The organism is Roseovarius pacificus (genome assembly GCF_900142665.1).
GTDB lineage: Bacteria > Pseudomonadota > Alphaproteobacteria > Rhodobacterales > Rhodobacteraceae > Roseovarius > Roseovarius pacificus.
The window spans coordinates 220,194-274,287 of sequence record NZ_FRBR01000004.1; the positions used below are offsets into that span (position 1 = coordinate 220,194).

The following is a 54,094-nucleotide window of genomic DNA, read 5'->3' on the forward strand; positions in this document are numbered from 1 at the left end:
CGGTGATGTTCGGCACGCTGTTCCTGTTCGGGCTGATCGGGCTGGTGGTGAACATCCTGAGCGACCTGATGTATGTGCTTGTCGATCCGCGGATCGACTTCGAGAAGCGGGAGGGCTGAGGCGATGTGCGTGGTCCTGATCCGCAGACGCAGGCAGGGGGCGCTGCCCCCGTCGCCGCAGGCGGCGACTCCCCCGGGATATTTCGGGCATGAAGAAAGCCGGGGAGAGAAGGCATGACGCTGTCGCCCCTCAACCAGCGCCGCTGGCGCAATTTCAAGCGCAACAGGCGCGCCTTCTGGTCGCTGGTGATCTTTTCGATCATCTTCGTGATCACGCTGCTGGCCGAGTTCGTGGCCAATGACAAGCCGATCCTCGTGCAGTATCGGGGCGGGTATTACACGCCGATCTTCAACTTCTACCCCGAAACGGAGTTCGGCGGCGATTTCGCGACCGAGGCGATCTATCGCGATATCGAGGTGCAGTGCCTGATCGTCTCGGGGGGAATGGATGTCTGTTTCGACGATCCCGAAGGGGTGATTGCGGATGCCGAGGATGGGATGATCGAAGGCGAGGCGGTGTCGCCGGGCTGGATGATCTGGCCGCCGATTCCCTATAGCTACGACACGACGGTGGATCGCCCCGGCGCGGCCCCGCTGCCGCCCAACGAACAGAACTGGCTGGGCACCGACGACACCAAGCGCGACGTGCTGGCGCGGGTGATCTATGGCTTCCGCCTGTCGGTGCTGTTCACGCTGATCGTGACCGGCCTGTCCAGCCTTATCGGGATTTTCGCGGGCGCGATTCAGGGCTATTTCGGCGGCTGGCTGGATCTGGTGTTCCAGCGGGTGATCGAAATCTGGGCCTCGACCCCGCAGATTTACGTGATCATCATCCTGTTCGCGATCCTGCCGCGCAGTTTCTGGCTGCTGGTGGCGATCACGGTGCTGTTCGGCTGGATGGCACTGGTGGGCGTGGTGCGGGCCGAGTTCTTGCGGGCGCGCAACCTGGAATATGTGCGTGCGGCCAAGGCGCTGGGCGTCAGCAACCTGACGATCATGTTCCGCCACATGCTGCCCAATGCCATGGTGGCGACGCTGACCATGCTGCCCTTTGTCATCACCGGCACGATTTCCCTGCTGGCGGGGCTGGATTTCCTGGGCTTCGGCCTGCCGTCGAGCGCGCCCAGCCTGGGCGAGCTGACGCTTCAGGCCAAGCAGAACCTTCAGGCCCCGTGGCTGGCCTTCACCGCGTTCTTCGCCTTTGCCATCATGCTGTCGCTGCTTGTCTTCATCTTCGAGGGCGTGCGCGACGCGTTCGATCCAAGAAAGACCTTCGAATGAGTGTGCTGACGGTCAAGGATCTGACGGTGGGGTTCCGGCAGGACGGGCAGGTCGTGCAGGCGGTGCATGGCGTATCGTTCAGCGTGGACCGGGGCGAGACCGTGGCGCTGGTGGGGGAAAGCGGCTCGGGCAAGTCGGTGACGGCGCTCAGCACCGTGACGCTGCTGGGGCCATCGGCGCAGGTGGCGGGCAGTGTCACCTATGACGGGCAGGAGATGATCGGCGCACCGGACAAGCGGCTGCGGCAGGTGCGGGGCAACGATATCAGCTTCATCTTTCAGGAGCCGATGACATCGCTCAACCCGCTGCACACGCTGGAGCGGCAGATCACTGAATCTCTGGAACTGCATCAGGGCCTGACCGGCGAAGAGGCGCGCGCGCGGATCGTCGAATTGCTGGAGCGCGTCGGCATCCGCGACGCCGAAAGCCGGCTGACCGCCTATCCGCACCAGTTGTCCGGCGGGCAGCGCCAGCGGGTGATGATCGCGATGGCACTGGCCAACAAGCCCGACATCCTGATCGCGGACGAACCCACCACGGCGCTGGACGTGACCATTCAGGCGCAGATCCTCGAGCTTCTGGATGAGCTGAAGCGCGAGGAGGGGATGGGCCTGTTGTTCATCACCCACGATCTGAACGTGGTGCAGCGCATTGCCGACAAGGTCTGCGTGATGAAGGATGGCCGCATTGTCGAGGCCGGGCCGACCGCCGGGATTTTTGCCGATCCGCAGCACGAGTATACCCGCAAGCTTCTGGCCGCGCGCCCCTCGGGGCATCCCGATCCCGTGCCGTCCGGCGCGCGCGAGCTGGTGAAAACCGACCGACTGCGCGTCTGGTTCCCGATCCAGAAAGGGTTCATGCGCAGGACCGTGGGCCATGTGAAGGCGGTGAACGATGCCAGTATCGCCGTGCGCGCGGGGGAAACGCTGGGCATCGTGGGCGAAAGCGGCTCGGGCAAGACGACGCTGGCGCTGGCGATCATGCGGCTGATCCAGTCCGAGGGCGGGATCGCCTTTGACGGTGAGGATGTGCATGGCTGGTCCACCCGCGCGCTGCGCCGTCGCCGCGCGGATATGCAGATCGTGTTTCAGGACCCGTTCGGCAGCCTGTCGCCGCGCATGACCTGCGAACAGATCATCGCCGAGGGCCTTGGCGTGCATGGCAACCCGGACGGGCGCAAGGAGCGCGATCTGGTCGCCGAGGTGATGGACGAGGTCGATCTGAACCCGGCGACGATGGATCGCTACCCGCACGAGTTTTCCGGCGGGCAGCGTCAGCGCATCGCCATTGCCCGCGCCATGATCCTGCGGCCCAAGATGGTGGTGCTGGACGAACCCACCAGCGCGCTGGACATGACGGTGCAGGTGCAGATCGTGGACCTGTTGCGCCGCTTGCAGGTGAAATACGGGCTGGCCTATCTGTTCATCAGCCACGATCTGGCCGTGGTGCGCGCCATGAGCCACCGGGTGGTGGTGATGAAACAGGGCGACATCGTCGAATACGGCAGCGCCGGGGATGTGTTCGAACGCCCGCAGACCGAGTACGCCCGGACGCTGCTTCAGGCGGCGCTGGACCTGTCGGCCTGACCTGCACCGCAGGGCAGGTTCAGGTCTATGACAACCGCCGCGTGGTCGCTGGCATGGGGCCGGTGATGGCCGGTCTGCGGCAGGTGCACGCCGGTGTGGCGCGCGGCCTCCAGCCCCATCCCCTGACGGTGGATCTCGGGGATCGCATCGGGGCAGGCGCGCGCCAGCGCCGGGCTGGCCAGCATCTTGTCGGGGCGTCCGTACTGGCCCGACCACGCATCGTGATAGGACCAGCGCTCGCCGCGCGGCAGGCGCTCCATCAGGTTGACGGAGAACGGCGGCAGGATGGGGGCCGTGGCGGGGGGCTGCGCCGGGTGCCACGGGTCATTCACATCGCCAAGGATCAGCCACATCGCCCCTGCGGGCGCGTCAAAGCGGCGTTCGATCAGGCGGCGGGTGGCCTGCGCCTCGAGCGCGCGGACGGGAAAGGCGGCGTCGGCATCCGGGTAGGGGGCCTTGAAATGCACCGCGAACAGGGTCAGCCCCGGCAGGTCGATGCGCAGGCAATCGCGGCGGAACACGGGCGTATCGGGCTCCTGTCCGGGCAGGGGGCGCAGGCCCAGATCGCCGGGCGTCAGGCTGGCATGGCTGGCCACCTCCAGCGGCGCGATGCGGCTGAGCAGCGCCAGGTCCAGACCGCGCCCGTCATTGCCCGGCAGGCAGGCGCGGTGCGGATAGGGGGGCACCCCGGCGGGGATCAGGACGCGGTCGTGGAAATGATCCAGCGTGGCGCGGTCGAAGACCTCTTGCAGGATCACCACATCGGCGCGCAGATCGCCGATCACCTGAGCGGTCAGCGCCCGGTCACGCCGGTCCAGCGCGGGATCGTCGGCCTCGGGCGTGTCATCGTCGCGCGCACCGCCCAGATGTCCGCCCCGCAGGCGCAGGTTCTGAACGTTGAAACTGGCGATGCGTATATGCATCGGCCCTAGATGGCCGAGCTGTGGCCCGCCGTGCTGAGTTCGTAGGCGTCGAAGCTGCGGGCGATCATGCGCGTGAGCGGGCGGGCCTCGTGCGGGACGAACATGCCGCCCTCGTCCACCTGCAACAGGCCGGGGAACTGCGCCGCGCTGTCATCCAGCATCTTGCGCACGGCCTGAGGCGTGATGCCGAAGGTTGCGCACATCTCGGCGCTGTCGATGCGGAATTCGCACATCAACTGCTCGATCATCCGGCTGCGCAGTCGGTCTTCGTCGCTGAAGGCATGGCCGCGCGTGGTGGAAAACCGGCCATCGCGGATGGCGGCGGTATGCGCGCCGGTGGCCGGGGCGTTCTGCGCATAGCCTTGCGGGAATTTCGAGATCGACGACGCCCCCACACCGATCAGCACCTCGGCGGTGTCGTCGGTATAGCCCTGGAAATTGCGGCGCAACCGGCCCGTCTTTTGCGCGATGGTCAGCCCGTCGGTCTGGGTGGCGAAGTGGTCGATGCCGATCTCGGCGTAATTGTCCCACATGAACAGCCGCCGCGCGGTATCGAACAGGTCCAGCCGTTCCTCGGGGGTGGGCAGGGCATCGGAGGGCAGCAATTGCTGCCGCTTGGCCATCCACGGAACATGCGCATACCCATAAAGCGCGACCCGGTCGGGATTGAGCGACAACAGTTTCTGCACACTTTCAGTGATGCGCTCCCTGGTCTGGTGCGGCAGGCCATAGAGGATATCGGCGTTCAGGCTGGCCACGCCGCGGGCGCGAATCTCGTCGGCGGCCCATTTGGTGATGTCATAGCCTTGCAGCCGTCCGATCGACTGCTGGATTTCCTCGTTGAAATCCTGCACCCCGATCGAGGCGCGGTTCATCCCCGCCGCCGCCAGCGCATCCAGCCGCGCGGAGTCGATCTCGTTGGGGTCGATTTCCACCGAGAATTCGGTTTCGTCGGTGAACGGCGCGATCTCCTTGATCGCTCCGGCCAGGTCTTCCATCATGCCGGGCTGCAACAGCGTGGGCGTTCCCCCGCCCCAGTGCAGGCGCGACAGGCGCACGCCCTCGGGCAGGTGTTGCCCCAGCATCGCCAGTTCGGACTTGAGCGTTTCCAGATAGGCGATCACCGGCGCGTCGCTTTGGGTGCCCTGCGTGCGGCAGGCGCAGAACCAGCACAGCCGACGGCAGAAAGGGACGTGAACATAGAGCGAGATTTTCGCGCCCTGCGGGATCTCCTCGATCCAGCGGGTGAAGTCCCCGGCGCCGATGTCGCGCCCGAAATGCGGGGCCGTCGGATAGCTGGTGTAACGCGGAACCTTCGCGTCAAACAGCCCCAGTGCGGCGAGTTGTGCTTTCGTAACCATGACGACTGCGTTAAGGTACGCGCCGACAGCAAGCCTTGATTCAGATCAATCCTCCCCCCAAAGTGATCACGCCATGCTTAAAGAAGATACATACGACATAGCCCGCGATTGCGGCGAGTGCCCGATTCGGCATCGCGCGGTCTGTGCCCGATGCGAGGTGGATGAACTGGAACAGCTGGACCAGATCAAGTATTACCGCAATTTCGAGGCCGGTCAGACGGTCACATGGGCCGGGGACAAGATGGATTTCGTGGGCTCGGTCGTGTCCGGGATCGCCACCCTGACCCAGACGATGGAAGACGGGCGCACCCAGATGGTGGGCCTTCTGCTGCCCAGCGATTTCGTCGGCCGCCCCGGCCGGCGCACCGCCGCCTATGACGTGGTGGCGACCACCGATCTGGTGATGTGCTGTTTCCGCAAGCAACCGTTCGAGGACATGATGAACCGCACGCCGCATATCGCGCAGCGGCTGCTGGAAATGACGCTCGATGAACTGGACGCGGCGCGCGAATGGATGCTGGTCCTGGGCCGCAAGACCGCGCGGGAAAAGATCGCCAGCCTGCTGTCGATCATCGGCCGGCGCGATGCCGCGTTGCACATGGCGGGCCGGGAAGGGCCGATGGTGTTCGACCTGCCCCTGACGCGCGAGGCGATGGCCGATTACCTGGGGCTGACGCTGGAAACGGTCAGCCGCCAGATTTCGGCGCTGAAAAAAGACGGCGTGATCGTTCTGGAAGGCAAGCGCCACGTCACCATCCCCGATTTCAACCGCCTGCTGGACGAGGCGGGGGACGACAGCGACGGCGGGTTGCTGGCCTGACCCTTTCGGTGGGGCGTCCCTGCCTTCATCACGGCCTCTCAGAACCAAACAGAATCAAAAAGGCGCGCCCGGATCGGGGCGCGCCCTGCAATGGTCCGGTTTGCGGCTCAATGCGCCATGAACACCGGCAGTTTCGCCTGTTCCAGCATGTATCGGGTCGCACCGCCGAACACCGCCTCGCGGAAGCGCGAGTGCCCATAGGCCCCCATCACCACCATGTCGGCATCCATGTCCGCGGCATGGCGCATCATCACGTCCGACACGCGCGGCAGGGTCTTGGACAGCACGTCGATCTCGACCTTGACGTCATGGCGCGCCAGGTATTGCGACAGCATCCCGCCGGGGTCCGACCGGTTCGGCCCGTGTGTCGGCGGGTCGATCACCACCACATGCGCGACATCGGCCTGTATCAGCATCGGCAAGGCGGCCCGCACGGCGATCAGCGCCTCGGGGCTTTCGTTCCAGCCGATCATGATGCGCTGGGGCGCGGGGGCCGGCTTGGCGTTGTCGGGCACGATCAGGGCAGGCGTGTGGGCTTCGAACAGGGCCGATTCGGTGACCGGCTCCAACTCGGCGCCGTGCCCTTCGCCATAGGGCTGCGCCAGAACGACGAGGTCCGAGAACCGCGCCCGCGAGGCCACATGCCGGCCCAGATCGGCCAGTTGCGCTACCCCGGTTTCCGAGGCCCAGCGCAGGCCGGACCCGTCCAGCATTTTGGTGACGCGCTTTTCGATGGCTTCCGATTCTTCATGGGCGCGGGTGATCGTCTCCTGCAATACGACCGCACTTGCCCCGGCATAGTAATACCCGGCCTGGCTGCGATCGACGCCAAGACACAACACGTCCAGATGGGCGTCATGGGCTTTGGCCATTTCCATGGCGTGGTTCAACACGCCCTCGGCCAGGTTTTCATCCGTGATAACGGAAAACAGGCTGTTGTAAGTCATTTCGCGGTTTCCTCATGGCTAAGGTCTCTGGTTAGAATAGGGGCGATACTGATCGTTGTTCTTTGATACGCATCAACTAATGCGACATCGGGTCTTGATGCAGATCAAGGCGTTTTCTGCTGTATCTTATCATTAACGCATCAGTCTAAACGCGCCCGTGCGACAAGTTCGAATCGCGCGGATAAAGACGAGGGGACGCAATATGACGAACTATTTCAAGCTGATCGTGCTTGGAGTGATCGCGCTTTTGGCGCTGATCGCTGCGAATTATGCGCGCGATCTGGCCTATCTGGTCAACGCGCTGACAGTCGCGCTGGCTGCGACGGGTCTTTTTATCTGGACGCTTCGCAAGACCGACGAACCCGTTCCGAACGTGGATCTTTCCGGGCAATACATGGACGGCGTCGTGCGCGCCGGGGTGATCGCCACCGCCCTCTGGGGTGTCGTCGGCTTTCTGGCCGGGACGTTCATTGCCTTTCAGCTTGCCTTTCCGCAGCTCAATTTCGACTGGGCGCAGGGTTATATGAATTTCGGGCGCTTGCGTCCCCTTCACACCTCGGCGGTGATTTTCGCCTTTGGCGGCAACGCCCTGATCGCCACGTCGTTCTATGTCGTGCAGCGCACCAGCGCCGCGCGGCTCTGGGGCGGCAACCTGGCCTGGTTCGTCTTCTGGGGCTATCAGCTCATGATCGTTCTGGCCGCCACCGGCTATGTGCTGGGCGCGACGCAGTCGAAAGAATACGCCGAACCGGAATGGTATGTCGACTGGTGGCTGACCATCGTCTGGGTGGCGTACCTGGCCGTGTTCCTCGGCACCATCGTCAAGCGCAAAGAGCGTCACATCTACGTCGCCAACTGGTTCTACCTGTCCTTCATCATCACCGTCGCGATGCTGCATATCGTGAACAACCTGAGCATCCCGGTCTCGATCTTCGGGTCGAAATCGGTTCAGGTCTTCTCGGGCGTGCAGGACGCCATGACGCAATGGTGGTACGGCCACAACGCCGTGGGCTTCTTCCTGACCGCCGGTTTCCTTGGCATGATGTATTACTTCGTGCCCAAGCAGGCCGAACGCCCGGTGTATTCCTACAAACTGTCGATCATCCACTTCTGGGCGCTGATCTTCATCTACATCTGGGCCGGTCCGCACCACCTGCACTACACGGCGCTGCCCGACTGGGCCTCGACGCTGGGCATGGTGTTCTCGATCGTGCTGTGGATGCCCTCCTGGGGCGGCATGATCAACGGCCTGATGACCCTGTCGGGCGCATGGGACAAGCTGCGCACCGATCCGATCATCCGCATGATGGTGATCTCGGTCGGCTTCTACGGCATGTCCACCTTCGAGGGTCCGATGATGTCGATCCGTGCGGTGAACTCGCTGTCGCACTACACCGACTGGACCATCGGCCACGTGCATTCGGGCGCTCTGGGCTGGAACGGCATGATCACCTTCGGCGCACTCTACTTCCTGGTGCCGCGCCTGTGGAACCGTGAACGCCTGTACTCGCTCTCGATGGTCAGCTGGCACTTCTGGCTCGCCACCATCGGCATCATCCTCTACGCCGCATCCATGTGGGTGACCGGCATCATGGAGGGCCTGATGTGGCGCGAAGTGGACGCCAACGGTTTCCTCGTCAACGCCTTTGCCGATACCGTTGCCGCCAAGTTCCCGATGTATGTGGTGCGTGGTCTGGGCGGGGTCCTGTATATCACCGGTGCAATCATCATGTGCTACAACCTGTTCATGACCGTCAAACGGAGCCCGGCTGTCGAAGCCACCAACTCCGTTGTTCCGGCCGAATAAAAGGAGCGACGGACAATGGCTACTGAAGACAAGAAACCCCCGATGCCCAAATCCGCCACCGGCGTGGGCGATCGCCCGAAGAAGCGGTCGATCCTGGACAAGCATGCGATCCTCGAGAAGAACATCACGCTTCTCACGATCTTTGCTTTCCTGGTGGTCACCATCGGCGGCATCGTACAGATCGCACCGCTGTTCTGGCTGGAAAACACCATCGAGGACGTAGAGGGCATGCGCCCCTACACCCCGCTGGAGCTGACGGGACGGGATATCTATGTGCGCGAAGGCTGCTACGTCTGCCACAGCCAGATGATCCGCCCCATGCGGGACGAGGTCGAACGCTATGGCCATTACAGCCTTGCGGCCGAATCGCAGTACGACCACCCGTTCCAGTGGGGCTCCAAGCGGACCGGGCCGGATCTGGCCCGCGTCGGCGGCCGCTACTCGGACGAGTGGCATGTCGATCACCTGCGCGATCCGCAAAGCGTGGTGCCGGAATCGGTGATGCCGAAATACGGCTATCTCGAAAACCGGCTGATCGAGCCGGAGCATATCGGCGATCTTCTCAGCACCCACGCGCTTGTCGGTGTGCCCTATACCGACGAGATGATCGAGAACGCGCAGGCCGACTTCCTGGCGCAGACCGATCCGTTCGGCGATTACGATGGCCTGATGGAGCGCTATGGCGACAACGTCAACGTGCGCAACTTCGACCGTCAGCCGGGGATTTCCGAGATGGATGCGCTGGTTGCCTATCTGCAAATGCTGGGCACGCTGGTCGATTTCTCGACCTTCACGCCCGTGGCCAGCCGGTAAGGGAGGATTGTCATGGAAACTTATTCCCTTCTCCGCGAATTCGCCGATAGCTGGATGCTGTTGTTCCTCTTCGCGTTCTTTGTCGGTGTGGTGATCTGGGTCTTCCGGCCCGGCTCCACCAAGACCTACGAAGATCCCTCGGGCATCCCCTTCCGGCACGAAGACAAACCCGCCCGCAAGGGCGAGGGCAACGCCAAGGAGGCGTGAACGACATGGCTAAGCAACCCAGGAAGAAACAAGAGGTCGAAACGACCGGCCACGAATGGGACGGGATCGAAGAGTATAACAATCCCCTTCCGCGCTGGTGGCTGTGGGTGTTCTACGCCACCATCGTCTGGGCCATCTGGTACACGATCGCCTATCCGGCGTGGCCGATGATCTCGGGCGCGACCGAAGGCTACAAGGGCTGGTCCACCCGCGCCAACGTGGCGCAGGAACTGGCCGAGGCCGAAGCCGCCAATGCCGAGATCAACGACAGGCTCGCCTCGGTGGAACTGGCCTCGATCTCGGACGATCCCGAACTGGCGGGCTATGCCCGTTCGGCAGGGGCCGCCGTGTTCAAGACCTTCTGCGCCCAGTGCCACGGCTCGGGTGCGGCTGGCGCCAAGGGCTATCCCAACCTGCAAGACGACGCATGGCTTTGGGGCGGCACGATAGACGACATCCATTACACCGTATCCCACGGCATCCGGAACGAGGATGATCCCGATGCGCGCTATTCCGAAATGCCCGCCTTCGGCGAATTGCTGGAGCCCGAGCAGATCGAGCAGGTCGTGAACTACGTCATGTCCCTGTCGCCCACCTACGAGCCGCAGGATGCGTCCCTGGTGACCGAGGGCGAGACCGTGTTCCTCGATCAGTGCGCCGTTTGTCATGGCGATGACGGCACCGGCGATATCTATCAGGGCGCGCCCAACCTGACCGACGCGATCTGGCTCTATGGCGGGGACTACGAAACGCTCATGGAAACGGTGACCAACTCGCGTTTCGGCGTGATGCCCCCGATGGGCGGGGCCAATCTGTCCGAGGCCGAGATTCGCGCCGTGGCCACTTACGTTCACCAGCTGGGCGGTGGCGAATGATCGCCCGCCCCGCATAAAGAATACCCGCAGGCGGCATGCCGTCTGCGGGTTTCGGCACCGGCTCTTCCGTCCTGTTCGCGCGTTTCCTGGAAGACCGGTGCCGTTCTTTTTTTCCGAAAATCGCACCCCATGTCAACGCTGTGCCGCAGTCCGCCCAGCGTCGTGCCGTGCTCAATCGCGCCGGCGGGCCACGGTATGGGCCTCGATCTCGGCGTTTCGGCGATTGTCGAATCGCTCGCTTTCAGCCCAGTGCGCCGGGGGCTCCCAGCGATCGCGATCATCTATGCGGGTGGCGGTCATGAAAGATTTTGCAAGGACACTCAGCATGGCGTTTCCTTTCCAACTGCTGTTTCTGCCTTTAATATGCCCTTGCAGCCTCCGTCCTGCGACTCAGGAATAATTCAAACCTGTAAGGTGACCTAACATGATAAACTGGCTTTCCATGCCGCCGCTGACCGCCCTGCGGGCGTTTGCGGCCCTGGCCGACACCGGATCGACCAGCGCGGCGGGGGAGGCACTGAATGTCAGCCATGCTGCGATCAGCCAGCAGATCAAGGCGCTGGAGGCGCATATGGGGGTCTCGCTGGTGGACAGGTCGGGCCGCGAATTGTCGCTCACGCGCGAGGGGCGCGACCTGGCGGATGCCCTGCGGGCCGGGTTCGGCAGCATCGCCCGCACCATCGAGTCCCTCACCGGGGCCGATGCCGACCGCCCGCTGCAAATCACCACGACCCCCAGTTTCGCCGCGCATTGGCTGATGCCCCGCCTGTCGGACTTTCGACAGGCGCATCCCGACATCGACATCATGATCGACCCCACGCCGCAGGTCACCCGACTGGAACCCGGCGGCCTGGATATCGCGATCCGCTATGGAACCGGCCACTGGCCGGGGCTCGATGCGCACCTGCTGTTCCGCTCTCCCATCGTTGCCGTCGCCGCGCCAGATCTGGTCCGCGACAGGCAGGTCAGCGAACCGGCGGACCTGATCGGCCTGCCGTGGCTTCAGGAATACGGCACCAACGAAGCCAGCGACTGGCTGCGCAAACGCGGCGTCTGCAAGGATCGCGAGGGCGGGTTGACGCAGGTGCCCGGAAACCTGTTGCTGGACGGGCTGCGCAACGGCTATGGGGTGGCTGTGACCGTTCATGACTGGGTGTGCCAGGATATCGCGGCAGGCCGCCTGCTGGAGCTTTTCCGCGACGAAGGCGAGGCAGGCTACTATATCGTGACCCGCCCCGGCCCCCTGCGGCCCAATGCGCGCGCCTTTGCCGCGTGGCTGCGGCGGCAGGCCGCGCTTGCAACCGGGATGAAATAGATCACTTTGAGAATCAGAATTTGATGCAGGTCAAGGCTGGACCGGCCGCCACCTGAAACAAGACACTGGTACTATAATGCGCATCCCGGAGTGATTCCGTTGTCCGACACCCAACCAGACGCCCCCAGCCTGTATGCCGCCAGGGAACCTGTCTTTCCCAAGAAGGTGTACGGCAGGTTCCGCAATCTGAAATGGCTGATCATGATCTTCACCCTCGGCGTCTATTACCTGACGCCGTGGATTCGCTGGGACAGGGGGCCGAACCTGCCCGATCAGGCGGTTCTGGTCGATCTGGCGAACCGCCGGTTCTTCTTCTTCTGGATCGAGATCTGGCCGCATGAATTCTACTTCATCGCCGGGTTGCTGGTCATGGCGGGGCTGGGGCTGTTCCTGTTCACCTCGGCGCTTGGCCGGGTGTGGTGCGGCTATGCCTGCCCGCAAACCGTCTGGACCGATCTGTTCATCCTCGTCGAACGCTGGGTCGAAGGCGACCGCAACGCGCGCCTGCGCCTGCATCGCCAGAAGAAGCTGGATTTCCGCAAGGTCCGCCTGCGCATGACAAAATGGATCGCCTGGCTGCTGATCGCGGTGGCCACCGGCGGGGCCTGGGTGTTCTACTTCACCGATGCGCCGACGCTCCTGATCGATCTCTTCACCCTCAATGCGCACCCGGTTGCCTATACCACCATCGCCGTTCTGACCGGCACGACCTTCTTCTTCGGCGGGTTCGCCCGCGAACAGATTTGCATCTACGCCTGCCCGTGGCCCCGGATTCAGGCCGCCATGATGGACGAGGACACGCTGGTCGTCGGCTATCGCGAATGGCGCGGAGAGCCGCGCAAGAATTCCGACGAGGTCAAGGCCGGGGAAACGCAGGGCGACTGCATCGACTGCATGGCCTGCGTCAATGTCTGCCCCGTGGGCATCGACATCCGCGACGGTCAGCAGCTTGAATGCATCACCTGCGCGCTGTGCATCGACGCCTGCGACGACATCATGGAAAAGATCGGCAAGCCGCGTGGCCTGATCGACTACATGGCGCTGACCGACGAACAGAACGAACGCGCCGGGAACGCGCCCAAGCCGATCATCAGGCACATCCTGCGCCCGCGCACGATCCTTTATACCGCTTTGTGGTCGCTGGTGGGTTTCGGCCTGTTGTTCGCCCTGTTCATCCGGTCCGATATCGACATGACGGTCGCCCCGGTGCGCAACCCCACCTTCGTCACCCTGTCGGATGGCACCATCCGCAACGTGTATGAGGTGCGCCTGCGCAACAAACATGGCGAAGACCGCCCGTTCCGCATGACCGTCAGCGGCGATCCCGCGATCCGCATTCAGCTTGAGGGCACGCCTTACGGTGCCGTGACGGTGCCTGCGGACTCGACCATGCTGCAACGCGTCTACCTGATGGCGCCCCCCAGTTCCGAACCGGCCCATTCCGAACGCACCGAGGTGCGCCTGTGGGTCGAGGATACATCGAACGGCGAACGCGCCTATCAGGACACGATCTTTAACGGCAGGGACAACTGATGACGGAACGCAAAATCACCGGCAAGCATGTGCTGTTCGGCTTTACCGCGGCCTTCGGGATCATCATCGCGGTGAACCTCCTGCTGGCCTATTCGGCGGTCAAGACCTTTCCGGGGCTTGAGGTGGCCAATTCCTACGTGGCCAGCCAGACCTTCAACGAGCGCAAGGCCGCGCAGGAATCGCTGGGCTGGACGGTCGAGGCACATCACCACGATGGCCGCCTGACCCTGTCGATCACCGACGACACCGGACAGCCGGTCTCGGTCAGGATGCTGGATGCCACCGTCGGGCGCGCCACCCATGTGGCCGATGACGTGGCCCCCGATTTCCAGTTCGACGGATCGGCCTATGTGGCCGATGTGCCGCTTGGCGACGGCAACTGGAACATCCGCATGACCGCCATCGCCTTTGACGGCACCGAGTTCCAGCAGCGGGTCGTACTGATCAAGGATTAAGGCCGATGACAGCCTCCATGCGCCCACCCCCTTCGGCCTGCCCGGCCTGCGCCGCCGCCCCCGCGGCGGAGCAACTGGCCGACATGCAGCCCCACGACCCGGCCCAGATCGCCTTGTCGCTGCCGACGATTCACTGCTCGGCCTGCATCACCAGGATCGAAAAGGCGCTGGAGGCCCATCCGCAGGTCAAATCCGCCCGCGTGAACCTGACCCTGAAACGCGCCAGCATCGAGGCCGGGCCGGAGGTTACCGCGACCGAGATGAAAGAACTGGTCGAAGGTCTGGGATACGAGGCGCACGAGCTTGATCCCGGCACCCTGAGCGCCACCGCCACCGATCGCGCCGGGCGCGACCTGCTGATGCGTCTGGCAGTCGCCGGATTCGCCAGCATGAACGTGATGCTGCTGTCCGTGTCGGTCTGGTCCGGCGCGGCGGACGCCACGCGCGATCTGTTCCACTGGATTTCGGCGGCCATCGCCCTGCCGACCATCGCCTTTTCCGGTCAGCCGTTTTTCCGCAATGCCTGGGCGGCGCTGTCGAACAGGCAACTCAACATGGACGTGCCGATCACGCTGGCCATCCTTCTGGCCGTGGTCACCTCGCTCTGGGAAACCTCGCTTTCGGGCGAACACGCCTATTTCGACGCCGCACTTGCGCTCACCTTCTTCCTGCTGGCGGGCCGTTACCTCGATCACCGCACGCGCGCCATCGCCCGCTCCGCCGCCGAGGAACTGACCGCGCTCGAAGTGCCCCGCGCCACCCGCCTGACCGATACGGGCGAGGAGGAAACCGTCAACGTGGCGCAACTCTCCGTGGGCGATCTGATCCTCGTGCGCCCCGGCGGGCGCATGCCGGTGGACGGGGAAATCACGCAGGGCACCTCGGAAATCGACCGCTCGCTGCTGACGGGCGAAACCCTGCCGGTTTTCGCCAGCGAAGGGCAGGGCGTCTCGGCGGGCGAGGTCAACCTGACCGGCCCGCTCACCATCCGCGCCACCGCCGTCGGGGCCGATACCTCGCTGCACCGGATGGCCGATCTGGTGGCCATCGCCGAATCCGGGCGCTCGCGCTACACCTCGCTGGCGGACAAGGCCGCGAAGCTCTATGCGCCCGGCGTGCATATCCTCTCGGCGCTCGCCTTCGTCGGCTGGTATCTCTACACGTTCGACATGCGCACCGCGCTCAATATCGCCGCCGCCGTCCTGATCATCACCTGCCCCTGTGCGCTCGGCCTCGCCGTGCCCGCCGTGACCACGGCCGCCAGCGGGCGGCTGTTCCGCAAGGGCATGCTGATCAAGCACGAAACCGCGCTCGAACGTCTGGCGCAGATCGATACCGTGGTGTTCGACAAGACCGGCACGCTCACCGCAGGCACGCCCGAACTGACCAACCTTGCCGATCTTCCGCGCCGCGACGTGGAACTGGCGCTGGCGCTGGCGCAGGGCTCGTCGCACCCGCTGGCGCAGGCCATCACCCGCGCCGCCCGCGAGGCCGGGTTTGCCCCCGCCCATGTCACCGACGTGACCGAGGTGCCGGGATACGGCACCAGGGCTTTGCTCAACGGGCAGGAGGTGCGCCTTGGCCGCGCAAGCTGGACCGGCGCGGAGGGCCGGACCGAGACCGCCACCTTCCTCAGCCGGGGCAATGGCGTGCCCGTGCCCTTCACCTTTGCCGACCGCCTGCGCGACGGCGCGGCCGAGGCCGTTCAGGCGCTCAGGGACGCGGGCAAAACCGTCTACCTCATGTCCGGCGACACGACGCAGGCGGTCGAGGCGCTGGCCGACCGGCTCGGAATCGAGCGCTGGCTGGCCGAGGCCCTGCCGGCGGACAAATCCAGCCGCATTCAGGCCCTTGCCGAACATGGCGCAAAGGTGCTGATGGTGGGCGACGGGCTCAACGACACCGCCGCGCTGGCGGCGGCGCATGTCTCGATTTCGCCCGCGTCGGCGCTCGATGCGGCGCGGGTGGCCTCGGATATCGTTCTTCTGGGCGGCGATCTGACGCCCATCGCCTCTGCCTGCACCACGGCGCGCGCCGCCACCCGCCGCATCCGCGAAAACTTCCGCATCGCCACGATCTACAACGTGATCGCCGTGCCGCTGGCGGTGGCGGGGCTGGCCACGCCGCTGATCGCGGCCTTGGCCATGTCGGCCAGTTCGATTACGGTGTCGCTCAACGCCCTGCGCCTGAGGTGACCCCATGACCATCCTTGCCTACCTGATCCCGATTTCCCTGTTTCTGGGGGGGATCGGGCTGGTGTTTTTCGTCTATACGGTCAAATCCAACCAGTATGACGACCCCGAGGGTGACGCCCGCCGCATCCTCAGCGACGAATACGACGACCACCCCAAGCCGTAACCGCCCGCACCTGCAATAAGCCACATTGGCTCCATTTCCCCCGGATCGCCTGCGATCCGGGTCGCGCCCGACCCCGCCCCCCAGGGCGGGCGCGACCCTGCCATTCCCTTCACGTCACTCCAGCTCTGTCTCCACCTCGGCACTGCGCTCCAGCGTGCGATGCACCGGGCATTTGTCGGCGATCTCCAGCAGCTTCGCGCGCTGATCGTCATCCAGATCGCCCTCCAGCCGGATCACCCGTTTGAAGCGGTCGGCCTTGGCATTGCCCTGCGCGGCGGCGTCCTGCGCATGCACCTTGTCATGGCTCACATCCACGCTGACATGATCCAGCGACCAGCCCTTGCGCCGGGCATACATGCGGATCGTCATCGAGGTACAGGCCCCCAGCCCCGCCGACAGGAACCCGTAGGGCGACATGCCCCTGTCGGTGCCGCCATAGGCCTGCGGCTCATCGGCCAGCATGTGATGTTTCGGCCCCGCGTTGATATCCTGCAAGAACCCCTCGGTATCGGCCTCGCTGACGCGCACGATACCCTCGGGCGCGCCCGGCGGCGGGGCAGGGGGGCGCAGTTCCAGATACCGCGTGGCCCATGCGGCGATGACCTCGGCGGCATATTCCGCATCGCCGGGATGGCTGATCAGGTGGTCGGCATCGTCCAGCGTGACAAAGCTCTTGGGATGTTTCGCCGCGCGAAAGATTTGGGCGGCGTTGTCGATCCCTACGATGGAATCGCGCGGCGCATGCAGGATCAGCAGCGCCCGGTGCAGGGATTTGATCTCGTCCGTCAGGTTTTCGGCGGCCACGCTTTCGACGAAACGCCGCCCGATGGTCACGGTATGCCCGCCCAGAGTGACCTCGGCGCGCCCCTCGTCCCTGATCCGGCTCAGCGCGTCGTCGAAATTATGCGTCACATGCCCGGGGTCGTAGGGGGCGCCGATGGTCACCACCGCACGCGAGCTTTCGATCCTGCGCGCCGCCGCCAGCATCGCCGCCCCGCCCAGGGAATGCCCGATCAGCAGCTTCGGCGCCATGTCCCGCGCCTCCAGCGCCTGCGCGGCCAGCACAAGATCGTCCACATTGGACACGAAGGTGGTATTGGCGAACTCGCCTTCCGAATGGCCCAGCCCGGTAAAATCGAACCGCAGCACCGCAATGCCCGCTCCCGCCAGCCGCGCCGCGATGCGCCGCGCGGCGAGGATGTCCTTGGAGCAGGTGAAACAATGCGCAAACAGCGCCGTGGCCAGATGCGGCCCCTCGGGCAAATCCAGCCGCGCCGACAGGGTGTCGCCATCATGGCCGGTAAAGGTAAAGCGTTCGGTGGGCATGGGACATCCTTTCACAGCCGGGTCACCCTCAAAGGGTAGGCAGGTGCGCCCGCGCTTTCCAGAGAGGACAGGGCGCCGTAACGCCATGGTGATCGTCTTGAAACGCGCGAATTTGCGGTGAATTGCACGGAAACAGCCGGGCCAGGCCAGAGGCTTTGTTAACGAAGGGCTGCAATCCTTTCTCGAGAGGAGTGATGGGACCCGGTATGCAACTGCGCCTTGCAACCCGCAACGATGTCAGGCTGTTCACTGCGGCGGTGGTCGTGGCGATGGTGTGCGGCTCGGTGCTGTTGAACTACATGGTGACGCCAACGCGCATACTGCGCGAAACCCTGATTTCCAGCGCGCTCATCGCGGGGATGCTGTCGGCGCCGGTGGCCTATTTCATCGGCTCACGCATGCGCGACGCGCACGATCTCAATCGCCGCCTGCGTCACGCGCTCAGCTTCGATCCCCTCACCGGCGCCCATACCCGCAGCAATTTCCATTCCCGCGTCGCACGGCTGCCGCGCGGGCCGATGGCGCTGATCGTCGTCGATATCGACCATTTCAAGGCGATCAATGACCGGTTCGGCCATCAGGCGGGCGATACGGCCCTGCAACAATTCGTGGCGGCCCTGATGGACAATTGCCGCACCGGCGATATCGTCGCCCGATTCGGCGGCGAGGAATTCGTGATCCTGCTGCCGGGCACGAAAGCCGCCGATGGCTGTATCGCGGCCAACCGCCTGTGCAACCGGGTGCGCGAACGCCCCGTCGTGGTCGAAGGGACGCCATTGCAACTCACCGCCAGTTTCGGGGTGGCCGGGCTCGGCGATCCGGCGGGAATCGAACGCGCCATCCACGCCGCCGACCGCGCGCTCTACCGCGCCAAGGCCGAGGGGCGCAATCGTGTCTGCCTCTTCGATGCGGACAAGGATATGGGGGCTGACCCGCCCAAGGCCCGGTCATGAGGGCGCTTTCAGGATTGATATAAATCTGTGATGTATTGCATGTTAATAATTCGTTTTCATTATTCACTAGTCACGCCTAGCTTCCCCCTATCGCAAGAGATGGAGAGCGACATGGCACATGAAACCTTTTCCCGACGCAGCGATCTGCACCGGATTCCGGCTGGCCTGTGGTGGATGCTGACCGCCGCTGCTCTGGTGATCGTCGCGCTTGTCAGCCTCGCAGAGGGGCCGGCGCAGACCGGGGCGAACCCGTCCGCCACCCCGCCCCCGTTCGAAGACTGGCACGGCAACGTGCGCCGCTCGGGCGGCGGACAATGACGCATCGCAACGGGCGGGGGCTCAGCCCTCGCCCATCAGCCGCGCATCGAACGGATAGCCGGTCAGGTTCTCGTACCCGTCCTCGGTGATCAGCACCTGATCCTCCAGCTTGATCGAGAAATCGCCCCCCTCTTCCCCCACCAGGGCCTCGACACACAGCACCATGCCGGGTTGCAGCACATACTCGAACGCCCCCTCCACCGCCTGATCGGGATAGGCCACCAGGGGCCACTCGTCGCACAACCCGACCCCATGCATCAGACAGCCGTATTTCAGGGCTTGGAACTTCGCGTCCAGAACATGGGTGCCCGCCGTCAGTTCCGGCACGCTCACGCCGGGTTTCAGCATCTCCATGTTGGTCATGATATGCTCATGCGCGTGGCGCATCGCATACACCATGTCCGGGCGCGGGGCCGCATCGCCGATCCACCACGTCCGGCTGATATCGCAGCAAATCCCGTAGCTGCCCACCAGATCGGTGTCGAACGCCACGATCTCGTTATCCTGCACGATGCGCGGCCCGCATTCCTGAAACCACGGGTTGGTGCGCGGCCCGCTGGCCAAAAGCCGGGTTTCGATCCACTCGCCGCCGCGCCGGATGTTCCCGGCGTGCAGCACCGCCCAGATGTCGTCCTCGCTGACGCCGCCCCCCGGCACCCGCCCACGGGCGAAGCGTTCCATCTCGGCCACCGACATTTCGCAGGCATGCATCGCACAGCGCATCGCACGGATCTCGTCGGCGCATTTGACGGCGCGGGCCTTTTCGGTGACCTCCTCACCCTCCATCACCACCAGTCCCTGCGCCTCCAGCGCGCGCAGCCCGTGCACCATCACCTTGTCCACCGCCAGTTGCCGATGCCCCGGCGCATGCTCTTCCAGCAGGATACGCACCGCGTTGGCAAACGCATCTGCGGCCACATCCACCTTGTCGCCCCGGTCGAAATAGAACAGATCCGCCCCCGCGCGCACCTCGGCCACATGCGGATTGAACCCGCTCAGGAACGGCGCGTTCCTGTAATCCCACATCACCATATGCCCGTCGGCACACAGCAACACCGCACGAAACGGGTTGTGCATGTTCCACAACTGCATGTTGGTGCTGTCGGTGGCATAGCGGATATTCAGCGGGTCGAACATCAACAGCCCGCCATAGCCCCGCGCCACCACATGCCCGGTCAGCCGCTGCCAGCGATACCGGCGCATCTCCTGAAGGTCGGGCAACTCCAGCCCCGCCTGCGCCCACTCCGAAAACGCCAGCCGCGTCGGCCCGATCTCGATCCGGTCGGCATCGTTGGGGGTATTGTCCCCAAGGCGCGTGCCCCGGCTCGGGTCGATCTTGCGAATGTCACGATACTGCGTGTCCATCATGCACGTCCTCCCGTACCGCTCAGGCTGCCCCGCCCGAACGCCCGCCGCTTTGCGGAAAACGACCTGCCCGCATGTCGCATTCCTGCCGCGCCCGCCGCTGTCACAGAAGATTTGAAAAACCGTCACAGGAGTTTTGAGCCCCGCCGGTTACGTGCGCGCATGCAATCCAACCCGGAGAACGATATGCGCATCCTGACCCCCGCCGCGCTGGCCCTCACGCTGGCCGCCGCGATCCCCGCCACCGCCGCCGAACAACTGGGCTATGGCCCCCGCCCGGCCTACCTGATCGACCGCATGGCCGATGGCCCGCTGAAAACCCGACTGGCCGCCTGCCTCGGGCAAACCCCCAAACGCAGCGATTTTTCCATCGGCCACCGCGGCGCGCCGCTGATGTTCCCCGAGCATACCGTCGAATCCAACCGCGCCGCCGCACGGATGGGGGCGGGCATCCTGGAATGCGACGTGACCTTCACCAAGGATCACGAACTGGTCTGCCGCCACGCCCAGAACGACCTGCACACCACCACCGACATCCTCGGCAGCGACCTGGCCGACACCTGCGTGACCCCCTTCGCGCCCGCCAATGGCGATACCCCGGCCCAGGCCGAATGCCGCACCTCGGAAATCACGCTGGCCGAATACCGCACCCTGACGGGCAAGATGGACGCCGCCGACAACACCGCCACCACGGTCGACGATTACATGAACGGCACCGCCAACTGGCGCACCGATCTGTATGCAACGCAGGGCGGCACGCTGATGACCCACGCGGAATCGATTGCGCTGTTCAAATCGCTCGGCGCGAAATTCACGCCGGAACTCAAAAGCCCCTCGGTCGACATGCCCCATGACGGATTCACGCAACAGGATTACGCGCAGAAGCTGGTCGACGAATACAAGGCCGCAGGCATCCCCGCCTCGGACGTCTGGGCGCAATCCTTCAACCTCGACGATGTGCTCTACTGGATCGAGGCCGAGCCCGAATTCGGCAAACAGGCGGTCTATCTCGTCGAATGGCATGACGGGTTCGACGAACAGACCCCCGACACCTGGCAACAGGACTTCGCCGCGCTCAAGGCGCAGGGCGTGAACTACCTCGCCCCCTCGCTCAACATGCTGGTGACCCCGAAGGACGGCGATTATGCCGCCTCCGCCTATGCCAAAGCGGCGCGCGAGGCCGGGCTGACCCTGATCGCCTGGACGCTGGAACGCTCCGGCCCGCTGACCTCGGGCGGGGGCTGGTATTTCCAGTCGGTCGCCGAAGTCACCGACAGCGACGCGGATTACTTCAACATCCTGCGCGCCCTGCACGAAGAGGCCAGCGTCGCCGGCGTGTTCAGCGACTGGCCCGCAACCGTGACCTATTACGCCAACTGCGTCGGCCTCGACTGACTCCGGACGGGTTTTCCGAAAACGGTGCGCGCCCTTCGGGCGCGCGCTTTGCGTTTGTATTGGGGGCTCTGCCCCCAACCCCCCGGGATATTTTGAGCAAGAAGAAGAGCTATGAGACCCCTGCACCCGCCCGTCCCGCGCAACCAGTTTGACCGGCAAAACGTTCAAACCGTCATTTCTTCTTGCCGGAAATATCCTGGGGGGAGGCCGCAGGCCGGGGGGCAAAGCCCCCTTTCTCCGGTAATCACAGCAACCCCTCCTTCAACATCCGGAATTCGCGCATCCGCTCGGCATGGCGCTGTTCGAGAAATTCTTCACGGGCGCGTTCCACATTTTCCAGTGCGCGCAAATCCTTCAGGCTGACCAATGCGGCCACCTCGTGGCCATGGCGGGTGAGGACGATGCGCTCACCCGTGACGAGGTGATGGGTCAGGCAGGTGCTGAATTCGGTGCGGAACCGGCTGACAGGGAGTTCGATGGGCATGCGGGCCTCGTGTTCGGGAAACAGGGCCAGCATGCGATGCAAGGGTTAACAGGGGCCGAGCGAAGCGCGCGATGGCGCATTTGCGTCCCTCATGGATGCAAATGTCCCGGCAGGCCCCGGATTTCGTACAAAACCCGCGTACACATCGTACGTTTCGTACGAAACTCAGCCGCCGCGCACCGTGTCGATCATCAGCTGCACGTTGTCGGGGTCCGCGTCCGGCGTGATCCCGTGGCCGAGGTTGAAGATATGCGGCCCGTTGCGGAAGGCGTCGACGATGCGGCGGGTTTCGCGCACCAGCGCCTCGCCGCCGCTCACCATATGTTTCGACGCCAGATTTCCCTGCACGCAGCCCGAGGGCTGCACATGTTCGGCCCCCCATTCCGGCGTGACCGAATCGTCCAGTGCAACACAGTCGGCCCCGGTTTTTTCATGGAATCCTATGTATTTATCGCCCGCTTCCCGCGGGAAGGCGATGACCGGAATGCCGGGGTGACGCGCCTTGAGCTCGGAAATGATGCGTTTCGCGGGGGCGGTCGCATACTTGTCGAAATCTTCACCTTTCAGCGATCCCGCCCAGCTGTCGAACAGCTTGACGCATTCCGCCCCGGCCTCGATCTGGGCCGAGAGGTATTCGACGGTCGCGTCGGTCAGCCGTTCCAGCAGCGCCTCGAAAAGCGCCTTGTTTTCAGCCTTGAGCGCATGCGCGGGCCCCTGGTCCGGCGTGCCGCGCCCGGCGATCATGTAGGTGGCCACCGTCCAGGGCGCGCCGGCGAATCCGATCAGCGTGGTTTCGGCTGGCAGGGCCTGCGACAGATTGCGCACGGTCTGGTAAATCGGGGTCAGCGTTTCGTGGATCTCGCTGGCCGGTTTCAGCGCGTCGAACCCGGCCTGTCCGGTGATCGTCGACAGGCGCGGCCCCTCACCGGTCACGAACCACAGATCGGCCCCCAGGGCCTGCGGCACCAGCAGGATATCGGCAAACAGGATCGCCGCGTCGAACCCGTAGCGGCGGATCGGTTGCAGGGTGACTTCGGTGGCCAAGTCACTGTTATAGCACAAGGAAAGGAAATCTCCCGCCTCGGCGCGGGTGGCGCGGTATTCCGGCAGATAGCGCCCGGCCTGCCGCATCATCCAGATCGGCGGGGTCTCAAGGGTTTCGCCCGCAAGGGCCCTCAGGATCGTCTTTTGCGCGGCCATGTCGTCCTCCGTTTGGCACGGTGGTCACCCCCCGGCGACACAATGTCAAGCACCCTGCGCTTGTCAGTCGCGGGCAGGGGGGCTAGACCGGCGCCATGACACGCGATTTGCCAACCCCCGACACCCCGATGAAGCTGGGCACGCGCGGCTCGCCGCTGGCTCTGGCCCAGGCTCATGAGACCCGCGACCGGCTGGCCGCCGCCTTCGACCTGCCGCAGGAGGCGTTCGAGATCGTGGTGATCAAGACCACCGGCGACCGGATCATCGACCGCCCGCTGAAAGAGATCGGCGGCAAGGGTCTGTTCACCCGCGAGATCGAGGATGCGATGCTCCGGGGGGATATCGACATCGCGATCCACTCGATGAAGGACATGCCGGTTCTTCAGCCCGAGGGGCTGGTGCTGGACACCTACCTGCCGCGCGAGGATGTGCGCGATGCGTTCGTCTCGCCCCATGTGGCCGGGTTGTCGGACCTGCCCGAGGGCGCGAAGGTCGGCACCTCGTCCCTGCGGCGCAAGGCGCAGGTGCTGGTGGCCTATCCGCATTTGCAGGTGGTCGAATTCCGCGGCAACGTGCAGACCCGCCTGAAAAAGCTCGACGATGGCGTTGCCGCCTGCACCTTCCTTGCCATGGCCGGGCTGAACCGTCTGGGTCGCTCGGACGTGGCCACCGCCGCCATCGCCCCCGAGGAAATGCTGCCCGCCGTCGCGCAGGGCGCCATCGGGATCGAGCGGCGCGCCGACGACACCCGCGCCGCCGATATGCTGGCGGCGATTCACGATACCCCCACGGCGCAACGGCTGGCCGCCGAACGTGCCTTCCTTGCCGCGCTGGATGGCTCTTGCGAGACGCCGATTGCCGGTCTGGCCGAGCTCGATGGCGGCACGTTGCGCCTGCGCGGCGAGGTGCTGCGCCCCGATGGCAGCGAGGCGATCGGCGACGATCAGACCGCCCCGGTCGAAGATGGCGCCGATCTGGGCCGCGCCATGGCAGTCAAGCTGCTGGAACAGGCCGGAGAAGGGTTCTTCGACTGGCGCGATTGATCCGCGCAAAGGGCTGTCGGGCCGGGCGGATCATGCGTCCGGCAGCACCTTGCCGGGGTTCATGATCCCGTTCGGGTCCAGCGCCTGCTTGATCGCGCGCATCGCCTGAATCGCTGCCGGGTTCTTGTGCCGCTGCATCGCCGGTTTCTTCGACAGGCCCACGCCATGCTCTGCCGAGAAACTGCCGCCAAGGTCCATGGCGGCATCGTCCACCGCCTGCTTGACCGCCTTGTGAATCTCCGGGTCCTGCGACTCGGGCCAACCCGCGAAATGCAGGTTCCCGTCGCCCAGATGGGCCACGCAGAGCGGGATCAGGCCGGGGTCCAGGTCGCTGGCGCGGGCGGTGATGCGGTCCAGGAAAACCTGCATCTTGTCCACGGGCACGCAGATATCGTTGTCGATCACGTTCGGGCGCAGCCGCGCCACCTCGGCCGAGGCTTCGCGCCGCGCCCACATTTCCTGCCGTTGCGTATCGCTTTGCGCCACGACGGCATCCAGAATCGCGCCGTCCTCGAACAACTGCCCCAGCACCTCTTCCAGATGGGCGGCGACGGGCACCGTGCCATCCGGCCCCGGTTGCGCATCGCGCGGCGCAAGCGCGCCGACCTCGACGAGGATATTGATGTCATGGCGGTCATCGAAGGGCGCGCGGGCCTCGGGGAAGCGTTCCAGATAGGCGTCCATGAACACGCCGGGCATGAATTCGAACGCTTCCACCGCACCGCCGGTTTCCTGTTGCAGCCGGTTCAAAAGCACCAGCGCCCGGTCCAGCGACGGCACCGCGACCATCGCGGTGGCATAGGCCCGCGGTTTGGGGTGCAGTTTCAGAACGGCGGCGGTGATGATGCCAAGCGTGCCCTCGGCCCCGATCAGCAGGTCGCGCAGGTCATAGCCCGAATTGTCCTTGTGCAACTCGCTCATCAGGTTGACGATCTCGCCCGTGGGCAGAACCGCCTCGATCCCGAGGCACAGATGCCGGGTGCTGCCATAGCGCAGCACGTTCGACCCGCCCGCGTTCGTCGACAGCGCCCCACCGATCATGGCCGACCCGCGCGCGCCGAAGAACAGCGGGAAAATCAGGTCATGCGCCCCGGCGGCCTCGTGGATACGCGACAGGATCGCGCCCGCCTCGACAATGGCGATGCGGGCCTCGGGACGCACCTCGCGGATGGCCGACATCCGGTCCAGCGACACCATGATCGACCCTTGCGCGCGTGTCCCCTCGACCAGCCCGGTATTGCCCGAAACCGGCACGATGGGCGTGCCCGCCCGGTTGGCCAGCCGGACCACCTCTGAAACCTCTTCGGTCGTTGCGGGACGGACAACCGCCAGCGGGGTCCAGTGCGCCTGTCTGGTCCAGTCCTCGCTCCACCGGGCGGCCTCCGCGCCCGTGGCCACATGCGCCGTCCCGACAATATCGGCCAGCAGGTTCAGGATGTCGTCGGGATGTGTATCGGTCATGGCCGCCAAGATGCGCCAGCCACCCGGAGGACGCAAGATGCCACTGGACAACGCGATGGGCCAGCCTAACTTTGTATTGCACACCTGTGGGAAAGGATGCCCTTATGATCCGCATGTTCCGCCTTCACCTTGCTGCCGCGATCTGTGCGCTGGCCGGTGTCCTGATCTCACCGGTCATGGCCGCGCCGGGGGCGTGGAGCTTTGACTCGATCGACGGCGGCACGTTGTCGTTTGAGGATTGGCAGGGCCGGCCGGTTCTGGTGGTGAACACCGCCTCGCGCTGTGGCTATACCCCGCAATATGACGGGTTGCAGGCGCTCTATGACCAGTATCGTGAGCGCGGGCTGGTGGTGCTGGCCGTACCGTCGCAGGACTTCAAGCAGGAGCTGTCTACGGATCAGGAGGTGGCCGACTTCTGCGAGGTGAATTTCGACCTCGACCTGCCGATGACCACCATCACCCATGTGCGCGGCGATGACGCGCATCCCTTCTACAAATGGGTCGCCCGGACCGAGGGGTTCACTCCGGGATGGAACTTCAACAAGATCCTGATCGGCCCCGACGGCGCGGTGGTGGAAACCTATGGCTCCGTCGTGCGCCCGCAATCGGCCCAACTCACCCGCGCAATCGAAGCCCTTTTGCCCGATAGCTGACCCGACAGGAGCCATCCCGCCGAAAAACCGGTTTTTTCGCCTTGACGCAAGGCGCGGCCTGTCATACCTAGCGCCTCGTTCTGGCGGAGTAGCTCAGTTGGTTAGAGCAGCGGAATCATAATCCGCGTGTCGGGGGTTCAAGTCCCTCCTCCGCTACCAAAATTCCCCAGTCTTTTCGGCGACTTCCTCCTATATCGGTTTAGGTTTGCGCTACCAGAAAGCTTATTGGGGTGGCGCTGGGGTGGCAGCGAAGCCTCCCTTAGAAGCCTCGCTTTTGTTATCAGTCGTTGAAGATTTCCCAAAAGACCGATTTGAGCAACAAATTTTTCTGAATTCGCTGCATTTTCTTTTTTTGCTCCGCCGATGATCCGAATTCCTTTTTGTGTCAATGCAAGGAGGCAATTATGCCGTACTCACAAACAACTCCAAGCGATCTGTTGAGCGTATCTACATTGGTTGAAATGCTGCAGCGTTCGCGGGCGAGTATTTACCGTGACATCCAGCGTGGCGAGTTCCCGCGGCCACTGAAATTGGGATCATCTTCGCGATGGCGCCGATCCGAAATTGAAGCTTACATCGAAAGGCTCGCCGGTAATCGCGAGCAAATCTAACAGAACATTTGGGCATGTTGATTTCTGCTGAGAAGTGATGGGGTGGATACCCCCTCCCGACGGCATCGCAATGTGCCAAGGTGATGTGGGTCACATCACAAGAAGGAGGAAGTATCCATGACAGAAGTTACCATCGTTGGGCTGGATTTGGCAAAACGGGTTTTCCAGGTTCACGGTGCCTCGGCCGATGGAGGCGTTGTTTTTCGCAAGAAGCTATCACGGCGTCAGGTGTTGGCATTTTTCGCAGATTTGCAGCCTTGCGTGGTTGCTATGGAGGCCTGTGCTACGGCCCACTACTGGGCACGTGAGATCAGCACCCTGGGACATACCGTCAGGTTGGTGCCGCCAGCCTACGTCAAGCCTTTCGTCAAGCGTCAAAAGAACGATGCGGCTGACGCGGAGGCCATAGTTGAAGCAGCCAGTCGGCCGACCATGAGGTTCGTTGACCCGAAGTCACCCCAACAGCAAGCGCGCGCCATGGTCTTTCGAACCCGTGATCTGTTTGTCCGCCAGAGGACATAAACCATCAATGCGCTACGGGCCCATTTGGCAGAGCATGGCCTCATCGCACCTCAGGGTCTGTCTAATCTCGCAGGGATCCAGCGGGTAGTTGAAGAAGGAACAGCTGATTTGGAACCGTTGATTGTCGAGACTGCCCGGATCTACCTTGAGCAGATCATTGATTTGTCCAGTCGCATCGCCAAAATGGAAGCGACGTTGAAGCAAGAAGCTGCACAATCTGATGCCTCGTCAAGGATGATGACAATGCCGGGTCTCGGGCCGATCACCGCGATGGCTGTCAATCGGCATTGAAGTTTGACCCCCGATTGGCGTCCAAAAGGGCTCTGTTGCAAACTTTATCACATGACGGGCTCTGTTGCAAACTTTATCACATGACGCAGTTACCCCTCCATTGGACACACTTATGCTGCGGCTTTGAAATGCTCTTCGATCAGCGTCATTGCCTCGGTCATGACACATGGCCCGACACCGAAGGCGCGTTCGATCATGCGTTTTTCGCCAATCGGGTCGCGGGTCAGGTTGAAGGTGCGGCCCTGGCCTTTTCGCAGGGCGCGCATCACCTCGAAACCCTTGATTGTGGCGTAGGCCGTCCTCATCGTCTTGAAACCCCGGACCGGCTTGATCAGCTGCTTGAGCTTGCCGTGATCGGCCTCGATCACATTATTTAGATACTTGACCTGGCGGTGTTCCACGTCCCGCGGACATTTACCCTCTTTCTTCAACTCGCGGATCGCCTGAATGTAGCATCCGGCCTTGTCGGTGTTGATCTTGGACGGTTTCTCCCAATCTTTACAGGCACGAATGGCCTTGCCCAGAAAGCGTTTCGCGGCTTTGGCATTGCGGGTTGAAGACAGGTAGAAATCGACGGTGTTCCCCAACTTATCGACCGCCCGGTACAGATACGTCCACTTGCCGCGCACCTTGATGTACGTTTCGTCAACGCGCCAGCTATCCGACATCGGCCGCCGCCACTGCCAGCGCATCCGCCGCTCCATTTCGCGGGCGTAGCGTTGCACCCAGCGGTAAATGGTCGAATGATCGACACGCACACCGCGCTCCGCCATCATGGTTTCCAGATCACGATAGCTGAGGCCATACCGACAGTACCAGCGAACAGCCCAAAGCACGACTTCACCAGAGAAATGCCGCCCTTTGAAATCGTTCATAGCTTGATCCTCGCACTGAAAACCGACCCAAACATGGCAACCCGCATATGTGTTTGCAACAGAGCCCGAGAAAGCACGGCGCGGCGAACTTGTCGTCGCTGCCCCAGTCGGATTCGTAAAAGCCGGGGACCGGCTTGAGAAGGATCCGGACCGCCGCGTGCAAGAGGCCATATCCCTGGTTTTCGACAAGGTCGCCGAGCTGGGGAGCGCGCGGCAGGCCCTCATGTGGTTCCTCGAACATGGCCTTGAATTGCCCAGCTTGCGCAAACAGGGTGATGTGATCTGGCGGCGGCCGACATACGCCACCATCCATCGTATGATCGTCAACCCGGCCTATGGCGGGGCCTATGCCTATGGCAAGACCCAGGCAGCGGCGGGGTTCGGTGCAACCGCCATTCGCAGGAAAGATCGCGACGACTGGCTGGCATTGAAGCCGGGCGCACATGAAGGCTATGTGAGTTGGGAACGGGCAGAGGCGATCCGCAAAATGGTCAGCAATAATGTTCCTCAGAGCCGGCATCATGGCGCGGCCAAACATGGCTCTGCCCTCCTGGCCGGGCTGCTGCGTTGCCGACGCTGCGGCCGCAAGCTTACGGTTCGCTATACCGGCAAGAAGCATGACATCCCGCGTTACTCCTGCTGGCGCGGCCTTTTGGACAACGGCGAAACGCGCTGCATCGCCTTCGGCGGATTGCGGGTCGACGATGCCATTGAACAGGCGCTTTTGCAGGTAGTCGGACCCGGCGCCATTGCCGCCGCAGAGGTGGCCGCCAGGCAAGCACTGCGCCAGCGGGATCAGGTTCGCGATGCGCTCTGTCGTGATCTGGAAGCGGCTCAATACGCGACTGATCGGGCCTTCCGGCAGTATGATGCATCCGATCCCGAGAACCGCCTCGTGACCGCCGAACTGGAAGTCCGCTGGAACCGGGCACTTCAGCAGGTTCAGGAGATCGAGAACAAGATCGTTCACCATGACGCGGTCAGCCCGAACGGGACCACGCTGCCGGTGGAAGACCTGGCGGCCCTGGGGGCCGATCTCGAACGCGTCTGGTTCGCGCCGGCCACCGATGCCAGGTTGAAGAAGCGCATCGTTCGCACGGTGATCCGGGAAGTGGTAGCAGATCTTGATGATGATGCCTCCGAGATCGTTTTGATGGTTCATTGGGTGGGTGGCGCCCATACCGAAATCCGCCTGCCAAAGCGCCGCCGCGGACAGCGCAACGCGACACCGCCGGATATTGTCGAAGCCGTGCGCCAGCTAGCGCGGATCGCCAGCGACGATGTCATCGCCGGCGTTCTGAACCGGAACGGTCTCGTCACCGGAAACGGCAATCGCTGGACCAGGGAACGGGTCACGGCGTTGCGGTCCTATCGCAAGATCCCGGTATACAAACCCGAACCCAATGGTCTTGACCCGTGGCTCAACCTTTCTGGCGCCGCAAAACTGATCGGAGTAGCGCCAAAAACATTGCGGTTGGCAGCGGAAGCAGGTGATATCAAAGCAGACCACCCGCTTGCTGACGGGCCATGGGTATTCGAGCGCGCGGAACTGTCAAAAACGAAGGCACAACAACTCAGGAAACGGGCGCAGAAAAACCCAAAACACCCCGCGGTATCGCACCCGGATCAGCAAAACCTATTCTCTTCAACAACATAGAAAGATGGGCGTAATGAAACAGGCTTGAACCAGTCAAGCCATCGCGGCAGGTCAGAGTTGCGAGCAGCGGAAGAGGCGTGATCGGTAGCATGACCCGTTGTCGGTCATCACCCGTTCGACCCTGATGCCGCGCGCGGCGAACCAGGCCAGCGCGCGGCCCAGAAAGGCGGTGGCACTCTCCTTGCGCTCGTCGGGCAGGACCTCGACATAGGCCAGCCGGGTCGCGTCATCGACGGCGACATGGACGAAATCCCAGCCGGCGCCACGGCTGGATCCCTTGGTCCGTGATCCCGTGGCGCGATGGCCCGGCCGGTAGAAGCGGCCCAGTTTCTTGATGTCGATATGGAGCAGTTCGCCCGGCCTCTCCCGCTGATAGCGCCGGACCGGTGGCGGCGGATCGAGCGCCGCGCGCCGTCCGGCACCGTGACGGGCCAGCCACCGCGCGACGGTCGAGCGGGCCAGACCGAGCCGCTCGGCGATGGCGGCCGCCGTCATGCGGAAGCGGTGGCGCAGATCGAGGATCAGAGCGATCCGGGCCTCACCGAGACGCCTTGGGCGCCGAACGGGTGCGCTTGCGCCATTGGCCAGCGCGCCGTGACCCCCCTCCCGGTATCGTCGGAGCCATTTGTGGACCGTGCGCAGCGACAGGCCGAACTCCTCGGCGATCTGTCGAGCGGACCGACCTGCGGCATGGCGGGCGACGATAAGCGCTCGACTATGAACAGTGAGACGCGCACCTTGATGTGGGGTGTTCATCCTTCGGGGTCCTCGGCTGGAGTTTGGCGATTGCAGCCTAACTCCGAACCGGATGAACAACCTACTGAAGGTTCACAGCTAGAAGGCGCAAGGATCAGAAATCAGATAGCTTATTTTTCACCTTCAAATCCCACGACTTTCAGGGTGAATTTTTCGACATAATCCACCAGATGCTCTACCGCCCTCTCCGCGTCTTCGGGATTGGCATCGGCGATGGCGCCGGCCACGCGGGCATGGGCCGTTGCCATGGCCCGAATATCGCCATGCTTCTGGTAATGGAGCAGCCAGAAACGGCGCGAGACCCCTTTGACCGACTGCATGGCCTTCATCGCAAAGCTGTTGTCGGCGGCGATGCCGAGCAACGAATGATGTTCGATATCGAGATCCATCATCGCAATCGCGTCCCGGCTTTCGGCATGGCCCTCGAATTTTCGTGAAATATCCAGAAACTGTGCGCGTTGCTCATCTGTTGCCCGCGCCGCCGCACAGCGGGCCAAGAGACCCTCGACTTCCCGGCGCAGTTCTTGGGCACGAAACTGCAAAGTGATATCTATTGGGCAAATCTGGGCACCGCGCCTGGGAACCGTGTGAATAAGCCCTTGGTCCTGCAACCGCTGCACTGCGGACCTGACAGATGCGCGGCTATGCCCAGAGGCTTTCATCAGGTCGGTTTCAGACACCCAGGTGCCCGGTGCCAGCTCTCCGGTGACGATCAAGCGCTCGAGCGAGAAATACGCCTCTTCGCGCTGCATCAATGGGGGCTCTGTACCGGCCTTCAACTCGTTTTCCGACATGTTCTCTCCACCCTACGGGTCGTCAATATAGCCTGACATTTCACAACACGACAATCGCAATTCTTGACATGTCAACAATGCTTGGTAACATGTCAGTAATTAACAAACAACAGGGAGCTCATTATGAAACTGGTAAAAACAGGCCTCTTGGCGGGGGCGTTAAGTCTGGCCACAGCGGCGAGTGCCGTGGCACAGCATCTGGTCCGCGTGGCCGAGCCCAACTGGGCAAGTGGGCGCGCGATGGCCGCGCTTATTTCTACGGTTATCGAGGACCGGCTGGGCGGTCAGGTAGAGATCGTCCCCGGCGGCAATGCGGTGATCTTTGCCGGGATGGATCGAGGCAAGGGTGAGATTGATGTGCATCCCGATGTCTGGATGCCGAATCAGGAGAATTTCACAAAGGAATATGTCGATCAAAACGGCACTGTGGCGCTGAGCGATCATGGCTACACAGGTTTTTCCGCATTCTGTGCCCCCCGCGAATTTGCAGAGAAACATGGGATCAAAAGCGTCTTTGATCTCGCCACGCCAGAGGCCGCGGCCGCGATGGACCGTGATGGCGACGGTATGGGCGAAATCTGGCTCGGGGCGCCCGGTTGGACCTCGACCAACCAGAACAAGGTAAAAGCCCGTGATTACGGGATCTCCAACTTCTTCGAAGAAATCGTCGCCGAAGAAGAGGTCGCCACCGCGTCGATTTCTGATGCGATCGCCAAGGGCGAGGGCTTTGTCTTTTACTGCTATGCCCCGCATTACAACTGGTTCGTGTTCGACATGGTGCAGCTGGAAGAGCCGCCCTACGACCCGGCGAAATACACGATGGTCAATCCGAACGAAGATCCTGAGTGGTTCGAGAAATCCTCAATCACCGTGGGTGCCCAGGATAAATCCATCCATGTCGGCTATTCCAAAAGCCTGGAGACCCGCGCGCCGATGGTCGCGGAGTTCCTCAAGAACATCGCGATGGATGTCGACACCGTCAACGAGTTCACCAACGAAATTGTCGTCAAACAACGTGACGGCCAGGAGGTCGCGCGGGAGTGGATCGCCGCAAACAGTGACCGCGTCGATGGTTGGCTGGGGCTGTGACGCAAGGTGGGGCGCAGCATCTGCGCCCCACAGGCCCAAGGGAAGGATTTGATATGTTCGACACAGCCGGCAGCGCCTCCGACGTGATGATTGATCTGCGAAACGTCTGGAAGATTTTCGGGCATCGCTCGCAGGAGGCCATGCAGGCCGTGCGAGAGCGTAAGCTGACCAAGGCCGAGGTCCTCGACGAATTTGATTGCGTGGTTGGTGTGGCCGACGCCAGCTTTCAGGTGAAGAAAGGCGAAATCTTTTGCGTGATGGGCCTGTCGGGAAGCGGCAAGTCCACGCTCGTCAGGCATATCAACCGCCTGTTGGAGCCGACCGCCGGTCAGGTGATCGTGGATGGGCAGGATGTCACCGCTCTTCGCCCCAAGGAGTTGGCCGACATGCGCAATCGCAAGATTGCGATGGTGTTTCAAGACTTTGGATTGATGCCGCATCGCTCGGTCCGCGACAATGTCGCGATGCCACTCGAGATCAGGGGCGTGGCGCAGAATGCCAGATGGCAGGCGGCGCAGAACGCGCTCGATCTGGTCGAGCTGTCGCAATGGGGCGACAAATATGCCCATGAGCTGTCGGGTGGCATGCAGCAGCGGGTCGGCCTCGCCCGCGCCATTGCCGCCGACGCCAAGGTTCTCCTCATGGATGAACCGTTCAGCGCTCTCGACCCGCTGATCCGGCGCCAATTGCAGGACGAGTTCATCGCCCTGGCCAGTCAGATGGGCAAGACCACGGTATTCATCACGCATGGTCTGGATGAGGCCGTGCGCATCGGCGACCACATCGCCGTGATGCGCAATGGCGAGATCGTCCAGACCGGCACGCCGGAACAAATCATCATGGAGCCCGCAGACAGCTATGTCGCGGATTTCGTTGCGGGCATCTCGCGCATCAATCTGATCAGAGCGCATTCCTTGGTGTCGCCCCTCGATGGCCCTGCCGGGCCGATCCCGCCGAATGCGCTTCGCATGCCTGAAACGGCCACTTTGAAGGAGCTGATCATGGCGTCGGTCGCACATGATGCGCCGCTCGTGATTGATCGGCCAAATGGCGAGCCGCTCGGGATGATCAGCAAGAACGATCTTCTGGCAGGCATTATTCACGGGACAAATGACGGATGACACAGACCACCAATGATCCACTGCCTCGCGATGCCGTTCGCAAGTTCGTGAAAACAAGTAGCGAATACTACCAATCTCGGTTCCGCAAGATCGGAGACAGCGAGAAGACGGCCCTCACCTTCAACTGGGCCGCAGCCGGGCTCGGTGCGGTCTGGTTCGGCATGCGCAACCTCTGGGCGCTGTTTCTCGTCTTCGTCGTCCTGGAAACGATCGCAATTGTTCAGATCGCACGCGGCATCTGGGGCGATCTCGGCGCGCCGATCCTCGCGCGGCTGGAGGGGATCGAGAAAACCCTCGCGATGCGGCGCACTCAGCTCAGCGACGCCATGGAGAACGCGCCCGACAAGGTCGAGACATTCAAATCCGCGATCGCGTCGCTGGAAGGCGCTGTGCAGTCGATCCGGCTACAGGCCGAGGCCGCGCGGAATGAGGCCCTCGCACTTATCCTGTTCGGCATCGTGCTGTTGCTGGTGGTGAAGCTCGGCCAGGGATTGCTCGCCAATCCTGCGCTGCGGGCGCGCTATGTCCGCTGGCGGTCGCAACCCTCGCTCAAGGCAGGGCTCACAGCGCCGACGATCCTTCTGGCCTCGGGTCTGGCCTTTGCGACCTATCTCACCTGCGCCTTCAAATTTGGCTTTCCAGAGCAGATCCCGGCCTTGCAGAGCTTTCCGGCCGACCCCTCCGTCCAGAGCAACGTTGCGACGCTCATCAAAGACTGGATGCGCGAAACCGCCCTGAGCACCGAATGGTTCTTTGACGGTTTGGTGCAGGTCATCAGCGCGGTTCTCGATACGCTTGAGACGCTTTTTGTGGAAACCCCTTGGCCCGTGATGGGCGGCTTTGTCATCCTGTTGACCGGCCTCTCGGCAGGCTGGCGCGGGGCGATCTTCTCGGCCGCCGCCCTGGCCTATCTCGGCTATCTCGGGTTCTGGGAAAAAAGCATGCAGACGCTGGCGCTTCTCGGAACCGCAGCCTTTATCTCGATCTCGCTCGGGATACCGCTCGGGGTGCTCTGTGCCCGCAATCCGAGGCTCTATACCTTTGTGCGCCCGGTTCTCGATTTCATGCAGACCATGCCGGCCTTCGTCTATCTCATCCCGGTCATCGCCTTTTTCGGCACGGGCAAGCCCGCGGCGATTGTTGCCACGATGATCTTTGGCGGGACGCCGGTGGTGCGCCTCACGGTTCTTGGTTTGCGTGGCGTGCCTGAAACGGTGCGAGAGGCCGCGATGGCCTTTGGTGCCTCACGCAGCTACCTGCTGTGGAAAGTGGACCTGCCGCTGGCCGCGCCGTCGATCATGGCCGGGATCAATCAAACCATTCTGCTGAGCCTCGCGATGGTGGTCATCGCCTCTCTCATCGGGGCCAAAGGCCTCGGCGAGGACGTGCTTGAGGCCCTGCAATACGCCTCCGAGGGACAGGGCATCCTGGCCGGCATCGCCATTCTGTTCTGCGCGATGATCCTCGATCGCATCATTCAAGGAAAAGGAAAGAAATCATGACTGTCACCGTTGCAATGCTCATCAAATACGAGAACGAAAGAAAGGCCGAGATGCTCGATCAGGCAAGCGACCGCGCCGAGGTGTCGCGCAACGCCGTGGCGGCCATGGGCGGGCGTCTGCTGCACGCTTTTGGCACCTGCGGCGAATATGACATGCTGTTCATCTACGAGATGCCGGACATGGCAACCGTGGCCGCGAACATGCATCTTGCCGAGGCGACGGGCATGGCGCGTTACCACAAGGTCATTCCTCTTTTCTCGAATGAGGATTTCGTGGCGTCTCAGGTCAAGGCCGGTGAGCTGCGCGACAGTTACAAGGCAGTCGCCCAATCATGAGCGGGACATTGTTTTATGGCGGGACCATCGTCACGCAGGATCCCAAATATCCCGCCCCAGAGGCCGTGCTGATTTCCTGCGGCAAGATCGTCGCGGTCGGAGATTTGGCAGACATTCAGCCCCGCGCCGACAAAGCGACAGTACAGCATGATCTCGCGGGGCAGACCTTGCTTCCAGGGTTTATCGACGCCCATTCCCATCCCATTTGGGCCGCCAAGACACGGGGCGCGCCGGTGGTGGATGTCCGAGCCAACATTGTCCCGACCTATGCCGCACTGATCGGCAAGATCAAACGCCGGGTCGCGGTCGCCGCACCTGGCGAGCATCTCCTGTTCTTTGGGCTGGATGCCCAGCTACACCCGGATATGGAGGCCCCGACGCGGGCCTTTCTTGACGAGCTCGCGCCCGACCATCCATTGGGGATACAGACATCGAACTGCCATGCTCTCTTTCTCAATTCTGCGGGTTTCAAAGCCTGCGGGATTGACGAAACAACACCGACCCCGACCGGATCCATCATCGAGCGCGATGAAAATGGCGTGCCCACCGGCAAGATCGCCGAAGCCGTGACATGGACCGCCCTCGAGAGTTTCTACGAGGCCTGGGGCGCGCGCCGCCTCGCCGAAGAGGTCGAGCAGCAGATACTTGCTTTTGTGGCAAATGGCATCACCACCGTGACCGAACATCTCTACATGCCGTTCTACAAAGCGAGCTATATGGCGGCATTGAACCAAAAGCTGCCCTTGCCGAGGGTGGCCTGTTATCAGCAAGCGACGACACCCGATATGCGGGTTGAAAAGCTCACCGATGCGGATGACCGCCTCTGGATGGCGGGGGTAAAGATCCATGCCGACGGCTCTCCGTTCATCGGGAATATCTGGCTGACCGAACCTTACCTATCGAATGAGATCACACTTGAACGGATGGATCTCAAACCCGGTCACACCGGCGGGCCAAACTATCCCCAGGAATATTTCGAGCGTATGGTCCGAGAATATTTTTCGGCCGGTTGGCAGATGACGGTGCATACACAGGGCGACCGGACCATCGACATGGTCCTCGACCTCATCGAAACATTGCTCGAAGAAATGCCGCGCCCTGATCATCGCTTTCGGCTGGAACATTGCGCCCTGATGCGGCGTGACCAGATTCGGCGGGCGCACGCCTTGGGCGTGCAATGCAGCTTTTTCATCAACCACATCACCCATTGGGGCGCCCCAATCGAAGATGCCCTGTTCGGCCCCGAACGCGCCGCCCATTACATGCCGGCCGGGTCGGCTGTCGCCGAAGGGATGCGGATTTCGCTGCACGCCGACACCCCGATGACCGACGCCTCGGCGCTCGATCTCATGCAGGCTGCGGTGACGCGCCGGGCGGCAGATGGGCGCTGCCTTGGCGAGGGAGAGCGGCTCGATATCGAAACGGCACTGAAATCCGTGACGATTGACGCGGCCTATCACATTGGCATGGAAGATCAGCTCGGATCGATCACACCGGGCAAACACGCCGATCTGGTCATTCTTGGCGCGAACCCGCTGGAGACCGAAGGCGACCGCCTTGGTGATATCCCGATCTCTTCCACCTGGCTCGCCGGAGAGCGCGTCTATGGCGGATAACAAGAGACCAACCCCCATCCCGCTGGCAACGGTTGGCGGATTTCTGGGCTCGGGCAAGACAACCCTGATCAACCACCTGCTCAACCAGGCAAACGGGCGGCGCTATGTCGTGTTCGTGAATGATTTCGGAGCGATCAATATCGACCTGCAATTGGTCGAAACCATCGAAGACGACCGCATCTCCTTCTCAAACGGCTGTGTTTGCTGCACCTTGAACGATGAATTCGTCGGTTCGGTCGCCGAGATGTCGAAACGACAGGACAGGCCCGATGCCATCCTGATCGAAGCGAGCGGCGTGGCAGACCCGCGCGCGCTCGAGGCCTCCCTGTCGGCGCTGGAAGCGTCCAATCATGTGCGGCTCGAAACCGCCCTCTATATCGTCGATGCGGGCTGCTTTGGACAGCGCGACTATGCCGAGGTTGAAATGCTCATCGACCATGCCGCGACAAGCGATCTCGTTCTCTTGAACAAATCAGACCTCGTGTCAGAACAGGCGCTGGACGGGCTTCTACAGGAGTTCTCGGTTGCCGCGCCTTATGCCGCGACCCTGGCCACCGTCCAGAGCTGCGTTTCGCCTGCGCTCTTGTTTGGAAATTCTGACAGACCGACCCGCCCGGAGGCCAAGGCAGGGCCGCATAGACATCCCGATTATCATCACTGGCACTACAGTGGCCGCGACCCGATGACACGCGATGCCTTGGTCGAGCTTACAAAAATCCTGCAACAGCATTTCTTCCGGATCAAGGGCATCGTCCAGTCGGCCGCAGACCCCACGATCTGGCTTTCCTTGCAGGTTGTCGGGACACGGGCGGTCATCGGGCAATTGCCGCAGGGTTTCACCGGCAAGGACGCGGTGGAAATCGTGGGGATTGGCATCGGTCCAAAAATGCGCCGTGTGGAGCTCGATCGCAGCATGGCAGCGTTTGAAGAGACCCTGAAACCGACGCCGGCTCTGCCCGCCATGTTCACTGGGAAAACCTAGCTCTCAAGTCGCCCGCTCCGCCCTCCGCCCGGTGGTCACAGATCGTCAAAGCCCCGGTGGGTCATCTCCAACTGATAGCGCCGCGTGTCGTGGCCTTGGGGCGCGTGTAGCGGAAACCTGGGCGCGGCGCTCGCGAACTCATGCAGATGCACCACGACCTGTTCCGCGTCGAGCAGCACGACGCCATAGGCCGGCGCCTCGAGCGTGCCGGGAATGGTCTCAGGCCCTGCCGTGAGATCAAGCGCCACCTGATGGTTGAGCCCGCGCATGCATGAAAAGCTCAGTCCGCGCCACGTGCCAAAGACCGCCCGGTGCAAATGGCCGAAGAAGAGATGGCGAATGCGCGGCAGATGCGGCGCGATCACCTCGTGGAACGGATCGGCGTCCTGCATCCTGATCGCGTCCATCCCGGCGATGCCGACAGGAAACGGCGGGTGATGCATGAACAGAAGCACCGGCCCGTCGCAGGCGGCAAGCTCGGCGGCGAGCCAGTCGCGCCGGGCGGCGCAATAGCTCCCGGCATGGCTGCCGGGATGTTTCGTGTCGAGACAGATCGCCCGGCCCTGGGCCGCGTCGAACGCATATTGCACGAACCCATGGCGGTCGCGCGGCAACTCGGGGAACTGCTTGGCAAGGGCTTCGGTGTCGTCATGATTGCCGACCATGAGATGCAGCGGCACCCGCAGCCGGGCGATCTCTGCGTGAAAGGCACGATAGGCCTCGGCATCGCCCCAATGGGTCATATCGCCGGTGAGCATGACAAAATCCGCATCTCCGTGCTCGGCATTGATGCTGTCCACGGCCCGGGCCAGACGCCGCGCCGGATTGGCCCCAAAGAGCGTCTGACCGCCGCCGATCACATGGGTGTCGGTGAGATGGATGAATTTCATTCCGCCGCCTCATGCGGTTTCGCCCAATCGTCCCATCCGGTGCCCGACAGCGTCACCGGCCCGTCCCAGTCAAAGGGCACCTGATGGATGATCGTGCTGCCGCCTTCGATCAGCACCACGCAATAGGCTGGGTTCAGCGCCGCGCTCTTGAGATACCGAGGCTCGGCAAGATCGGGAATAGACTGATTGCCGGTCGAGGGCACGCTGGCAAACTGCACACCCTGATAGCAGCCATGGATCGGCGCATGGACATGGCCAAAATGCAGATAGTCGATCTTGGCGCCATATTCGGCCAGCAACGCGGCAAAGCCGGGCCGGTCCTCAGGCACAATCGCGATCCGGTCCTCGGCAGGCAAGCCGAGAAGCATCGGATTGTGATGCAGGAAAAGACGCGCCCGGTCACAGCCGGCGAGCTCGGTGGCGAGCCAGTTCCGGCGGGCGGCACAGAAATGCCCCGCATGGGTGCGCTCGCCCGTGCTGTCGAGATAGAGAAACCGCGTGCCACCGATCGTTTCGGCATGGTTCACAAAGCCGTTCTCATCGGTGGGATGATCGGCAAAGACCGCACGGAAATTGGCGCGGTTGTCGTGGTTGCCGATCATCAGCCGCACCGGAATGGGCAAGCCGTCCAGCGCGTCGCGCAGCGCCTCATAGGCCGCCGGTTCGCCCCAATGGGCAAGATCGCCGGTGATCACGATCCGCGCCGCATCGGCATGATCGGCAAGGATATGGCGCAACGCCCGGTCAAATCGCGCATGGGGGTCGAGGCCGCCCATCTCTTCGCCCGGAACGGTGAGGTGGATGTCGGAAATATGGATGATTTTCATAAGAGTGCCTGTGTGGAAAACGGCCGCGCACAGGGCTGCGCGCGGCCGGGTCAGAGGATGGCTCAGCCGTTCGGCAGAAGGTCGGAGACTTCTTCAACCAGCTCTTGCTGCAGCTCTTTCATATCGGTGGCATCGCCAGTGACGATACGTTCGATCCCGTCATAGATCACCTGCGTGATGGCGAGACCGTTGTCGCCGGGATAGGCCAGCCAGTCGCGCAGCAGCGGAAGCTGATCCACGGCGGTTTTCTTGTTCGGGTTGGCCTCGTAGAAATCGGCGAGGATCACTTCGTTGGCGGCCTTGTTGGGTGGCATGTAACCGGTGGTCTTGGCCACTTCGGCGGCGCCTTCGCCCGAGGTGATGAACTTGATCCAGGCCCAGGCCGCCTCTTGCACCTTGGGATCCTCCGAGGTCGAGGTCAGCACCGCGGCATTGCCCCCGGCAGGCAGGCCCTTGGGGGTCTCGCCCATGCCCGGAAAGGCCCCGGTAACCAGCTCGAAATCGCCCTGGCTACGTTCGACCGCGCCAAGCGCCGAAGTCGACCAGAACATCATGCCGATCTCACCGGCGGCAAAGGATGACAGCGCCGCTTTCCATTCGATGTTCTGCATGTCGCATTTGGTAAAGATCTCTTGCATCTGCTCGAGCGCGGCCAGCGCCTCGGGACTGTCGAGCGCCATGCGGCCATTGTCGACGATCGGCTTGTCCTGGCTCCACATCAGCGCCTGCAGAAACCAGTTGCCGGTGACGCTCCAGCCCCAGAAGATCGGGTTGTCCACGCCATTGGCCTTCATCTTTTCACAGACGGTGATCACCTCGTCCCAGGTGGTGGGCAAGCTTTCGACCCCGGCGGCTTTCATCATGTCCATGTTGTAATACCCGACCGGCAGCGAAACCGAGAAGGGAAGCCCATAGACCGCGTCATCAATGGTCGACAGCGACAGCATCGCATCATGATAGCCGTCCTTGGCAAAATCCGTCTCCTTGGCGATGAACGGTTCGAGCGATTGCGCGATGCCCTTCTCGACGAGGATTTGCTGGCGGTTGAGGCCCTGCATGGTCACATCAGGCAGAGTGCCCGAGACCGCTTCGCGCAGGACCGTGTTGGTGCCATCCTCGTAGGATTCGTAAGTGGCGCGGAATTTCACGTCGATGTTCGGATGCTTCTCCTTGAAGGCCGGCATCATCGCCTCATAGGTGACGTCGAACAGGTGGCTGTAAGAATAGGCGAATTCGATGGTCACGTTGTCCTGGGCCATCGCGGTGCTGGCACTCAGGGCCAGCGCCATTGCGGAGATAGTGTGTTTCATGGTTGATGTCCTCTCAGTCCTGACTTGGAGCGTTTGCGTTTGGCGATGCACGCTCCGGGGAGATCCCTCGCGGGATGGTGGGCGGGTGCGGGGCAACCCGCACCCAAAACTCATTTCATGCCGTTCAGCGTGATCCCTTCGATGAAACGCTTCTGCGCCAGAAGAAAGGCGACGATCAGCGGCGTGACGATCACCGTGGCGGTGGCCATCATCGGCCCGAAATCGGACCCGTCGCCGCCGCCCTTGAACTCGCGCAGCCCGAGCGGCGGGGTGAACAGGTCACGATTGCCGGTGACCACGATGCGCGGCCAGAAATAATCGTTCCAATGGGCCACGACCGAGAAGATGGCGAAGGCCAAAAGCGCCGGAATCGCGGTCGGCAGCATGACGCGCCAGACGATGGCAAACTCGCCCATCCCGTCCATCCGCGCCGCATCTATGAGATCATCGGGCACGGTCATGAAGAACTGGCGCATGAGAAAGATGCCAAAGACCGAAATCGACCACGGCACCACCAGCGCCGCATAGGTGTTGGTCAGCCCGATCTTGGCGAGCAGGATATAGAGCGGCAGCGCAATGGCATGGACCGGGATCAGCAGGCAAAAGAGCACCAGCCCGAACACCGCCTCGCGCCCCCAGAACCGCAGCTTGGCCAGCGCATAGGCGGCGGGCAGCGCCACCACCACCTGCAACAGGAAAATCGAGGCGGTGACGATCACCCCGTTGAGCAGATAGCGCAGCAGCGGCGCTTCGGTGAAGGCCTTGGTGTAGTTGAAAACCACCGGCCGCATGGCGCAATCGGCTTCTGCCTCGGCCATGAGCTGATCGCGGATGTCACGGTCGCTCTGCCCGGGAAACCGGGGGGCGGCGGCGGCAATCTCGTCGCGGCTCGGATCGCGCAGCTTGACGCAATGCTCATCGACCATGAGTTCTTGGCGGCCAAAGAACCCGCCCTCGCCGCGATCAATCTCGCCGGGGGATTTGAAGGAATAGCTGACCATCATGTAGAAGGGCGCGATGACGATGATCACCCCGAGAATTAGGATCAGATGTTTCCACCAGTCGCGGGTCATCAGTAATGCACCTTTCGTTCCACCAGCCAGCGCTGGATCAGGGTCAGGACCATGACGAAGAGCAGAAACAGCATGGTGATGGCCGAGCCGATGCCGATGAGGTTCTGCTGCACGCCTTTCTCGAAAATGGCGAACATCATCACATAGGTTGACTTGTTGGGGCCGCCGCCCTGCGGCCAAAAGGCCTCGATCGTGTCGAACACCTGAAAGGCCCGGATGCAGGTGATGGTGACGACAAAGACCGTGGTCGGCCCGAGCGCCGGCCATGTCACCAGCCAGAACCGCGCCCAGCCGGACCGCGCCCCGTCCATCTCGGCCGCATGGTAGAGCTCGCGATGCACGCTGGTCAGCCCGGCGAGATAGAGCACCATGTTGAACCCGAACCCCTGCCAGATGCCGATGAAGCAGATCACCCAGATCGCATAGCGCTGATCCCCGAGCCAAACGGGAAACCGCTCGGCGCAGCCATGGGCCATAAAGGGCCAGACCCGTTCGAGAAACGTGCCACAGCCCAGTTCCAGCGTGCGGTTGATCATCCCGATCGACGGGTGCAGCATGAATTCCCAGGCGATGGCCATGGCGAGAAGTGTCGCCATCACCGGCAGGAAATAGATCGTCTTATAGAGCTCGCGAAACCGGCCCAGCGAATTGATGAGCAAGGCCGCCCCAAGGCCGAGCCCAACCGAGATCGGCACCACCGTGACCACATAGGTCAGCGTGGCGAGGAACATCTTTTCATAGGTCGACCGGGTGAAGAGCTTCTCGTAATTGTCGAACCCGACCCAGTCGAAACCGCTGTTGCCCAGGGAATAATTGGTAAAGGACAGGAAGGCTGCGATGCTCACCGGCGCGAGCAGCAACAGCACCATCAGCCCAAGCGCGGGCCCGGTCAGAACCCAGGCGGCGCGGCTTTGCCGGATGGCCCGGCGCGGCGCGCGCGCGGGTTTGGCGGCGGCGGTGGGATCAATGGCCGCCATCTCAGGCCACCTCGGACGGGGCGCTGGCCGTCTGCACCACCCGGCGTATCCGGGCGCCTTCGCTGTCAAAGAGCAGCGCCTTGTCACGATCGAAATCGAGCGACACGGCGCTGCCAAGCGCCAGCGCGCTGCGCTGTTCGGGGCCCACCCGCAGGGTGAGACGCTGATCGAGCCCGGTGAGCGCGATCTGCACAAAGAGTTCGGAGCCGAGGTTCTCGCGATGCACCACTTGGCCATGGATCGGCGCCTCTGGCCCGGCCAGCCGCAACGCCTCGGGGCGCAGCCCGAGCGAGGCGATGCCCTTGCCGCCCCGGTGCAGCATCAGGTCGAGCGGACGATCCATCAGGATCAGCCGCCCGTCCTCGGCAATCTCGACCGGCAGGATGTTGATCTTGGGCGAGCCGATGAATTCGGCCACCTCGATCCGGTCCGGATCGTCATAGACCACATCGGGCGGCGCGCATTGCAGGATGCGGCCGCCCATCATCACCGCGATCCGGTCGGACATGGTCATCGCCTCGACCTGATCATGGGTGACATAGACAAAGGTGGCGGCAAGCCGGCGGTGCAGCTCGGCAATCTCGGCCCGTGTCTGCACCCGCAGCTTGGCATCGAGATTGGACAGCGGCTCGTCCAGAAGAAACGCCGCCGGCTCGCGGACAAGGGCACGGCCCAGCGCGACGCGCTGGCGCTGCCCCCCCGAGAGCTGCCCCGGCTTGCGGTCGAGAAGATGCGCGATCTCGAGCATCTCGGCGGCCTGCGCCACCTGCTGTCCGATGTCACGGCTCTGCGCCCGTGTGCCGGGCAGCAGGCGCCCGACAAGCGGCAGGCGCTGCAGGCTGTTCAACCGGCGCATCCTGAGCGGGACGGCGATATTCTCGCCGACGCTGAGATGCGGGTAGAGCGCGTAGGATTGGAACACCATCGACAGGTTGCGGTCGGCGGCGCGCTGGCCCGCGACCGACTGGCCACCGATGCGGATGTCGCCGCTGCTCTGGTCCTCGAGACCGGCGATGATGCGCAGCAAGGTGGATTTGCCACAGCCCGACGGGCCGACCAGCGACACGAATTCGCCATCGGCAATGTCGAGCGACACCCCTTTGAGCACCTCGGTCTCGCCAAAGCGTTTGGTCACGTTCTCGATACTCAGCCCGGCCATCTGATTCCTCCATCTGCTCCGGGCAGTGTAGGCAATCGACCTTTCACTTTTGTGACGTCACATTAGTGAAACTAATCACCGCTAAGGCTGGCCTCCAAACCGGAGGAACCGCGATGCGCGCCAATCATCATCAATTCGTCGCCTTCGCCTATGTGGTGCGCGAAGGCAGTTTCTCGGCCGCCGCCACCCGGCTCGGGGTGACGCAATCGGCGGTCACGCAACATGTCGCCAAGCTTGAAAAGCAGGTCGGCTCGCCCTTGCTCTTTCGGAACCGGGAGGGCGTGTCGCTGACCCGGACGGGCGAGGAGTTCTACGATCTCGCCGACCGGCTGGTGACGCTCGACACGGCGATCACTGAACGGCTCGAAGGGTTCGAGGCGATGGAACGCGGCCATATCAAGATCATCGCCAACGCGCCGCTGCCTGCGCTCCGCGCGATCAGCCAGTTCCGTCAGGCCTACCCGGATGTGGAAATTGATTTCGCGCTCTATGCTTGGAGCACCGCCACGCGGCTTTTGCGCGAACGGCGGGCGGATGTCGGGCTCATCACCGATCCGCCCCGCTCGGAAGACTGGGAACGGGTCTCGATCCTCAAGGCGCGCTACGTCGCCTATCTCCTGCCCTCGTCCCCGCTGGCAGGCCGCGACCTGCTGCATTTCCGCGATCTGACCGACGAGACGATCATCCTGCCGGAAACAGGCTCGCTGACCGAACGGGTGGTGCGCGAGGCGCAGGTCAAACATGGCATCCGCTTTCCCCGGACGATCACCATGACGACCTTTCCGCTGATGTGCGAGGCGGTGTTTCAGGGCGCAGGGATCGCGCTTTTCCTCGCCAACAGCGGCCTGATCTCGCGCGGGTTGGTCGAGGTGCCGGTGGCCGAGCTTTCGGCCAGCCATGAAACCGCCGTCATCGCCCCCAAAGACCGGGCGCGCCTGCGGCTGGTAAAAGCCTTCATCGAAATCGCCTCCTCGCTGGATTTCAGATAGCCCGGCGATATGCGCGCCCTCGCATCTGACGCGTTAAGGCGACGGCCACGTAGCGGTTCCGCAAAGGTATCACCGGATTGAAACGCGCCGAATCACTGCTCCTCTTTTCGTACCTCTGAGCGGCCACCCCCGACAGAAGGCTCTGTTGCAAACTTTATCACATGACGCAGTTACCCCTCCATTGGACACACTTATGCTGCGGCTTTGAAATGCTCTTCGATCAGCGTCATTGCCTCGGTCATGACACATGGCCCGACACCGAAGGCGCGTTCGATCATGCGTTTTTCGCCAATCGGGTCGCGGGTCAGGTTGAAGGTGCGGCCCTGGCCTTTTCGCAGGGCGCGCATCACCTCGAAACCCTTGATTGTGGCGTAGGCCGTCCTCATCGTCTTGAAACCCCGGACCGGCTTGATCAGCTGCTTGAGCTTGCCCTGATCGGCCTCGATCACATTATTTAGATACTTGACCTGGCGGTGTTCCACGTCCCGCGGACATTTACCCTCTTTCTTCAACTCGCGGATCGCCTGAATGTAGCATCCGGCCTTGTCGGTGTTGATCTTGGACGGTTTCTCCCAATCTTTACAGGCACGAATGGCCTTGCCCAGAAAGCGTTTCGCGGCTTTGGCATTGCGGGTTGAAGACAGGTAGAAATCGACGGTGTTCCCCAACTTATCGACCGCCCGGTACAGATACGTCCACTTGCCGCGCACCTTGATGTACGTTTCGTCAACGCGCCAGCTATCCGACATCGGCCGCCGCCACTGCCAGCGCATCCGCCGCTCCATTTCGGGGGCGTAGCGTTGCACCCAGCGGTAAATGGTCGAATGATCGACACGCACACCGCGCTCCGCCATCATGGTTTCCAGATCACGATAGCTGAGGCCATACCGACAGTACCAGCGAACAGCCCAAAGCACGACTTCACCAGAGAAATGCCGCCCTTTGAAATCGTTCATAGCTTGATCCTCGCACTGAAAACCGACCCAAACATGGCAACCCGCATATGTGTTTGCAACAGAGCCAATCAGATCGCATTTGGAGCGTTCCTTCTCGGGGATCTCCAGGATGTGAGCACGGCAGAGGTCGTCTTCCTTGAAGAAGTAAGCACATGTTTCAGTAACGGGTGGTCTGCCGCTGTCTCTACGTAGATGACCCAGATCAACGCCGATGAGGGTCTGGTCTGGCGCCTGAGATGGGCTGCCGAGCAAGGTGACGAAGGGTTTCCAAGGGATCTCGAGGTTCTTCGGAAGAGGGCGCGGGGTGAGTGTGCAGAGTGTCGGTTTTGTCATAATTGCCTCCAAGGCTGAAACAAGGGTCTGAAGTTGGCGCGGCGTTGCCCGCTATGTTGAGACGGCCGGTCTCGACCGCTGAAAGGGATTTGGCTGCGAGGCTCAGCCGCCGGAAATCAGACGCAGCTTGACGTTGCGTCAACATGCGTGGGGCAGCATGGTTTGACCTTTGTACTGAAGGCCGGCGCCGGGTCGCTTGGAGGGTGCAATTTAAAAGTAGACACGGCAAATTTGGCGCTCAGGTCTGGTTGGCCTGCGTGCTTCGCACAGAGGGCATTCAGCCGACGATTCGCGGCACAACCAGATAAGACCACGGCCGGAGATTTGGACAGCGCATCAAAACAGGCGGCTGGCAAAAACCGTTGGTCGTACCGCCCGCACCCAAGCATTTGAAACTCTGCGTGGGAATTTCGGCTCTCATCCGTGTCTCGGCCAAAGCGTGCAACGAAAGCTGTCTCCGGCGTCGCGCCACCCTATTTCCAATCAATTCTCTGCCTCCGGGGCTCATCATGTTTACGGCGACTTTGGGCACAGGACACCCGTGAAATGAGCTGCGGTGGCGGCGCGAGGGAGACGGTTTCCGGAAGCGGAACCGCACCCTGCGCGGCGCCAAACGCAACTTTCGAAAAGGAACTCCCCCATGAATAATCAACTCCCGGTCACGTTCGAGAACATCGAGGGCATCGCTGCAGAAGCGTTCGCGGATGCGCGCATCTGCGCAACCGCCCTGCGCGAAGATGTTATCCCGAACCTCGCGCGAATGGAGCGCAAAGCGCCGGAACGGCTGATCAAGGCGATCGAGACGGGACAGATCTTCGAAAATGAAACGCTCGTCGAACTCGACGTTCTCATCAACAAGCTCTCGCGACGGATCGCGGACGGCACGACGCAAGTCGAACGCGTCGACGATCACGCTTACTGTTTTTCCGAGGATCCGTCTTGGACAGAAACACATCGGACGTGTGTGGCCGAAGATATGTCACGCGCGCTTACCGTGCTGTTGAGCTTCCACGCTTCTCTGCAAGCAGTGCATGACCTGATGAATGCGCAGCGCGAGCTCGAGAAGATGCGCCAGCGCACGCAACCGTAAAAAGATCATGAATGTGGGTGCGCTTTCTCTCTTTTCCCCGAAAAGCGTGAGCGCGCCGGTCGCATAGTTTGATCATTTGCAGCCCGCACTTGAAACCGTGCGGGCTGCTCAGCGCCAGGAGCGTCTGGCCACGGGTTCGAGCTGGTGTTTACCCAAGCCTCTGCTGAACAAAAGGGCTTGGCGCGTGGGTCGCTCCCCCGTTCTCGCTCAATGCGGCCGGAGCCTTCAGCCAAGGAATGAACGCGAACGATTGTGAATCCGGCTTCGGAGAAAACATCCTGCGCTTAAGAAAATCGTCCATCTGGTTTTGCCGCTCGTCCATTCGATCCGACGTCATTCCCGGGCGCCGAAAGGTCGTCCCTTCAGGAACCCAGGAAAAGGACAATACCATGCTACATTCAACGAAATCCGCGAGCGCGTCCGAGACTGACTCAAGACTCTCGCTGCTGGACATCGTGATGCAAGCGCTCGAAGTGACTGGACGCATTCCCACCACGCAGCCCGAGACAGGTTTTTCGGACGCGTTCACGGCAGACAGGATTTCTGATTTCTATGTCGAGGAACTGAACGGTGGTTGGGTTTCGACGCTCCGGTTCCGCGACATACCGGAAGGCCTGCCCGACGCGTTGGGGTCGCCGGATATCATGCCGTACCGTGAGCGCCGAGATGCCTTTCTGCACGGCGCTGGCATCCTATGCGAGATTGTCACCGGAAGCCGTGAGTTGCCGTTCACGATTGTCGGCGATCACCTCATCGTCGCGGCCTATGGCGCTTGAAGCGGTACGTGAAGGCTTACGCGACCGGGGCGGTTCAATCCGCCCCGGCCCGTTCCGCCGCACTGTTGTCACGTTCCCCGAGGGATCATCGTTCGCGATGCCGGGTCATTGGGCCGGATGGTAGCCAGCACCTCAGGCGCGGATCAAGCGCGACACCTGCCACCGCGTGACAGCCTTACGGATCGACCCGCACGGTATATTGCACACCACCTTGCGGACCCCAGGTCCAGGAAATAAGAACCGGCGTCTCATTGAAGCGTCCGCGGACCGCAGGCTCTCCGCGTCCGATCGTTGTTTTCTCCAGTTCCGTGATGCGCCCGCGGCGGGCAATGTCTTCCGTCATCTCGGCGGCCTGGTCAACGGATACGGCCGCGTCCGAGATCCAGCAGGTGCGCGATCCTTCCGAGACCGTCGCGATCGTCTCCCCGCGAACTTCCTGAACAGCGCCGTTCTGGCCGTCGACCAGGGTCGCGTCGGGGAAACGACGGTCGACCGGTTGCCCCGAGAGCACGACGAAAAGCACCCCCCATGGCCAGCCCCTTACGGAAAATGTTGATATGAGCGCTTCCATTTACCCCCGGAAGGGCCAGCATTGCTTTTAAAACAAGGTTCTTATGGAAACTCTGAGGGAGAACGCAAATGTGCTAAGTCTCGAAAATATCTTCGAGAGGGCTCCGAGCGGCTCGCTGCGAGTATCTCCGACATTCACTTGAGCTTGGACAGAATCATTTACTTGAAAGCGGACCGTGATGTTTACTTGATGATGGACAGTCCTATATACTTCTAATTGGACGCATGTAATGGATCGGGAGGGTTATGGTAGACAAACGGAAGATCTTGGCTGACGCGATGGAAGCCCTGCACACCTTGCAGAAGCAAGGACATCTTGTTGTTCGTAGCGGCGAGATCGACCCGGTGCGGATCAAGGCGCTAAGGAAGGCGGGCTATCTTCAGCCCATCATGAAGGGCTGGTATCATCTGTCGGACCCCAGTTCGCGTCCTGGTGACACGACGCCGTGGACGATGAGCTACTGGTCATTTGTCCAGAGATACTGCGAGCATCGTTTCGGCATCGACTGGGTTCTCAGTCCTGAGATTTGCCTTAGCCTGCATACTGGATCTCAGGTGCCGGCTACCCAGGTGGTGGTGCATGCCCCCAAGGGAGGCAACAATACTGTCGAACTCCCAGGCAAGCGGTCGCTCTTCGATCTGAGGGTCAGGGAGCTTCCTGAGCAGGAAAGGAGGATGCAGCTGCCGAACGGGCTGAGGGTCTACACTCCGGAGGCCACGCTGATCCATATGGCAGAGAATTGCTATCATACGCAGGCTATGTCAGTGGCAGCACTGATGGGCAGCTACCGAAATGTCGATGTCCTGTTGCGCGCGGTGGTGGGCGGGGCGCACAGGCGCCCGGGTAACCGCCTGGTTGGCGCGTTCAAGCACTTGGGAATGGACGATCACGCCAAGCGCCTGGCCGATGGCATGCGCCGCGCAGATATGGATCTAAGGAATGAAAACCCCTTTGAGGGGGAAGGCATTGCTGTTGTTGCTGGTGCGGCCCCGATCTCTAACATGTTGCGAGCGATATGGCAGAGGGACCGACAAGTGATCATTGACCTGCTACCGGCCCCCGAGGGACCTGTCGAAGTCGACGAGGTGCTGGGACAGATTGACGATGTCTACACCCATGATGCCTGGAACTCGCTCTCGATCGAAGGTTATCGGGTCTCCGAAGAGCTGATCGAGAAGATTCGCAGTGGTAGCTGGGACCCGGAGGCCGACAAGTCTGACGCAACCTCTCGTGATGCTATGGCAGCAAAGGGTTACTGGAATGTTTTCCAGTCTGCCCGCGAGGTGGTGAAAACATCCATCGAGCGAGGTGAGCCGGTCTCGGTGCGAGACAATCTAAGCGATTGGTATCAGGACCTCTTCGAGCCCTCGATCGACGCAGGCATCCTAACGCGAGGCCAACTGATAGGATATCGCAATCACCCGGTATTTATTCGCACAGCCAATCATGTGCCCCCGGCGAGCGAAAAGCTTATGGATGCGATGGAGACCTACTTCGACCTTCTTGACGAGGAGGAGCATTCCGGAGTGCGCGCGGTGCTTGGTCACTGGCTTTTGGGCTACATCCACCCTTATCCCGACGGAAACGGGCGCCTCGCTCGTTTCGTAATGAACGCGGTGCTCGCGAGTTCGGGCTATCCATGGGCTGTGATCCGGCTCGATCAGCGGAGGCGCTACATGCAGGCTCTCGACGCCGCGAGTTTTGGAGGCGACATCGCTCCCTTCGCGAAGCTGATAAGTGAGCATCTTGGCAACAAGCCCTGACAGAAAGGCTATGACTCGAAGCGTATCGGCGCGCCACCACGCTGAGAGCCTTGCACCACAGCAGGGAATGGTGGACGCCATCAACATTTACTGTCAGGAGCTTGGCCGCCATGGCGGTCTTCAGTGACCGCCCATCCGCGAACGATCCGGTTGCGACGCCGATACAGGCAATAATGAACCGCGCCGGGTTTGCCGGAGGCTCCAACTCCTGAGTAGGATGGAGCATCATGAGCAAGACAACGAACAAGTATTCCCCGGAAGTGCGCGAGCGTGCGGTTCGATCCCCAGCCGTTCACTTTAGAGTGGCCTCGGTAAGAACAACACTGGAGCGCTCATCAAAACTATAATACCGGGCAAGGTTTAAGCTCATTGCTCGGAGCTTGTCTCCGCGCGAAGATATTTTCGTGAGCGCGGAATGGGCCGAAAATCCAAGAACACAAGATATAGAGATGTCGGCGGGGACCCTTGTCTCCCGCCGGCACACGGCGATCTCCAGGTGAATGCGTGCCGGACGCCAGGATGACTACCCAGCGAACGGGGGTGATGGGAACACGGCCGATCAGAAGCTCTTCTGCAAGACCTGCCGGAAATCCGCAGGCAAGCCACCACGCCGAACCGGAGCTGTCTTGGTATTCCCGGTAGGGTCATTTTTGACACTTCAAGTCGCCATTTAATGCATAAAGTATCTATTTTGATACCTTGTGTTGAGTTATTTGCCGATTTGCAATATCTTCTTGGACAAGATTTGCAGTGCGCTGAGGATGCTAATGGAGACATTACCGGGGTTCCTGACCCCCGAAGACATCAAGGAGAAGATGCGCGATGCGGTGCGCAAGCGGCGCATCGGCATGGGCTTCACGCAAGAGGAGCTGGCCGCGCGCGCCGGGATCTCGCTCGCCACCATGAGGCGGTTCGAGAAGAGAGGTGACGGCACCCTTTCGACCGTGTTGGCGCTGGCCGAGACGCTCGACGCGCTGGATGGTTTCAGGAGCCTCTTCCCACCGGTCGAGGCGCGCACGCTTGATGAGCTCGAGCGGCAGAAGTCCGAGAAAATTCCACAACGCGTGCGCAAGGGGAAGATCTCGTGATCGACCGCCTCTATGTCACCATTGATTTCGGCGCTGGCGCCAACGAGCGCCCGGTCGGGCAGATGGGCTGGGACGGCCGCGCGCGCCACGCCGTGCTGGAATGGGATCGCACCTTCGCGGCCGCGCCGCTGCCGATCTCCCCGGTCCACATCAAATCCCAGGCCGGACTCCTGCGTCCCACGAGTCGCGCCTTCGGCGACTTGCCTGCGGTGTTTGGCGACAGCTTACCCGACGGCTGGGGTAAGCTGTTGGTCGACCGCGAACTGCAGGCGCGCGGCGTGCGACTGGACGAAATCACCGACATGGACCGGCTCGCCATGGTCGGCACCGCCGGCATGGGCGCGCTGGCCTACCGACCGGCTCAGGATCCCAACCCGGAGGGTGATTTCGATCTTGACTGGTTCGAACGGCTGGTGCCCGAGGTTGATGGCGGCGCCACGGCCGGGGAACTGGAGCGGTTGCGCGCGGTGGCGGGCGGCTCCCAGGGCGCGCGGCCGAAGTTCGTGGCCCAGCTGGCGGCGGACGGTGCGCGGCTGCGCGATCACCGCGCGGCGCTGGAGAAGGGCTGGCGCCATGTCCTGGTGAAGCGGCGCGCGCTGCAAGACCCGGTAGGCACTGTCGAGGTCGAGGCGGCCTATGCCATGATGGCGCGGGCGGCCGGGATCGAGATGAGCTGGACGGGCGTGCTGCACGCGACCTCCGGCGAGCCCTTCTTTGCCACGGAGAGGTTCGACCGACCCGACGGCGGGCGGCTCCACATGCAGACAGTCGCCGCACTGTTCGCGGTCGACTTCCGCGAAGCCTATCTGGACTACAAAGAGCTGCTGCGCCTCACCCGCTTCATGACCCGCGACGCGCGCGCCGCCGAGCAGATCTATCGCCGGATGGTCTTCAACGCGCGAACCCACAACCGCGACGATCACCTAAAAAACCACGCCTTCCTGATGGACGCTGCCGGCAGTTGGCGGCTGGCTCCGGCCTATGATGTGACCTACAGCTCCGGACCCGGCGGCGAACACACGCTCACCATCGCCGACGAGGGTCGGAGGCCGGGCCGCGAGTCCTTCGCCGCAGTGGCGCGGGAGAGCGGGATCTCCGCGCGGCGAGCGGCCGAGATCGTCGACGAGGTGGATGGCGCCGCCGCGGACTGGTTGGAGTATGCCGACGCCACCGGCGTGCCCCCGCAGCTTCGCCGGGAAATTAGTGAACAGATGGAGCGCGCGGCGGGCTGGTGACCGCTCGGCCCAGAGGCTCAAGGTCGGCACGGCGAAGATCTGCTCGCCGAATTGGACGAACCTTGTCGCCGTCATAATGCTGCGGATGGCCGTCGAGATCTTTATGTTTTCCGCAGCATGTAATCGGACCCAGTGGCAGGGGAAAATCCCAGAAAAAGAATCCGGAAATTGCCAACTCCCGTAAGCGACGGCTGCAGGGCACGTGCATTTCAGCTTGACGAGTCGAAGTTCCACGGGAGGAGGTCGTCGATCTGGCTTTTGGGATGTCCTGCGGCGATGGCCTCGAGGGTAGCCTTGAGATAGGCGAAGGGCTCAACGCCGTTGATCTTCGCGGTCTCGATCAGGGAGGCGATACGGCCCCAAGCTTT

General features: G+C 62.5%; 54 protein-coding genes, 1 tRNA gene and 1 pseudogene (1 of these 56 running past the window's edge). 35 read left to right on the forward strand and 21 right to left on the reverse strand.

Translation table 11 applies throughout. From position 1 onward, the window contains the following. The 3 genes from BUB53_RS09980 to BUB53_RS09990 all read left to right on the forward strand — a co-directional run. Positions 1–119, forward strand: partial view of a microcin C ABC transporter permease YejB gene (locus BUB53_RS09980; RefSeq protein WP_073034568.1) — the final stretch only. It extends 973 nt beyond the left edge of the window; only the last 119 of its 1,092 coding nucleotides appear in the window; its start codon lies off the left edge, out of view; the stop codon is at positions 117–119. Between the two features lie 114 nt (positions 120–233). Beyond that, complete coding sequence (locus BUB53_RS09985) at positions 234–1,340, forward strand: ABC transporter permease (protein WP_073034569.1); 1,107 nt, start codon at positions 234–236, stop codon at positions 1,338–1,340. Then, the gene (locus BUB53_RS09990) at positions 1,337–2,926 is read left to right on the forward strand and encodes an ABC transporter ATP-binding protein (protein WP_073034570.1); all 1,590 of its coding nucleotides are present in this window, start codon (positions 1,337–1,339) and stop codon (positions 2,924–2,926) included. Before BUB53_RS09985 ends, BUB53_RS09990 begins: the two co-directional genes overlap by 4 nt. Here BUB53_RS09990 and BUB53_RS09995 read toward each other — a convergent pair. Beyond that, positions 2,899–3,849 (reverse strand): endonuclease/exonuclease/phosphatase family protein, encoded by a 951-nt coding sequence (locus BUB53_RS09995; RefSeq protein ID WP_229709518.1) that lies wholly within the window; start codon positions 3,847–3,849, stop codon positions 2,899–2,901. The two genes, BUB53_RS09990 and BUB53_RS09995, sit on opposite strands and share 28 nt — an antisense overlap. Before the next feature lie 5 nt (positions 3,850–3,854). Further along, positions 3,855–5,210 carry an oxygen-independent coproporphyrinogen III oxidase gene (gene hemN, locus BUB53_RS10000; RefSeq protein WP_073034571.1) on the reverse strand — a complete coding sequence of 452 codons (1,356 nt, stop codon included), beginning with the start codon at positions 5,208–5,210 and terminating at the stop codon, positions 3,855–3,857. 73 nt (positions 5,211–5,283) lie between these two features. Here hemN and fnrL point away from each other — a divergent pair, with 73 nt between their 5' ends. Further along, positions 5,284–6,030 (forward strand): transcriptional regulator FnrL, encoded by a 747-nt coding sequence (gene fnrL / locus BUB53_RS10005; protein ID WP_073034573.1) that lies wholly within the window; start codon positions 5,284–5,286, stop codon positions 6,028–6,030. A 107-nt stretch (positions 6,031–6,137) separates the two neighbouring features. On the opposite strand, the gene BUB53_RS10010 is transcribed toward fnrL, so the two are convergent. Continuing rightward, positions 6,138–6,977, reverse strand: coding sequence for a universal stress protein (locus tag BUB53_RS10010; protein ID WP_073034575.1), 840 nt, complete (start codon positions 6,975–6,977; stop codon positions 6,138–6,140). Positions 6,978–7,179: 202 nt separating this feature from the next. Between BUB53_RS10010 and ccoN the strand changes: the two genes are divergently transcribed. From ccoN to ccoP, 4 genes are read left to right on the forward strand one after another with little or no spacing between them, the layout of a single operon-like run. After that, entirely contained in the window at positions 7,180–8,784 is a 1,605-nt protein-coding gene (gene ccoN / locus BUB53_RS10015) for a cytochrome-c oxidase, cbb3-type subunit I (protein WP_073034576.1), read from the forward strand. A 42-nt stretch (positions 8,785–8,826) separates the two neighbouring features. After that, the gene (gene ccoO, locus BUB53_RS10020) at positions 8,827–9,597 is read left to right on the forward strand and encodes a cytochrome-c oxidase, cbb3-type subunit II (RefSeq protein WP_073034580.1); all 771 of its coding nucleotides are present in this window, start codon (positions 8,827–8,829) and stop codon (positions 9,595–9,597) included. A gap of 12 nt (positions 9,598–9,609) precedes the next feature. Next, positions 9,610–9,804, forward strand: coding sequence for a CcoQ/FixQ family Cbb3-type cytochrome c oxidase assembly chaperone (locus tag BUB53_RS10025; RefSeq protein WP_073034582.1), 195 nt, complete (start codon positions 9,610–9,612; stop codon positions 9,802–9,804). Positions 9,805–9,809: 5 nt separating this feature from the next. Further along, positions 9,810–10,679 carry a cytochrome-c oxidase, cbb3-type subunit III gene (gene ccoP / locus BUB53_RS10030; RefSeq protein WP_073034584.1) on the forward strand — a complete coding sequence of 290 codons (870 nt, stop codon included), beginning with the start codon at positions 9,810–9,812 and terminating at the stop codon, positions 10,677–10,679. Between the two features lie 171 nt (positions 10,680–10,850). Here the strand turns inward: ccoP and BUB53_RS22750 are convergent, their stop codons facing one another. Next, positions 10,851–11,006: a hypothetical protein gene (locus BUB53_RS22750; protein WP_159437801.1), complete on the reverse strand. Its 156-nt coding sequence runs from the start codon at positions 11,004–11,006 to the stop codon at positions 10,851–10,853. Positions 11,007–11,106: 100 nt separating this feature from the next. Between BUB53_RS22750 and BUB53_RS10035 the strand changes: the two genes are divergently transcribed. From BUB53_RS10035 to ccoS, 5 genes are all read left to right on the forward strand, one after another. After that, positions 11,107–11,994 (forward strand): LysR family transcriptional regulator, encoded by an 888-nt coding sequence (locus BUB53_RS10035; RefSeq protein WP_073034672.1) that lies wholly within the window; start codon positions 11,107–11,109, stop codon positions 11,992–11,994. Positions 11,995–12,093: 99 nt separating this feature from the next. Further along, entirely contained in the window at positions 12,094–13,527 is a 1,434-nt protein-coding gene (gene ccoG / locus BUB53_RS10040) for a cytochrome c oxidase accessory protein CcoG (RefSeq protein WP_073034673.1), read from the forward strand. Further along, positions 13,527–13,982, forward strand: a complete 456-nt coding sequence (locus BUB53_RS10045; protein ID WP_188744987.1) for a FixH family protein — start codon at positions 13,527–13,529, stop codon at positions 13,980–13,982. The genes ccoG and BUB53_RS10045 overlap by 1 nt, the downstream gene beginning before the upstream one ends. A gap of 5 nt (positions 13,983–13,987) precedes the next feature. Beyond that, positions 13,988–16,177, forward strand: coding sequence for a heavy metal translocating P-type ATPase (locus BUB53_RS10050; RefSeq protein ID WP_073034587.1), 2,190 nt, complete (start codon positions 13,988–13,990; stop codon positions 16,175–16,177). Between the two features lie 4 nt (positions 16,178–16,181). Beyond that, on the forward strand, positions 16,182–16,340 hold the full coding sequence (gene ccoS / locus BUB53_RS10055) for a cbb3-type cytochrome oxidase assembly protein CcoS (protein WP_073034589.1): 159 nt from the start codon (positions 16,182–16,184) through the stop codon (positions 16,338–16,340). A gap of 114 nt (positions 16,341–16,454) precedes the next feature. Here ccoS and BUB53_RS10060 read toward each other — a convergent pair whose 3' ends face one another. Further along, positions 16,455–17,666: a bifunctional alpha/beta hydrolase/OsmC family protein gene (locus BUB53_RS10060; RefSeq protein ID WP_073034591.1), complete on the reverse strand. Its 1,212-nt coding sequence runs from the start codon at positions 17,664–17,666 to the stop codon at positions 16,455–16,457. A 206-nt stretch (positions 17,667–17,872) separates the two neighbouring features. Between BUB53_RS10060 and BUB53_RS10065 the strand changes: the two genes are divergently transcribed. Together BUB53_RS10065 and BUB53_RS10070 are read left to right on the forward strand one after the other, a co-directional pair. Continuing rightward, the gene (locus BUB53_RS10065; RefSeq protein ID WP_073034674.1) at positions 17,873–18,619 is read left to right on the forward strand and encodes a GGDEF domain-containing protein; all 747 of its coding nucleotides are present in this window, start codon (positions 17,873–17,875) and stop codon (positions 18,617–18,619) included. A 111-nt stretch (positions 18,620–18,730) separates the two neighbouring features. Next, the gene (locus BUB53_RS10070) at positions 18,731–18,937 is read left to right on the forward strand and encodes a hypothetical protein (protein ID WP_073034592.1); all 207 of its coding nucleotides are present in this window, start codon (positions 18,731–18,733) and stop codon (positions 18,935–18,937) included. Positions 18,938–18,958: 21 nt separating this feature from the next. On the opposite strand, the gene dddP is transcribed toward BUB53_RS10070, so the two are convergent. After that, positions 18,959–20,302 carry a dimethylsulfonioproprionate lyase DddP gene (dddP, locus tag BUB53_RS10075; protein WP_073034675.1) on the reverse strand — a complete coding sequence of 448 codons (1,344 nt, stop codon included), beginning with the start codon at positions 20,300–20,302 and terminating at the stop codon, positions 18,959–18,961. Between the two features lie 186 nt (positions 20,303–20,488). Between dddP and BUB53_RS10080 the strand changes: the two genes are divergently transcribed. Then, positions 20,489–21,697, forward strand: coding sequence for a glycerophosphodiester phosphodiesterase family protein (locus tag BUB53_RS10080; protein ID WP_073034594.1), 1,209 nt, complete (start codon positions 20,489–20,491; stop codon positions 21,695–21,697). 244 nt (positions 21,698–21,941) lie between these two features. Here the strand turns inward: BUB53_RS10080 and BUB53_RS10085 are convergent, their stop codons facing one another. Next, the gene (locus tag BUB53_RS10085) at positions 21,942–22,181 is read right to left on the reverse strand and encodes a type II toxin-antitoxin system Phd/YefM family antitoxin (RefSeq protein ID WP_159437803.1); all 240 of its coding nucleotides are present in this window, start codon (positions 22,179–22,181) and stop codon (positions 21,942–21,944) included. Positions 22,182–22,346: 165 nt separating this feature from the next. Further along, entirely contained in the window at positions 22,347–23,381 is a 1,035-nt protein-coding gene (hemE, locus tag BUB53_RS10090) for a uroporphyrinogen decarboxylase (RefSeq protein WP_073034597.1), read from the reverse strand. Between the two features lie 95 nt (positions 23,382–23,476). Between hemE and hemC the strand changes: the two genes are divergently transcribed. Continuing rightward, the gene (hemC, locus tag BUB53_RS10095) at positions 23,477–24,424 is read left to right on the forward strand and encodes a hydroxymethylbilane synthase (protein WP_073034599.1); all 948 of its coding nucleotides are present in this window, start codon (positions 23,477–23,479) and stop codon (positions 24,422–24,424) included. Positions 24,425–24,454: 30 nt separating this feature from the next. Here the strand turns inward: hemC and BUB53_RS10100 are convergent, their stop codons facing one another. Then, positions 24,455–25,885, reverse strand: a complete 1,431-nt coding sequence (locus tag BUB53_RS10100) for an FAD-binding oxidoreductase (RefSeq protein ID WP_073034601.1) — start codon at positions 25,883–25,885, stop codon at positions 24,455–24,457. Between the two features lie 113 nt (positions 25,886–25,998). On the opposite strand from BUB53_RS10100, the gene BUB53_RS10105 reads away from it, so the two are divergent. From BUB53_RS10105 to BUB53_RS23505, 5 genes and pseudogenes are all read left to right on the forward strand, one after another. Continuing rightward, positions 25,999–26,538 carry a glutathione peroxidase gene (locus tag BUB53_RS10105; protein ID WP_073034676.1) on the forward strand — a complete coding sequence of 180 codons (540 nt, stop codon included), beginning with the start codon at positions 25,999–26,001 and terminating at the stop codon, positions 26,536–26,538. Positions 26,539–26,620: 82 nt separating this feature from the next. Beyond that, a tRNA-Met gene (locus BUB53_RS10110) sits at positions 26,621–26,697 on the forward strand. Between the two features lie 245 nt (positions 26,698–26,942). Continuing rightward, positions 26,943–27,149 carry a helix-turn-helix transcriptional regulator gene (locus BUB53_RS10115; RefSeq protein ID WP_073034603.1) on the forward strand — a complete coding sequence of 69 codons (207 nt, stop codon included), beginning with the start codon at positions 26,943–26,945 and terminating at the stop codon, positions 27,147–27,149. A gap of 117 nt (positions 27,150–27,266) precedes the next feature. Continuing rightward, positions 27,267–27,668, forward strand: a pseudogene (locus BUB53_RS23500) (IS110 family RNA-guided transposase); the annotation flags it as partial. 27 nt (positions 27,669–27,695) lie between these two features. Further along, a complete protein-coding gene (locus BUB53_RS23505) occupies positions 27,696–27,962 on the forward strand; it encodes a hypothetical protein (RefSeq protein ID WP_200797796.1) in 267 nt (88 codons plus the stop codon). Positions 27,963–28,072: 110 nt separating this feature from the next. On the opposite strand, the gene BUB53_RS10125 is transcribed toward BUB53_RS23505, so the two are convergent. Beyond that, positions 28,073–28,837, reverse strand: a complete 765-nt coding sequence (locus BUB53_RS10125) for an IS6 family transposase (RefSeq protein WP_073034604.1) — start codon at positions 28,835–28,837, stop codon at positions 28,073–28,075. A 157-nt stretch (positions 28,838–28,994) separates the two neighbouring features. On the opposite strand from BUB53_RS10125, the gene BUB53_RS10130 reads away from it, so the two are divergent. Next, positions 28,995–30,494: a recombinase family protein gene (locus BUB53_RS10130; RefSeq protein ID WP_073034677.1), complete on the forward strand. Its 1,500-nt coding sequence runs from the start codon at positions 28,995–28,997 to the stop codon at positions 30,492–30,494. Between the two features lie 51 nt (positions 30,495–30,545). Here the strand turns inward: BUB53_RS10130 and BUB53_RS10135 are convergent, their stop codons facing one another. Further along, positions 30,546–31,250, reverse strand: coding sequence for a helix-turn-helix domain-containing protein (locus BUB53_RS10135; protein ID WP_073034606.1), 705 nt, complete (start codon positions 31,248–31,250; stop codon positions 30,546–30,548). A 110-nt stretch (positions 31,251–31,360) separates the two neighbouring features. Beyond that, complete coding sequence (locus tag BUB53_RS10140; RefSeq protein WP_159437804.1) at positions 31,361–32,002, reverse strand: GntR family transcriptional regulator; 642 nt, start codon at positions 32,000–32,002, stop codon at positions 31,361–31,363. Between the two features lie 165 nt (positions 32,003–32,167). Between BUB53_RS10140 and BUB53_RS10145 the strand changes: the two genes are divergently transcribed. The 6 genes from BUB53_RS10145 to BUB53_RS10170 are packed head-to-tail and all read left to right on the forward strand — an operon-like array spanning position 32,168 to position 38,689. Then, entirely contained in the window at positions 32,168–33,133 is a 966-nt protein-coding gene (locus BUB53_RS10145) for an ABC transporter substrate-binding protein (protein WP_073034609.1), read from the forward strand. Between the two features lie 53 nt (positions 33,134–33,186). Continuing rightward, positions 33,187–34,254: a quaternary amine ABC transporter ATP-binding protein gene (locus BUB53_RS10150; protein WP_073034611.1), complete on the forward strand. Its 1,068-nt coding sequence runs from the start codon at positions 33,187–33,189 to the stop codon at positions 34,252–34,254. Then, on the forward strand, positions 34,251–35,756 hold the full coding sequence (locus BUB53_RS10155; protein WP_073034613.1) for an ABC transporter permease: 1,506 nt from the start codon (positions 34,251–34,253) through the stop codon (positions 35,754–35,756). The genes BUB53_RS10150 and BUB53_RS10155 overlap by 4 nt, the downstream gene beginning before the upstream one ends. After that, complete coding sequence (locus BUB53_RS10160; protein WP_073034615.1) at positions 35,753–36,091, forward strand: GYD domain-containing protein; 339 nt, start codon at positions 35,753–35,755, stop codon at positions 36,089–36,091. Before BUB53_RS10155 ends, BUB53_RS10160 begins: the two co-directional genes overlap by 4 nt. Further along, the gene (locus BUB53_RS10165) at positions 36,088–37,707 is read left to right on the forward strand and encodes an amidohydrolase (protein WP_073034617.1); all 1,620 of its coding nucleotides are present in this window, start codon (positions 36,088–36,090) and stop codon (positions 37,705–37,707) included. The genes BUB53_RS10160 and BUB53_RS10165 overlap by 4 nt, the downstream gene beginning before the upstream one ends. Further along, entirely contained in the window at positions 37,697–38,689 is a 993-nt protein-coding gene (locus tag BUB53_RS10170; RefSeq protein ID WP_073034619.1) for a CobW family GTP-binding protein, read from the forward strand. Before BUB53_RS10165 ends, BUB53_RS10170 begins: the two co-directional genes overlap by 11 nt. A gap of 35 nt (positions 38,690–38,724) precedes the next feature. Here the strand turns inward: BUB53_RS10170 and BUB53_RS10175 are convergent, their stop codons facing one another. The 6 genes from BUB53_RS10175 to BUB53_RS10200 all read right to left on the reverse strand — a co-directional run bounded on the left by BUB53_RS10175 (position 38,725) and on the right by BUB53_RS10200 (position 44,925). Next, positions 38,725–39,579 (reverse strand): phosphodiesterase, encoded by an 855-nt coding sequence (locus BUB53_RS10175; RefSeq protein ID WP_073034621.1) that lies wholly within the window; start codon positions 39,577–39,579, stop codon positions 38,725–38,727. After that, positions 39,576–40,406, reverse strand: a complete 831-nt coding sequence (locus BUB53_RS10180; protein WP_073034623.1) for a metallophosphoesterase — start codon at positions 40,404–40,406, stop codon at positions 39,576–39,578. The genes BUB53_RS10175 and BUB53_RS10180 overlap by 4 nt, the downstream gene beginning before the upstream one ends. Positions 40,407–40,468: 62 nt before the next feature. After that, positions 40,469–41,716 (reverse strand): ABC transporter substrate-binding protein, encoded by a 1,248-nt coding sequence (locus BUB53_RS10185; RefSeq protein WP_073034625.1) that lies wholly within the window; start codon positions 41,714–41,716, stop codon positions 40,469–40,471. Positions 41,717–41,826: 110 nt separating this feature from the next. Beyond that, entirely contained in the window at positions 41,827–42,789 is a 963-nt protein-coding gene (locus BUB53_RS10190) for a carbohydrate ABC transporter permease (RefSeq protein ID WP_073034627.1), read from the reverse strand. Then, positions 42,789–43,766, reverse strand: coding sequence for a carbohydrate ABC transporter permease (locus BUB53_RS10195; protein ID WP_073034629.1), 978 nt, complete (start codon positions 43,764–43,766; stop codon positions 42,789–42,791). The genes BUB53_RS10190 and BUB53_RS10195 overlap by 1 nt, the downstream gene beginning before the upstream one ends. Before the next feature lies 1 nt (position 43,767). Next, on the reverse strand, positions 43,768–44,925 hold the full coding sequence (locus BUB53_RS10200) for an ABC transporter ATP-binding protein (protein WP_073034631.1): 1,158 nt from the start codon (positions 44,923–44,925) through the stop codon (positions 43,768–43,770). Between the two features lie 113 nt (positions 44,926–45,038). Here BUB53_RS10200 and BUB53_RS10205 point away from each other — a divergent pair, with 113 nt between their 5' ends. Next, on the forward strand, positions 45,039–45,914 hold the full coding sequence (locus tag BUB53_RS10205) for a LysR family transcriptional regulator (protein ID WP_073034633.1): 876 nt from the start codon (positions 45,039–45,041) through the stop codon (positions 45,912–45,914). A 191-nt stretch (positions 45,915–46,105) separates the two neighbouring features. Here the strand turns inward: BUB53_RS10205 and BUB53_RS10210 are convergent, their stop codons facing one another. Continuing rightward, entirely contained in the window at positions 46,106–46,870 is a 765-nt protein-coding gene (locus BUB53_RS10210; protein WP_073034634.1) for an IS6 family transposase, read from the reverse strand. A gap of 973 nt (positions 46,871–47,843) precedes the next feature. Between BUB53_RS10210 and BUB53_RS10215 the strand changes: the two genes are divergently transcribed. Next, on the forward strand, positions 47,844–48,293 hold the full coding sequence (locus tag BUB53_RS10215) for a hypothetical protein (RefSeq protein WP_073034636.1): 450 nt from the start codon (positions 47,844–47,846) through the stop codon (positions 48,291–48,293). 236 nt (positions 48,294–48,529) lie between these two features. Further along, positions 48,530–49,069: a hypothetical protein gene (locus BUB53_RS10225; protein WP_143163184.1), complete on the forward strand. Its 540-nt coding sequence runs from the start codon at positions 48,530–48,532 to the stop codon at positions 49,067–49,069. A 175-nt stretch (positions 49,070–49,244) separates the two neighbouring features. On the opposite strand, the gene BUB53_RS10230 is transcribed toward BUB53_RS10225, so the two are convergent. Next, on the reverse strand, positions 49,245–49,592 hold the full coding sequence (locus BUB53_RS10230; RefSeq protein ID WP_073034641.1) for a hypothetical protein: 348 nt from the start codon (positions 49,590–49,592) through the stop codon (positions 49,245–49,247). Positions 49,593–49,906: 314 nt separating this feature from the next. Between BUB53_RS10230 and BUB53_RS10235 the strand changes: the two genes are divergently transcribed. The 3 genes from BUB53_RS10235 (at position 49,907) to BUB53_RS10245 (ending at position 53,726) form a co-directional block, all read left to right on the forward strand. Then, entirely contained in the window at positions 49,907–51,403 is a 1,497-nt protein-coding gene (locus BUB53_RS10235; protein WP_159437807.1) for a Fic family protein, read from the forward strand. Between the two features lie 767 nt (positions 51,404–52,170). Continuing rightward, positions 52,171–52,491, forward strand: coding sequence for a helix-turn-helix transcriptional regulator (locus BUB53_RS10240; RefSeq protein WP_073034646.1), 321 nt, complete (start codon positions 52,171–52,173; stop codon positions 52,489–52,491). Further along, positions 52,488–53,726, forward strand: a complete 1,239-nt coding sequence (locus BUB53_RS10245; protein WP_073034647.1) for a type II toxin-antitoxin system HipA family toxin — start codon at positions 52,488–52,490, stop codon at positions 53,724–53,726. Before BUB53_RS10240 ends, BUB53_RS10245 begins: the two co-directional genes overlap by 4 nt. A 209-nt stretch (positions 53,727–53,935) precedes the next feature. Here BUB53_RS10245 and BUB53_RS10250 read toward each other — a convergent pair. Continuing rightward, on the reverse strand, positions 53,936–54,094 hold a 159-nt coding region (locus BUB53_RS10250), incomplete at its 5' end, for a transposase domain-containing protein (RefSeq protein ID WP_143163187.1).

Bases quoted from the DNA above. Each gene is read 5' to 3' on its own strand.
- fnrL (WP_073034573.1), top strand. From the start codon at position 5,284: ATGCTTAAAGAAGATACATACGACATAGCCCGCGATTGCGGCGAGTGC.
- BUB53_RS22750 (WP_159437801.1), bottom strand. From the start codon at position 11,006: ATGCTGAGTGTCCTTGCAAAATCTTTCATGACCGCCACCCGCATAGAT.
- BUB53_RS10240 (WP_073034646.1), top strand. From the start codon at position 52,171: ATGGAGACATTACCGGGGTTCCTGACCCCCGAAGACATCAAGGAGAAG.
- BUB53_RS10195 (WP_073034629.1), bottom strand. From the start codon at position 43,766: ATGGCGGCCATTGATCCCACCGCCGCCGCCAAACCCGCGCGCGCGCCG.
- BUB53_RS10185 (WP_073034625.1), bottom strand. From the start codon at position 41,716: ATGAAACACACTATCTCCGCAATGGCGCTGGCCCTGAGTGCCAGCACC.
- hemC (WP_073034599.1), top strand. From the start codon at position 23,477: ATGACACGCGATTTGCCAACCCCCGACACCCCGATGAAGCTGGGCACG.
- BUB53_RS09990 (WP_073034570.1), top strand. From the start codon at position 1,337: ATGAGTGTGCTGACGGTCAAGGATCTGACGGTGGGGTTCCGGCAGGAC.
- BUB53_RS10160 (WP_073034615.1), top strand. From the start codon at position 35,753: ATGACTGTCACCGTTGCAATGCTCATCAAATACGAGAACGAAAGAAAG.
- BUB53_RS10060 (WP_073034591.1), bottom strand. From the start codon at position 17,666: ATGCCCACCGAACGCTTTACCTTTACCGGCCATGATGGCGACACCCTG.
- BUB53_RS10215 (WP_073034636.1), top strand. From the start codon at position 47,844: ATGAATAATCAACTCCCGGTCACGTTCGAGAACATCGAGGGCATCGCT.
- BUB53_RS10025 (WP_073034582.1), top strand. From the start codon at position 9,610: ATGGAAACTTATTCCCTTCTCCGCGAATTCGCCGATAGCTGGATGCTG.
- dddP (WP_073034675.1), bottom strand. From the start codon at position 20,302: ATGGACACGCAGTATCGTGACATTCGCAAGATCGACCCGAGCCGGGGC.
- BUB53_RS10065 (WP_073034674.1), top strand. From the start codon at position 17,873: ATGCAACTGCGCCTTGCAACCCGCAACGATGTCAGGCTGTTCACTGCG.
- BUB53_RS10170 (WP_073034619.1), top strand. From the start codon at position 37,697: ATGGCGGATAACAAGAGACCAACCCCCATCCCGCTGGCAACGGTTGGC.
- BUB53_RS10175 (WP_073034621.1), bottom strand. From the start codon at position 39,579: ATGAAATTCATCCATCTCACCGACACCCATGTGATCGGCGGCGGTCAG.
- BUB53_RS09995 (WP_229709518.1), bottom strand. From the start codon at position 3,849: ATGCATATACGCATCGCCAGTTTCAACGTTCAGAACCTGCGCCTGCGG.
- ccoP (WP_073034584.1), top strand. From the start codon at position 9,810: ATGGCTAAGCAACCCAGGAAGAAACAAGAGGTCGAAACGACCGGCCAC.
- BUB53_RS10165 (WP_073034617.1), top strand. From the start codon at position 36,088: ATGAGCGGGACATTGTTTTATGGCGGGACCATCGTCACGCAGGATCCC.
- BUB53_RS10050 (WP_073034587.1), top strand. From the start codon at position 13,988: ATGACAGCCTCCATGCGCCCACCCCCTTCGGCCTGCCCGGCCTGCGCC.
- ccoS (WP_073034589.1), top strand. From the start codon at position 16,182: ATGACCATCCTTGCCTACCTGATCCCGATTTCCCTGTTTCTGGGGGGG.
- BUB53_RS10210 (WP_073034634.1), bottom strand. From the start codon at position 46,870: ATGAACGATTTCAAAGGGCGGCATTTCTCTGGTGAAGTCGTGCTTTGG.
- BUB53_RS09985 (WP_073034569.1), top strand. From the start codon at position 234: ATGACGCTGTCGCCCCTCAACCAGCGCCGCTGGCGCAATTTCAAGCGC.
- BUB53_RS10105 (WP_073034676.1), top strand. From the start codon at position 25,999: ATGTTCCGCCTTCACCTTGCTGCCGCGATCTGTGCGCTGGCCGGTGTC.
- BUB53_RS10145 (WP_073034609.1), top strand. From the start codon at position 32,168: ATGAAACTGGTAAAAACAGGCCTCTTGGCGGGGGCGTTAAGTCTGGCC.
- ccoO (WP_073034580.1), top strand. From the start codon at position 8,827: ATGCCCAAATCCGCCACCGGCGTGGGCGATCGCCCGAAGAAGCGGTCG.
- BUB53_RS10070 (WP_073034592.1), top strand. From the start codon at position 18,731: ATGGCACATGAAACCTTTTCCCGACGCAGCGATCTGCACCGGATTCCG.
- BUB53_RS10140 (WP_159437804.1), bottom strand. From the start codon at position 32,002: ATGCAGCGCGAAGAGGCGTATTTCTCGCTCGAGCGCTTGATCGTCACC.
- hemE (WP_073034597.1), bottom strand. From the start codon at position 23,381: ATGGCCGCGCAAAAGACGATCCTGAGGGCCCTTGCGGGCGAAACCCTT.
- BUB53_RS10080 (WP_073034594.1), top strand. From the start codon at position 20,489: ATGCGCATCCTGACCCCCGCCGCGCTGGCCCTCACGCTGGCCGCCGCG.
- ccoN (WP_073034576.1), top strand. From the start codon at position 7,180: ATGACGAACTATTTCAAGCTGATCGTGCTTGGAGTGATCGCGCTTTTG.
- BUB53_RS10100 (WP_073034601.1), bottom strand. From the start codon at position 25,885: ATGACCGATACACATCCCGACGACATCCTGAACCTGCTGGCCGATATT.
- hemN (WP_073034571.1), bottom strand. From the start codon at position 5,210: ATGGTTACGAAAGCACAACTCGCCGCACTGGGGCTGTTTGACGCGAAG.
- BUB53_RS10150 (WP_073034611.1), top strand. From the start codon at position 33,187: ATGTTCGACACAGCCGGCAGCGCCTCCGACGTGATGATTGATCTGCGA.
- BUB53_RS10180 (WP_073034623.1), bottom strand. From the start codon at position 40,406: ATGAAAATCATCCATATTTCCGACATCCACCTCACCGTTCCGGGCGAA.
- BUB53_RS10155 (WP_073034613.1), top strand. From the start codon at position 34,251: ATGACACAGACCACCAATGATCCACTGCCTCGCGATGCCGTTCGCAAG.
- BUB53_RS10045 (WP_188744987.1), top strand. From the start codon at position 13,527: ATGACGGAACGCAAAATCACCGGCAAGCATGTGCTGTTCGGCTTTACC.
- BUB53_RS10125 (WP_073034604.1), bottom strand. From the start codon at position 28,837: ATGAACGATTTCAAAGGGCGGCATTTCTCTGGTGAAGTCGTGCTTTGG.
- BUB53_RS10225 (WP_143163184.1), top strand. From the start codon at position 48,530: ATGAACGCGAACGATTGTGAATCCGGCTTCGGAGAAAACATCCTGCGC.
- BUB53_RS10010 (WP_073034575.1), bottom strand. From the start codon at position 6,977: ATGACTTACAACAGCCTGTTTTCCGTTATCACGGATGAAAACCTGGCC.
- BUB53_RS10205 (WP_073034633.1), top strand. From the start codon at position 45,039: ATGCGCGCCAATCATCATCAATTCGTCGCCTTCGCCTATGTGGTGCGC.
- BUB53_RS10085 (WP_159437803.1), bottom strand. From the start codon at position 22,181: ATGCCCATCGAACTCCCTGTCAGCCGGTTCCGCACCGAATTCAGCACC.
- BUB53_RS10200 (WP_073034631.1), bottom strand. From the start codon at position 44,925: ATGGCCGGGCTGAGTATCGAGAACGTGACCAAACGCTTTGGCGAGACC.
- BUB53_RS10115 (WP_073034603.1), top strand. From the start codon at position 26,943: ATGCCGTACTCACAAACAACTCCAAGCGATCTGTTGAGCGTATCTACA.
- BUB53_RS10190 (WP_073034627.1), bottom strand. From the start codon at position 42,789: ATGACCCGCGACTGGTGGAAACATCTGATCCTAATTCTCGGGGTGATC.
- BUB53_RS10135 (WP_073034606.1), bottom strand. From the start codon at position 31,250: ATGAACACCCCACATCAAGGTGCGCGTCTCACTGTTCATAGTCGAGCG.